52 protein-coding genes and 1 tRNA gene (1 of these 53 running past the window's edge) are annotated in these 57671 nt (G+C 44.0%); 31 read left to right on the top strand and 22 right to left on the bottom strand.

Annotated features, from left to right (window positions below; translation table 11 throughout):
- Window positions 1–66: the start of a tryptophan synthase subunit alpha gene (gene trpA / locus VXQ92_RS12305; protein ID WP_064095192.1), read on the bottom strand. 738 nt of this gene lie to the left of the window's left edge; the window shows 66 of its 804 coding nt (coding positions 1–66); the start codon lies at window positions 64–66; its stop codon lies off the left edge, out of view.
- Between the two features lie 365 nt (window positions 67–431).
- On the opposite strand from trpA, the gene VXQ92_RS12300 reads away from it, so the two are divergent.
- Window positions 432–1766: a Na+/H+ antiporter NhaC family protein gene (locus tag VXQ92_RS12300; protein ID WP_416681912.1), complete on the top strand. Its 1335-nt coding sequence runs from the start codon at window positions 432–434 to the stop codon at window positions 1764–1766.
- 49 nt (window positions 1767–1815) lie between these two features.
- On the opposite strand, the gene VXQ92_RS12295 is transcribed toward VXQ92_RS12300, so the two are convergent.
- A complete protein-coding gene (locus VXQ92_RS12295) occupies window positions 1816–2853 on the bottom strand; it encodes an AraC family transcriptional regulator ligand-binding domain-containing protein (RefSeq protein ID WP_416681911.1) in 1038 nt (345 codons plus the stop codon).
- A 143-nt stretch (window positions 2854–2996) separates the two neighbouring features.
- Here VXQ92_RS12295 and VXQ92_RS12290 point away from each other — a divergent pair, with 143 nt between their 5' ends.
- Window positions 2997–3875, top strand: a complete 879-nt coding sequence (locus VXQ92_RS12290) for a metal-dependent hydrolase (RefSeq protein WP_064095195.1) — start codon at window positions 2997–2999, stop codon at window positions 3873–3875.
- Window positions 3876–3933: 58 nt separating this feature from the next.
- Here the strand turns inward: VXQ92_RS12290 and VXQ92_RS12285 are convergent, their stop codons facing one another.
- A complete protein-coding gene (locus VXQ92_RS12285) occupies window positions 3934–4926 on the bottom strand; it encodes a DUF2804 domain-containing protein (protein WP_064095196.1) in 993 nt (330 codons plus the stop codon).
- A 136-nt stretch (window positions 4927–5062) separates the two neighbouring features.
- Complete coding sequence (locus VXQ92_RS12280; protein WP_416681910.1) at window positions 5063–5572, bottom strand: DUF1543 domain-containing protein; 510 nt, start codon at window positions 5570–5572, stop codon at window positions 5063–5065.
- 483 nt (window positions 5573–6055) lie between these two features.
- Between VXQ92_RS12280 and VXQ92_RS12275 the strand changes: the two genes are divergently transcribed.
- Window positions 6056–8293, top strand: coding sequence for an NADP-dependent isocitrate dehydrogenase (locus VXQ92_RS12275; protein WP_064095198.1), 2238 nt, complete (start codon window positions 6056–6058; stop codon window positions 8291–8293).
- Window positions 8294–8524: 231 nt separating this feature from the next.
- Here the strand turns inward: VXQ92_RS12275 and VXQ92_RS12270 are convergent.
- Window positions 8525–8611 (bottom strand) — tRNA-Leu (locus VXQ92_RS12270).
- Window positions 8612–8778: 167 nt separating this feature from the next.
- Between VXQ92_RS12270 and queA the strand changes: the two genes are divergently transcribed.
- The 7 genes from queA to secF all read left to right on the top strand — a co-directional run bounded on the left by queA (window position 8779) and on the right by secF (window position 16164).
- Entirely contained in the window at window positions 8779–9813 is a 1035-nt protein-coding gene (gene queA, locus VXQ92_RS12265) for a tRNA preQ1(34) S-adenosylmethionine ribosyltransferase-isomerase QueA (protein WP_064095199.1), read from the top strand.
- A gap of 16 nt (window positions 9814–9829) precedes the next feature.
- On the top strand, window positions 9830–10858 hold the full coding sequence (locus VXQ92_RS12260; protein WP_416681908.1) for a hypothetical protein: 1029 nt from the start codon (window positions 9830–9832) through the stop codon (window positions 10856–10858).
- Between the two features lie 23 nt (window positions 10859–10881).
- Entirely contained in the window at window positions 10882–11451 is a 570-nt protein-coding gene (locus VXQ92_RS12255) for a LemA family protein (RefSeq protein WP_144725074.1), read from the top strand.
- A gap of 218 nt (window positions 11452–11669) precedes the next feature.
- Window positions 11670–12800: a tRNA guanosine(34) transglycosylase Tgt gene (tgt, locus tag VXQ92_RS12250; RefSeq protein ID WP_064101890.1), complete on the top strand. Its 1131-nt coding sequence runs from the start codon at window positions 11670–11672 to the stop codon at window positions 12798–12800.
- Window positions 12801–12901: 101 nt separating this feature from the next.
- Window positions 12902–13231, top strand: a complete 330-nt coding sequence (gene yajC / locus VXQ92_RS12245; protein ID WP_064095203.1) for a preprotein translocase subunit YajC — start codon at window positions 12902–12904, stop codon at window positions 13229–13231.
- A gap of 51 nt (window positions 13232–13282) precedes the next feature.
- On the top strand, window positions 13283–15181 hold the full coding sequence (gene secD, locus VXQ92_RS12240) for a protein translocase subunit SecD (RefSeq protein ID WP_064095204.1): 1899 nt from the start codon (window positions 13283–13285) through the stop codon (window positions 15179–15181).
- Window positions 15182–15189: 8 nt separating this feature from the next.
- Window positions 15190–16164, top strand: coding sequence for a protein translocase subunit SecF (secF, locus tag VXQ92_RS12235; protein WP_171254909.1), 975 nt, complete (start codon window positions 15190–15192; stop codon window positions 16162–16164).
- Window positions 16165–16223: 59 nt separating this feature from the next.
- Here secF and VXQ92_RS12230 read toward each other — a convergent pair whose 3' ends face one another.
- From VXQ92_RS12230 to cysM, 5 genes are all read right to left on the bottom strand, one after another.
- The gene (locus tag VXQ92_RS12230) at window positions 16224–16874 is read right to left on the bottom strand and encodes a hypothetical protein (protein WP_416681905.1); all 651 of its coding nucleotides are present in this window, start codon (window positions 16872–16874) and stop codon (window positions 16224–16226) included.
- A 100-nt stretch (window positions 16875–16974) separates the two neighbouring features.
- Entirely contained in the window at window positions 16975–19284 is a 2310-nt protein-coding gene (locus VXQ92_RS12225; RefSeq protein ID WP_064095207.1) for a RelA/SpoT family protein, read from the bottom strand.
- 32 nt (window positions 19285–19316) lie between these two features.
- Window positions 19317–20705, bottom strand: coding sequence for a 23S rRNA (uracil(1939)-C(5))-methyltransferase RlmD (gene rlmD / locus VXQ92_RS12220; RefSeq protein ID WP_416681903.1), 1389 nt, complete (start codon window positions 20703–20705; stop codon window positions 19317–19319).
- 6 nt (window positions 20706–20711) lie between these two features.
- Window positions 20712–21530: a 3'-5' exonuclease gene (locus VXQ92_RS12215; protein WP_144725082.1), complete on the bottom strand. Its 819-nt coding sequence runs from the start codon at window positions 21528–21530 to the stop codon at window positions 20712–20714.
- A 16-nt stretch (window positions 21531–21546) separates the two neighbouring features.
- The gene (gene cysM, locus VXQ92_RS12210) at window positions 21547–22467 is read right to left on the bottom strand and encodes a cysteine synthase CysM (RefSeq protein WP_064101887.1); all 921 of its coding nucleotides are present in this window, start codon (window positions 22465–22467) and stop codon (window positions 21547–21549) included.
- Window positions 22468–22826: 359 nt separating this feature from the next.
- On the opposite strand from cysM, the gene VXQ92_RS12205 reads away from it, so the two are divergent.
- The 5 genes from VXQ92_RS12205 (at window position 22827) to rsfS (ending at window position 28753) form a co-directional block, all read left to right on the top strand.
- Window positions 22827–25634, top strand: a complete 2808-nt coding sequence (locus VXQ92_RS12205) for an ATP-binding protein (protein ID WP_416681901.1) — start codon at window positions 22827–22829, stop codon at window positions 25632–25634.
- Window positions 25635–25741: 107 nt separating this feature from the next.
- Complete coding sequence (locus VXQ92_RS12200; RefSeq protein WP_416681900.1) at window positions 25742–26530, top strand: crotonase/enoyl-CoA hydratase family protein; 789 nt, start codon at window positions 25742–25744, stop codon at window positions 26528–26530.
- A gap of 36 nt (window positions 26531–26566) precedes the next feature.
- Entirely contained in the window at window positions 26567–27436 is an 870-nt protein-coding gene (locus VXQ92_RS12195; RefSeq protein ID WP_064101884.1) for an NAD(P)-dependent oxidoreductase, read from the top strand.
- 39 nt (window positions 27437–27475) lie between these two features.
- Complete coding sequence (locus tag VXQ92_RS12190) at window positions 27476–28264, top strand: hydroxypyruvate isomerase family protein (RefSeq protein WP_064095214.1); 789 nt, start codon at window positions 27476–27478, stop codon at window positions 28262–28264.
- 81 nt (window positions 28265–28345) lie between these two features.
- Window positions 28346–28753, top strand: a complete 408-nt coding sequence (gene rsfS, locus VXQ92_RS12185; protein WP_064095215.1) for a ribosome silencing factor — start codon at window positions 28346–28348, stop codon at window positions 28751–28753.
- A gap of 260 nt (window positions 28754–29013) precedes the next feature.
- Here the strand turns inward: rsfS and VXQ92_RS12180 are convergent, their stop codons facing one another.
- From VXQ92_RS12180 to VXQ92_RS12170, 3 genes are read right to left on the bottom strand one after another with little or no spacing between them, the layout of a single operon-like run.
- Complete coding sequence (locus VXQ92_RS12180; protein WP_416681898.1) at window positions 29014–30459, bottom strand: NAD(P)(+) transhydrogenase (Re/Si-specific) subunit beta; 1446 nt, start codon at window positions 30457–30459, stop codon at window positions 29014–29016.
- 3 nt (window positions 30460–30462) lie between these two features.
- Window positions 30463–30786, bottom strand: coding sequence for a proton-translocating transhydrogenase family protein (locus VXQ92_RS12175; protein WP_004281642.1), 324 nt, complete (start codon window positions 30784–30786; stop codon window positions 30463–30465).
- Between the two features lie 11 nt (window positions 30787–30797).
- Window positions 30798–31925 carry a Re/Si-specific NAD(P)(+) transhydrogenase subunit alpha gene (locus VXQ92_RS12170; protein WP_416681896.1) on the bottom strand — a complete coding sequence of 376 codons (1128 nt, stop codon included), beginning with the start codon at window positions 31923–31925 and terminating at the stop codon, window positions 30798–30800.
- Between the two features lie 984 nt (window positions 31926–32909).
- On the opposite strand from VXQ92_RS12170, the gene VXQ92_RS12165 reads away from it, so the two are divergent.
- Window positions 32910–34097: an MFS transporter gene (locus VXQ92_RS12165; protein ID WP_416681894.1), complete on the top strand. Its 1188-nt coding sequence runs from the start codon at window positions 32910–32912 to the stop codon at window positions 34095–34097.
- A 13-nt stretch (window positions 34098–34110) separates the two neighbouring features.
- Here VXQ92_RS12165 and VXQ92_RS12160 read toward each other — a convergent pair whose 3' ends face one another.
- A complete protein-coding gene (locus VXQ92_RS12160; protein WP_416681928.1) occupies window positions 34111–34755 on the bottom strand; it encodes a hypothetical protein in 645 nt (214 codons plus the stop codon).
- 955 nt (window positions 34756–35710) lie between these two features.
- On the opposite strand from VXQ92_RS12160, the gene aspT reads away from it, so the two are divergent.
- The 3 genes from aspT (at window position 35711) to dusA (ending at window position 40555) form a co-directional block, all read left to right on the top strand.
- Window positions 35711–37396, top strand: coding sequence for an aspartate-alanine antiporter (gene aspT / locus VXQ92_RS12155; RefSeq protein ID WP_416681892.1), 1686 nt, complete (start codon window positions 35711–35713; stop codon window positions 37394–37396).
- Window positions 37397–37450: 54 nt separating this feature from the next.
- Entirely contained in the window at window positions 37451–39052 is a 1602-nt protein-coding gene (locus VXQ92_RS12150; RefSeq protein ID WP_416681890.1) for a bifunctional aspartate transaminase/aspartate 4-decarboxylase, read from the top strand.
- Window positions 39053–39529: 477 nt separating this feature from the next.
- Complete coding sequence (dusA, locus tag VXQ92_RS12145) at window positions 39530–40555, top strand: tRNA dihydrouridine(20/20a) synthase DusA (RefSeq protein ID WP_416681889.1); 1026 nt, start codon at window positions 39530–39532, stop codon at window positions 40553–40555.
- Between the two features lie 51 nt (window positions 40556–40606).
- Here the strand turns inward: dusA and VXQ92_RS12140 are convergent, their stop codons facing one another.
- Both VXQ92_RS12140 and coaBC read right to left on the bottom strand, forming a co-directional pair.
- Window positions 40607–41119, bottom strand: coding sequence for a hypothetical protein (locus tag VXQ92_RS12140; RefSeq protein ID WP_416681887.1), 513 nt, complete (start codon window positions 41117–41119; stop codon window positions 40607–40609).
- A 233-nt stretch (window positions 41120–41352) separates the two neighbouring features.
- On the bottom strand, window positions 41353–42627 hold the full coding sequence (gene coaBC / locus VXQ92_RS12135; protein ID WP_144725285.1) for a bifunctional phosphopantothenoylcysteine decarboxylase/phosphopantothenate--cysteine ligase CoaBC: 1275 nt from the start codon (window positions 42625–42627) through the stop codon (window positions 41353–41355).
- Between the two features lie 113 nt (window positions 42628–42740).
- Between coaBC and radC the strand changes: the two genes are divergently transcribed.
- The gene (gene radC, locus VXQ92_RS12130; RefSeq protein ID WP_144725287.1) at window positions 42741–43442 is read left to right on the top strand and encodes a RadC family protein; all 702 of its coding nucleotides are present in this window, start codon (window positions 42741–42743) and stop codon (window positions 43440–43442) included.
- Window positions 43443–43506: 64 nt separating this feature from the next.
- Complete coding sequence (locus VXQ92_RS12125) at window positions 43507–44418, top strand: bestrophin family protein (protein ID WP_064095227.1); 912 nt, start codon at window positions 43507–43509, stop codon at window positions 44416–44418.
- 80 nt (window positions 44419–44498) lie between these two features.
- Here the strand turns inward: VXQ92_RS12125 and VXQ92_RS12120 are convergent, their stop codons facing one another.
- On the bottom strand, window positions 44499–45350 hold the full coding sequence (locus tag VXQ92_RS12120) for a PHP domain-containing protein (RefSeq protein ID WP_416681883.1): 852 nt from the start codon (window positions 45348–45350) through the stop codon (window positions 44499–44501).
- A gap of 44 nt (window positions 45351–45394) precedes the next feature.
- On the opposite strand from VXQ92_RS12120, the gene VXQ92_RS12115 reads away from it, so the two are divergent.
- From VXQ92_RS12115 to mnmC, 4 genes are read left to right on the top strand one after another with little or no spacing between them, the layout of a single operon-like run.
- Complete coding sequence (locus tag VXQ92_RS12115; protein ID WP_064095229.1) at window positions 45395–46006, top strand: septation protein IspZ; 612 nt, start codon at window positions 45395–45397, stop codon at window positions 46004–46006.
- A 28-nt stretch (window positions 46007–46034) separates the two neighbouring features.
- Entirely contained in the window at window positions 46035–46337 is a 303-nt protein-coding gene (locus VXQ92_RS12110; RefSeq protein WP_416681881.1) for a YciI family protein, read from the top strand.
- A gap of 5 nt (window positions 46338–46342) precedes the next feature.
- Window positions 46343–46852, top strand: a complete 510-nt coding sequence (locus tag VXQ92_RS12105) for a hypothetical protein (protein ID WP_416681880.1) — start codon at window positions 46343–46345, stop codon at window positions 46850–46852.
- A gap of 40 nt (window positions 46853–46892) precedes the next feature.
- A complete protein-coding gene (mnmC, locus tag VXQ92_RS12100; RefSeq protein WP_416681878.1) occupies window positions 46893–48791 on the top strand; it encodes an FAD-dependent 5-carboxymethylaminomethyl-2-thiouridine(34) oxidoreductase MnmC in 1899 nt (632 codons plus the stop codon).
- A 96-nt stretch (window positions 48792–48887) separates the two neighbouring features.
- Here the strand turns inward: mnmC and VXQ92_RS12095 are convergent, their stop codons facing one another.
- A complete protein-coding gene (locus tag VXQ92_RS12095; protein WP_005233835.1) occupies window positions 48888–49202 on the bottom strand; it encodes a rhodanese-like domain-containing protein in 315 nt (104 codons plus the stop codon).
- Window positions 49203–49293: 91 nt separating this feature from the next.
- Between VXQ92_RS12095 and VXQ92_RS12090 the strand changes: the two genes are divergently transcribed.
- Both VXQ92_RS12090 and VXQ92_RS12085 read left to right on the top strand, forming a co-directional pair.
- Window positions 49294–49782, top strand: a complete 489-nt coding sequence (locus VXQ92_RS12090; protein ID WP_004783667.1) for a YajQ family cyclic di-GMP-binding protein — start codon at window positions 49294–49296, stop codon at window positions 49780–49782.
- A 27-nt stretch (window positions 49783–49809) separates the two neighbouring features.
- Window positions 49810–50313: a DUF4442 domain-containing protein gene (locus VXQ92_RS12085; RefSeq protein ID WP_416681876.1), complete on the top strand. Its 504-nt coding sequence runs from the start codon at window positions 49810–49812 to the stop codon at window positions 50311–50313.
- Between the two features lie 57 nt (window positions 50314–50370).
- Here VXQ92_RS12085 and VXQ92_RS12080 read toward each other — a convergent pair whose 3' ends face one another.
- The 3 genes from VXQ92_RS12080 to VXQ92_RS12070 all read right to left on the bottom strand — a co-directional run bounded on the left by VXQ92_RS12080 (window position 50371) and on the right by VXQ92_RS12070 (window position 52145).
- Window positions 50371–50742 (bottom strand): acyl-CoA thioesterase, encoded by a 372-nt coding sequence (locus VXQ92_RS12080; RefSeq protein ID WP_218955192.1) that lies wholly within the window; start codon window positions 50740–50742, stop codon window positions 50371–50373.
- Window positions 50743–50816: 74 nt separating this feature from the next.
- On the bottom strand, window positions 50817–51248 hold the full coding sequence (gene trxC, locus VXQ92_RS12075; protein ID WP_064095237.1) for a thioredoxin TrxC: 432 nt from the start codon (window positions 51246–51248) through the stop codon (window positions 50817–50819).
- The gene (locus VXQ92_RS12070) at window positions 51249–52145 is read right to left on the bottom strand and encodes an alpha/beta fold hydrolase (protein ID WP_144725307.1); all 897 of its coding nucleotides are present in this window, start codon (window positions 52143–52145) and stop codon (window positions 51249–51251) included.
- Between the two features lie 127 nt (window positions 52146–52272).
- Here VXQ92_RS12070 and VXQ92_RS12065 point away from each other — a divergent pair, with 127 nt between their 5' ends.
- The 4 genes from VXQ92_RS12065 to VXQ92_RS12050 all read left to right on the top strand — a co-directional run bounded on the left by VXQ92_RS12065 (window position 52273) and on the right by VXQ92_RS12050 (window position 55881).
- Window positions 52273–52608 (top strand): TIGR01244 family sulfur transferase, encoded by a 336-nt coding sequence (locus tag VXQ92_RS12065; protein WP_416681874.1) that lies wholly within the window; start codon window positions 52273–52275, stop codon window positions 52606–52608.
- The gene (locus VXQ92_RS12060; RefSeq protein WP_416681872.1) at window positions 52601–53023 is read left to right on the top strand and encodes a beta-lactamase hydrolase domain-containing protein; all 423 of its coding nucleotides are present in this window, start codon (window positions 52601–52603) and stop codon (window positions 53021–53023) included. Before VXQ92_RS12065 ends, VXQ92_RS12060 begins: the two co-directional genes overlap by 8 nt.
- A 203-nt stretch (window positions 53024–53226) precedes the next feature.
- Window positions 53227–54423 carry a hypothetical protein gene (locus VXQ92_RS12055; protein WP_416681870.1) on the top strand — a complete coding sequence of 399 codons (1197 nt, stop codon included), beginning with the start codon at window positions 53227–53229 and terminating at the stop codon, window positions 54421–54423.
- A gap of 78 nt (window positions 54424–54501) precedes the next feature.
- Complete coding sequence (locus tag VXQ92_RS12050) at window positions 54502–55881, top strand: dihydrolipoyl dehydrogenase (protein WP_416681868.1); 1380 nt, start codon at window positions 54502–54504, stop codon at window positions 55879–55881.
- Here VXQ92_RS12050 and VXQ92_RS12045 read toward each other — a convergent pair.
- Window positions 55847–57466: a Na/Pi cotransporter family protein gene (locus tag VXQ92_RS12045; protein ID WP_416681867.1), complete on the bottom strand. Its 1620-nt coding sequence runs from the start codon at window positions 57464–57466 to the stop codon at window positions 55847–55849. The genes VXQ92_RS12050 and VXQ92_RS12045 overlap by 35 nt on opposite strands.
- Window positions 57467–57671 lie beyond the last annotated feature (205 nt).

The following is a 57671-nucleotide window of genomic DNA, read 5'->3' as shown; positions in this document are numbered from 1 at the left end:
ATAAGAAACTAAAGCTTTACGCTGTTGAGATTTAAGTTGTGCAAATCGGGCGGCTAAACGTGACATAGGGTGATATTTTCCTTAACGTGTTTCAAACTTGAGGCATTGACTATGTAGAAATACAAGACATCGCATTGTAACGCTATTTTTTGTCCAATGAACAGTCTGCGATACCGACCTCGAGTACTTCATTTCCTGTGCGAAGATTTCAAAACAATTCGGAAGAGTCTATTTACGATTATTTTGATTTTTTTCACAATGATCAAAGATGCCTAATTTTGCTATTACCTAAAATCTTGAATATTTAGATAAACTTATTTTTATCATATAAAAATTAATAAAAATGCAGATGTTAGCGCATTCATATAAAGTTTTCTGAAATTGCAAAACCTGCTTTATACTAGTCCTATTCTCTTACTTTTTTATCTCCTATGCAGACTGATTCTGAGGCGACAGTGCAGGCACGCGCCATTGCACTGCTGCCGCTTATTGTATTTTTAACCATATTTTTGGGTAGCGGGATCTATCATTCCCTGATCGGAACCGAGTTCGCGTTCTATCAGGTGAAAGCGCCTGTGGCTGCCCTGCCTGCGATTATCTTGGCTGCATTAGTGTATCGCGGCAAACTCAACCAGGGCATTGAGGAATTCATCAAAGGTGCCAGTCATCCGAACTTAATCCTGATGTTTATGGTGTTTATGCTGGCCGGTGCCTTTGCCAGCGTCAGTAGTGCCATTGGCAGTGTGGATGCCACTGTGCAGATGGGCTTGTCGGTGATTCCACCCACATTTATTCTGCCGATGCTGTTTGTGATCTCGGCCTTTATTGCCACGGCGATGGGTACCTCCATGGGCACCATTGCAGCCTGTGCGCCGATCGCTTTTGGATTTGCCGAGGTCACCGAGATCAATGTAGTTTATGCGGTTGGTGCGGTCGTTGGTGGTGCCATGTTCGGTGACAATCTTTCAATGATCTCGGATACCACCATTGCTGCAACGACCAGTCAGGGCGTACAACTGCGTGACAAATTCAGAGTCAATGTCTGGATTGCGGTTCCTGCCTCAATCGTGACTATTTTGATTTACGTGTTGAGTAGCGGTAGTAGCAATGCAGTGGAATACAAGGACTTCAACTGGCTTCTGGTCTTACCTTATATCGCCGTATTTATTTTAGCCTTTAGCCGTTTACACGTTCTGGCTGTGCTGACCATTGGGGTACTACTTTCCGGCTTGTTTGGCCTGTTTGCCACAGCTGAATTTGATCTGCTCAAACTGAATACTTCAATTTATGATGGCTTTGTCGGCATGTTTGAAGTGGCATTATTGTCCATGTTCCTGGGTGGCCTGTCGGCGATCATGCAACGTGAAGGCGGTTTACGCTGGCTGATCGAGCGTATTTATAGCCTGACCCGTCTGTTTAAAGTCGGTCAGCAACGTGCTGGCGAAATCGGGATCAGCTTCTTGGTAGTATTTTCGAATATTTTTGTGGCCAATAATACCGTGGCGATTATTCTGTCTGGAGATATGGCACGTGAAGTTGCCAAAGAATACGGTGTAGATCCCAAGCGTTCTGCGGCACTGATGGATATTTTCTCCTGTGTGGTGCAAGGGTTGATTCCCTATGGCGCACAGTTACTACTGGCCTGTTCTATTGCAAAAATCTCACCGGTTGAACTGATTGGTGGTGTGTACTATTGCTGGATTCTGGCCATTTTTGCGATTGCGGCGATTGCATTTAGATTCCCCAAGATCAAAGCCAGCGCTTAACCTCACCATTTTCTTCAAATAAAAAAGCGACCTGTTTGGGTCGCTTTTTTTAGCTGCGCTGTTGGTGTAACTGCCTTTTGCGCTCTAACAATGTCTGTCCGGTGGCTGCCTTGTAGGCCCGTGCCAATGCCGACTGGTCAGAATAATCCAGCTGCTCGGCGATCTCGCTCAGCTCCATTCCCTGTTGCAACAGCAGCTCGCAACGTTTAATCCGCTGCTGTTCCAGCAGTTTTTTAAATGAGGTGCCATGGGTGCTGAACAAGCGCTGCAGACTCCGTGTCGACATCAGCAGCTGCCGGGCAAGCTGTTCAACTTTAATGACCTGATGCCGGGTACGGAGCTGTTCGGCAATCATTTGCTGGGCCTGCTCCAGATGACTCTCAACTAGTGGCTTGGCTGCAATGGCCTGTTCTGCCTGATGTACCAGCAACTGCAACAGCATAGGATCTGCCTGCTCAGACCGATGTGCCAGTCCTTGTAAATCCAGTTCTATGCCGTAGTAGGCTTGGGAAAATTTCACCTCGCTGGCGAAAAACTTTTGATAATGCATTTGTTTCCTATCGGGCGCATGGGCAAAGCGTACACAACGGACTAACAGTTGATGATCCTGTAAAATGACACGTCCCAACTGCACCATCGCGGCCATGGTCAGTTCATTTAGCAGATTATATTTTTCGTCCAGATAGGCCCAGTATAATTCAATACTGTGTTCATGCTGCTTCAACTGCAAAGGTACAAACTCACCGCCATCAACCACCAGTCGTTGAAAACGCATGATATGGCGAATCATTTCCGCAACGCTGCTGCTGCGCGAAGCCATATAACCGAGCACACCAAAATGTTCTGGGCGAATGACTTGTACAATCTCGAAAATCAGCTGCGGACAGTTTAAATACTGCCGGGTTGTTAAAAGAAGCTGATTCAATAATTCCAGAGGCACTTGTGTGGCAAAAGGCTGATCAATCAGGGGAACAAGCGCTTCATGTACATCTTGCAGAAAGTCAGCTTTTAAAGGCTCAATTTGCAGACCACGCAGATAGGTCGCCCAGAGTTGAATATAACCATTGGATATTTTAATTTCTTGCATGCGCGCTTCTCGCTGCCTGCTTTAGTCTGAGCAGTTTTTATTTTCATTTGGCATAAAATGTATAAAAATTGGCAAGCGCTGTCAAAACAATTACAGAATTCCCCGACATACTGTTCGCATCGTCATAAAAAAGAACGTACAAGATGAATGCAGTATTAAAATCTTTGATAAAGCCCGTAGTACGGACCCAGCTTGATTTTAAACTGGATGAAATTCCACGCTACTGGTTGGGCGGCGATCCCTTTCTGACCCGCATGTTCGATGCCCTGAGCCTGACCTTTCCTGATGGTGAGCGCTATTTTATTCAGAGTGTACGCCTGTTCCGCGATCAGATCACAGACCCGGAACTGCAGCAGCGTGTTGCAGATTTTATTCGTCAGGAAGCGCAGCATGGCATGACCCATGAAAAAATGAATCAGCTGATGCGCGAGCAAGGCATGCCCGTAGATCAGTTCATTCAGCGCCTGAATTACATGATGAATTACGACTTGAAAAACCGCTCACCTGAATACAATATCGCGGTAACTGCTGCCGCAGAGCATCTGACTGCGCTAATGGCCGAGACTTTTTTTGGACAGAAAGATACGTTAAGAGATGCCCATCCTTTTGTTCGTGCCATGTTTGCATGGCATGCCATTGAAGAAATGGAACATCGTGATGTGGCTTTTGATGTGATGAAAGATGTAGCAAAAACTCCAGAGCTTCTGCGAAAATATAGCTTGGTGATTACTACCCTGCTCATGTTCAGCTTTACCATATACCGCGCCAATATCATGCTTAAACATGATGGATTCACGCCATTACAACGTTTACAAATGAACTTAAAAGGACTGCCCTGGTTTTTTGGCCGTAACGGGAAATTGACCCGTATGGGTACACAATATCGGGACTGGTTTAAAAAAGACTTCCATCCTTCCCAGCATCCGGTCATTGCCCAATATGATGTGTGGGTAAAAACTCTAGCCGAAACCAATGATCCTATTCAGGCCGGTGAAGCCTTCTGGCAGGCTGCCAAAGATTAAGTTCAAATCAAAAAGCCTTCAGAATTGAAGGCTTTTTTTAGGTCTTATGCCTGCACATCTACCACTTGGCATAATGCTGTTCAAGCAAGGCATATTCATTTAGTAAAATAATTTCCTGATCATCTTGCTGAATCGTTCCGGAAACCTTGGCTTGCCACTGACTAAACTGGCTCCCGACCAGACGCAGGTTTAGATTTTCATAACGGCGCCAGCCTGTGCTGACCATCAGATTCAATCTTTCATCCAGCGACTGAATCGTCCATTGGTTTTCCGATTCCTGCTGGAACAGCACATCGGCCAGTGGATAAATTTTTCCATTGACCCACAGACAGTTCTCGTTGCCAAAACTTTCATTCACGCCTGAAGCCAGATTAAGCCCAATCCGGTTATGATTCACATCCCAGAAATTACAGGACAGCCAGAACCAGGCGGTTTCCGGGCGTAAAAAGCCACACGTATCATCTAATGAGGCAAAGCTGCGTTCATTAAACTGGATGGTTTGTCCCTGCTTGTTAATGAAAAAGCCTTCACAGCCCAAAGTGGTCAGTTTCTGGGTATAGGTCCAGCCATTGATGCCAGTCGGACTGCACATACTCAGTGGATCGGTTCCAGCACAGAAAATTCGGGCACTGAGTTTAATTTCACCATATTTGCTGACATTGATATAACGCACGCCGTTGGCATGCTGAATATCGATCTGAAAAGGTGACTTGTGAAAATAACTATGATTAAACAGCGGCTGTTCATCCAGCACAGTGTTACGGGACAGGAAATTAATCGCATTCCATTCCAGCACTTCATTGGTCATATGGTTATAGACATAAACAAAGCCATGCCCTGCCCATGCAATATCGGCGATCGCCAGTCCAATGGTATAATGTTCGTGCTGAATACTACAGAATTTGAATTTCTTATATTTTAAATGCTTACGCCAGCCTGACAGCACATGACCATAAGGATTTTTGTATTGATATGCCTGATAGTCAATACTTTTTGGAAGCTCCTTGAAACGTCCATAACGCGGTTGTCCATTTGCCTGAATTAAATCCATTTAAGACATTCCATCTCAGTCAAAACTGTTTTTTCCTTGACAGTATTATGCCAATTATTAAATTTTGATAAAGTTATTTTTTAAACCGCTTATCGAATCCTTCAGCCGGAAGAAACTTTCTCTTTTATAGACAACTTTAAATGGTGAGATAGGTATTTTCCCAGTGATTGTCACTAAAGCTGCCTTCTACCAGTTGGACATAGCGGCCATAGACCTGATCAATTGCAAGACAGTCATCTACATCCAGTACACGGTCGGTATGCTGTTTTTGCCAGTGCCGGGCGAAGTAGGCTTTACCGCGCTGTTTAGCCACCATGGCATTCTGTGCAACCACCAGCACATAACGATGCAGCTCGCCAAACTCGCGTGAATCATAACCACCCAGATTAATCAGCCAAAGTTTTTCATCGGCCGGATTCGGAGCAGCATCAGTGAATTGCAACGCATAGGATTTACCCTCGAACTCCAGCCCGTTAATTTTTGCCCAGGCATCAATATGCAGGTCTTTCTGCTCCGCAAACCAGGCATTTTTCAATTGCAGATAAGTATCTTCCAGACTCTCTCCTACAGCCAGAACCACATCATGAACTTCTGTATTGGCACGGGCATGACGGCCACCAAGCATCACAATAAACAGGCTGGGCATAGTATTTCCTTATTCGCGTCGATCTTTCAAAATGAATGGATGTATGTCGACCAGTATAGCGCAAAGCCATTTTGTAATTATGGCGTCATCTTCCAGAGTTAGATTGACAGGCTGAGGTATGAATTTATGCAAAACAGTTTGCGGAATCGTTATCTATATAAGATCAGTTTTATTGCTTCTCAATTCACTCTCAGGCTAGAAAAGTCTTTTTCAGGGGATACATTTCGCTAGTGGCTCATTTCCAAGCATTTACATCGGGATTTGCAGCCGCAGAAGGATTATTTTTTGTACAAAACACAAACACGGCTAAACTGCACAAATCTGTACGAATTTTCGCCCGAATTTCAATATGAAAGCATATTTCGTTGACTGAAAAGCGCTGAAGGACGATACTCTCAATGTTTTTATTTAAGCAAATCGGTTCAACGAGGCTGAGCCAAAAGTTCGGGCCTCAGAAACTCAATCCAACGCAAGGGGCTATATATGGCTGGTGGAAAGTCACAAATCATTTACACACTGACTGATGAGGCGCCACTACTGGCGACTTACTCACTGCTGCCGATCATTGAGACCTTTACTAAGCCTGCTGGTGTAGAGATTGTTAAAACTGACATCTCTGTAGCTGCACGTGTGCTCGCAGAATTCTCTGACTATCTCAGCGATGAGCAAAAGGTAACTGACAACCTCGCAGAACTAGGTCGTCTTACACAAGATCCAGACACGAACATTATCAAACTCCCGAATATCAGTGCGTCAGTTGCGCAGCTGACTGCTTGTATCAAAGAACTTCAATCGAAAGGCTATGCGATTCCTGACTATCCTGAGAATCCGGCAACTGAAGAAGAACAGGCACTTAAAGTACGTTACAGCAAATGTTTAGGTTCAGCAGTTAACCCTGTTCTACGTGAAGGTAACTCTGACCGTCGTGCACCAGCTGCAGTTAAAAACTACGCGAAAAAACACCCACATTCTATGGGTGAATGGAAGCCTTGGTCACAAACTCACGTTTCTCACATGCAAGAAGGTGACTTCTACCATGGTGAAAAGTCAATGACTTTAGACCGTGCACGCAATGTGAAAATGGAATTGATCACTACCTCTGGTGAAACCATCGTTCTTAAGCCAAAAGTTGCGCTTCTAGACGGCGAAATCATCGACTCAATGTTCATGAGCAAAAAAGCACTTTGCGACTTCTATGAAAAAGAATTAGAAGATTGTAAAGAAGCTGGCATCTTGTTCTCTTTACACGTTAAAGCGACCATGATGAAAGTTTCACACCCGATCGTATTCGGTCACTGTGTGAAGATTTACTACAAAGACGCTTTCGAAAAGCATGCGAAATTATTCGACGAACTCGGCATTAACGTGAACAACGGTATGGCGGGTCTTTACGAAAAAATCGAAACGCTTCCGACTTCTTTACGTGAAGAAATCATCGAAGATTTACATGCGTGTCAAGAACACCGTCCTGCTCTTGCGATGGTTGACTCAGCAAAAGGCATCACCAACTTCCATTCTCCAAACGACGTTATTGTAGATGCATCTATGCCTGCAATGATCCGTACTGGCGGTAAAATGTGGGGTGCCGATGGCAAGCCTTATGACTGTAAAGCGGTAATGCCTGAATCTACATTCGCGCGTATTTACCAGGAAATGATCAACTTCTGTAAGTGGAACGGCAATTTCGACCCACGTACGATGGGTACTGTGCCTAACGTTGGTTTGATGGCTCAAAAAGCTGAAGAATACGGTTCACACGACAAGACTTTCGAAATTCCGGCAGCGGGTGTTGCAAACATCACTGACCTTGAAACTGGCGAAGTGTTGATGTCTCAAAACGTGGAGCAAGGCGACATCTGGCGTATGTGTCAGGTGAAAGACGCACCGATCCGCGACTGGGTGAAACTTGCTGTAACGCGTGCACGTAACTCTGGCATGCCAGCAATCTTCTGGTTAGACCCGTACCGTCCACATGAAAACGAATTGATCAAGAAAGTTCAAACTTACTTGAAAGATCACGATACAGACGGTCTGGACATCCAGATCATGTCTCAAGTACGTGCGATGCGTTACACACTTGAGCGTGTTGCGCGTGGCCTGGATACCATTTCTGTAACCGGTAACATCCTGCGTGACTACCTGACAGACCTGTTCCCAATTATGGAACTGGGCACTTCTGCGAAAATGCTTTCTATCGTGCCTTTGATGGCTGGTGGCGGCATGTACGAAACAGGTGCAGGCGGTTCTGCGCCTAAACACGTACAACAGCTTGTAGAAGAAAACCACTTACGTTGGGATTCTTTAGGTGAGTTCTTGGCTCTTGCTGTATCTCTTGAAGAGCTTGGCATCAAAGAAGACAACGCACGTGCGAAACTTCTTGCGAAGACACTTGACCAGGCAACAGGTCAACTTCTTGACAACGACAAGTCTCCTTCACGCCGTACTGGTGAACTAGACAACCGTGGCAGCCATTTCTACCTTGCTAAATTCTGGGCTGAAGCACTGGCTGCTCAAGATGAAGATGCTGAACTTAAAGCGAAATTTGCGCCGATTGCACAAGCACTTGCTGACAACGAAGCGAAGATTATTGCTGAGCTGAATGAAGTTCAAGGTAAATCTGTAGACATCGGTGGTTACTACGCAGTAGATCCAGCGAAAGTGGGTGCAGTAATGCGTCCAAGCGCTACATTAAACTCAATCCTTGAGTCTTTTGCTGCGTAATCGCATGAAAGCTTGAAGATGATATAAAAAACCGGTCCTTGGGCCGGTTTTTTATATCTTTAGTTTTTCACCTAGCGATTCATGCAGGTACTTATTTGCCAAAGTAATCGGATATTCCAAAGCACAAAAAATTTAAAAGGTACAGTTGAACTGATGCATCATTTTAATTTTTATAAATTTCAGACAATAAAAAACCCCAAGACTGAATATGCTTGGGGTTTTTTAGAATTTTGGTCCCGAGGGTCGGACTCGAACCGACACGTCATCTCTGACAGCGGATTTTGAGTCCGCCGCGTCTACCAATTTCACCACCTCGGGAGTGGATGAAAGGTATAATACGCGATTTCTCAGCACTGTCAACGCAGAATATTTACATTTGTTTAATTTTAAAACAAATGGCATTTTTTCGTATTAAAATCGAGCAATTCCCGCCATAAAAAAGAAAAAAGTTTATACTAGCCGCAGTTTTTTTAGCGTAAATCATCATGCAACTTTCTGATTTTAATTTTGATCTCCCCGATGAGCTGATTGCTCGTTATCCACTGGAAACCCGTAGTGCCTCCCGTCTGCTTCACCTCGATGCCCAAGGCCAATATCATGACCATCAGTTTACTGACATTCTCGATTTACTGAATGAAGGCGACTTATTGGTACTAAACGATACTAAAGTGATGAAAGCCCGCCTCAAAGGTAAACGTGCCTCAGGGGGTGCAGTCGAAGTTCTTGTTGAACGTATGATGGATCAGTTCATTGCACACTGTCATATCAAAGCTAGCAACTCACCTAAAGCAGGTGCAGAACTATTTATCGGACCCGATGCAGTGACAGTAACCGTACAAGGCCGTCATGAAAACCTGTTTATTGTTGAATTTTCTCAACCGATTCTAGATGTGCTGGATCAATACGGCGCCCTGCCTATTCCACCTTACTTTAACCGTGAAGCAGAGGCAATTGATACAGAACGCTATCAAACTGTCTTTAACGACCCGACTAAAATTGCCAGTGTTGCCGCCCCGACCGCATCATTGCACTTTGACGAAGATTTATTGAAAAAGCTGGGAGAAAAAGGCATTCAAAAAACTTTCGTAACCTTGCATGTTGGCGCAGGTACATTTTTACCGGTGCGCACCAGCGATATTGAAAATCACATCATGCACAGCGAATGGTGCCAAGTGTCTGATGCATCTATGGAGCTGATTAAAGCCACCAAAGAACGTGGCAATAAAGTGATTGCTGTAGGTACCACAGCCACACGCGCAACTGAAAGTGCAGCTCAGGCCAATGGCGGTGAACTCAAAGGCTGGACCGGTGATACCCAGATTTTCATCTATCCGGGTTATCAGTTCAAAGTCGTCGATCGTTTGATTACCAACTTCCATCTTCCAGAATCAACCCTGTTAATGCTGGTATCTGCCTTATCTAACCGTGACAATATTCTGGATGCTTACAAGCATGCGGTAGACAGCAAGTATCGCTTCTTCAGTTATGGCGATGCCATGCTGATTGATCAGGTGAAATAACTGAGAGCTATTGCCCATGCCGATCGAGTCTGTACAGCAGTCCATTCATATTCGCCGCAAGAAAAATGCAGTGGTGTTTAAAAATATCGATCGGCTGTGGCACTTATCGAGTGATGCCAAAAGCCATCAGGACATTCTTAATGGCTTGCATCCATGGCAAGGCTCAATTTCTCTAAAATTTGAAAACACCCTACCGTGGTTCTTGGCACTCTTTGGTTTGATGCAAGTATTCAGCCTTATCATTGCACCGCACAATTTCTGGCTGCAATGCAATTTTGCCTTGGGTTTTGGCATGTTGTTTTGGGCCTATCTGATTTATGAGCAGGAGCACTACATCAATGATGTAATTGATTATTTAGAAGAACGTGTGCTGACACATAAATATAATCTCCACTTTCAACAACAGCCACAACATATTTCAATGCCACTTAATCCTCGGCAATTTATTGGCAATTTAAAACGCCTTTTTCCTGTTTTTGAACGTGGCTCATTACGCAATGACATCTCACGTTATGCCAGTACCACATGGTTAGATGAAAATGAACAAGAACACCAAGTCTTGTTGTTTGAATACCACTATGTAGATGAAATTAAAACCATTGATAAAAATGGCAATACCGTCAAACTCATTGAACAACATAAAAATTTGTGGGGTGCATTTGTCTTTGATGTCTCTGTGCAAGGGCTTGCCATTAGCACATCAAGACGTCCCTTCCCCTCACCTTATCGCCATCCTTGGCATAGCAGTGATATACGCACCAATCAGCGTTTAAAATTTTATGGCACAGATCCCATGCAAATGGCAAAACAGCTTAGTCCAGGTTTTGTGCTCCGATTAAGTCAATTTTTCCAATACCGTGAAGGCGATCTTATTTTTCATCCCCAACAACGTGTGCTGTGCTATTTAGGGCCACATGACATTTTTAATGCGCCTGAACGCAAGCAAAATATCCAAGATATTTCTGCATTGCGTGGACACCTGAGAACGTTTAAATTAGTAGAATTGGAAAAACTACAAACTGACTTGGTTCAGTTTTTAAAATAATTATTTTTCTGGGGACTGCTTTTATGGGATTTGTTGTTTTTGTCATTATCCCGATTCTGGTGATTGTTGCCATTATCATGATCCGCAACAGTATTGTCCGTCATCATAACGCCACGATTCGGGCCTGGTCAGATGTTGCCAGTTATGAACGGCAAAAACTGAAAATTCTGGACGGGCTGCAACCACTGGTTGAACAATACTCGAGTTTCGAAAAAGGCACGCTAGAAAAAGTGACCGAGCTGCGTCAAAACATCATGAACCTGAATATCAAGGATGCTGACATTGGACAGTTACAGCGCATTGAAAGCCTGAATAAACAGCTGATGCATAGCCTGAATGTGGTGATTGAAAATTATCCGGAGCTGAAAGCCAATGATATTTATCTGAAGATGATGGCTGAAATTGAAGAACAGAATGAAAATGTCGGTGCTGCGATTACCATTTATAATCGTAATGTCGAGCTGTTTAATAACCAGATCCAGATTTTTCCGCACAACATCATTAACAATATGCTGCTCAGAAAAAAAGTGGTACGCCCTTTCCGCGATCAAAGTGTGACCCAGAATTTTGATTACCGTCCGAACTTTCACTGAATGAGCAGCACCCTCGATCCGGGAAGAGATTATGTGCTCTTTATCGCAGCTTTCTGCGAACTTACGCATTTCACCTGATCTTTCATTTATTAATCGATAAATAAAATTACAGAGCGAATGCTCTACAATGCTGGCGTTTAGCATAAGAATCAAGGAAAATAGCGCCCTTTACATTGAACAATCAGCGAACTGTTTTTTCGCCTTGATGTGGAACTCCTATGAAGTTTGAAAAGTTAGCGCAATCCGGTCGTGCCCGTCGTGGTCGTTTGACGCTTGAACATGGTGTAGTAGAAACCCCAATGTTCATGCCAGTCGGTACTTATGGTACGGTCAAAGGCATGTTGCCGCGTGATGTCAAAGAGATCAAGTCTCAGGTCATTCTGGGCAACACCTTCCATTTGTATTTACGTCCAGGCCTTGATGTGATTCGTGAACATGGCGGCCTGCATGAATTCATGAAGTGGAACAATCCTATTCTGACCGATTCAGGCGGCTTCCAGGTTTTCAGTCTGGGCGCAATGCGTAAAATCAAAGAAGAAGGCGTAACCTTCCGTTCACCAATCGACGGTTCAAAAGTATTTTTATCTCCTGAAATTTCAATGGATATTCAGCACACGCTGAACTCTGACATTGTGATGATTTTTGATGAATGCACACCCTATCCGGCCACACATGAAGAAGCGCAAAAATCGTTGCAGCTGTCTTTGCGCTGGGCGAAACGCTGTAAAACCCAGCATCATGACGTGCTGAAAAACCGTAATGCGCTGTTTGGGATTATTCAAGGCGGTATGTATGAAGATTTACGTGATGAATCTTTAAAAGGCCTGCTAGAAATCGACTTTGATGGTTATGCGATTGGCGGTCTGTCCGTGGGCGAGCCAAAAGAGGAAATGATCAAGGTACTGGATTATCTTCCAGAAAAAATGCCGGCAGATAAACCGCGTTATCTAATGGGTGTCGGTAAGCCAGAAGACATTGTGGAAGCGGTGCGTCGCGGTGTCGATATGTTTGACTGCGTGATGCCAACCCGAAATGCACGTAACGGTCACTATTTTGTGACAGACGGCTTGGTGCGGATCCGTAACAGCAAATATCGTCATGACCAGAGTCCACTCGATCCGCATTGCGACTGTTATACCTGCCAGAATTTTACCCGTGCCTATTTATTCCATCTTGAGAAATGTGGGGAAATGCTCGGCTCGATGCTCGGTACGATTCATAATCTGCGCTATTACCTGCGTTTGACTGAAGCCATGCGTGATGCATTAGACAACGGTACATTTGACGAATTTGTCCATGACTTTTATACCCGCCGTGGTCTGGAAGTGCCACCTTGTCCGCAAGATTAATCCATCAGCATTTGCGCTGAGGAAAAAGACAATGTAAATTGCAGGAATATGTCAATTTATTATCCAGTTGATCACCAGTTTTTTTATTTTAGGAAAATGTAATGAGCCTTTTTATTTCGACTGCTCACGCTGCAGGTGAAGCTGCACAACAACCAAGCATGATAGCGAACCTTTTGATGATTGCTGTTTTTATTGCAATCTTCTATTTCTTGATCTGGCGTCCTCAATCTAAACGTGCCAAAGAACACCGTGCTTTGGTTGAAAGTCTGGGCGTTGGCAGTGAAGTAGTATTTGCAGGCGGATTAATGGGCAAGATCACCAAGATTGAAGGTGACTTCGCAGTGGTTGAATTGAGCCGCGGTGTAGAAGTCAAAGTTCAACGTGCAAGTGTAATCTCAGTTCTACCTGAAGGCACTTTAAATAACCTTTAATCAAAAATAGTCGTGCCCTTGCACGACTTTTTCATTTTAAGAAGAAAACGAATGCGTTACCCAGCATGGAAATATGTACTGATCCTAGTTGTTCTGGTGATCAGTACTTTATATGCCCTGCCAAGTTTGTATCCAGATGAACCTGCTGTACAGATTTCGGGTGCCAAAGCCGGTACTCAAATTGATGCAAGCATCGTACAAAAAGCAGAGCAAATTTTAAAAACTGAAAATATTGCCACTCATGACAATAGCTTTAGCAACAATGCGGCCCTATTACGTGTAGATTCAAGTGAAGCGCAACTTAAAGCCAAAGAAGCTTTGCGTCGTGGTTTAGGTGATGAGTACGTGGTTGCACTTAACCTCGCCCCAACCACCCCAGAATGGCTGCAAAAAATTGGTGCCAAGCCAATGAAGCTTGGTCTGGATTTACGTGGTGGTGTTCACTTCTTGCTTGAAGTGGATATGGACAAGGCCATTGCCCAGCGTATGGAAACCTCTGCGACGGATCTCCGTCGTCAGTTACGTGATAACAACCTGAAATTTAATAGCCTGACTTTAAGCAACAACACCATTGTGATGCAGTTTGCCAACAATGATGATCGTGCTGCAGTGATGGACTTCTTGCGCCGTAACGGCAATGAGTTTACCCAGCAGGCTGTTGCAACCAGTACCGGTTCGACCTTACGTCTGAACTATACCGATGTGCGTAAGCAAGAAATTGAATCTTATGCAGTCAACCAGAACTTAACCACCTTACGTAACCGTATTAACGAGTTAGGGGTGGCTGAAGCACTGGTTCAAACCCAAGGCAGTAACCGTATTGTGGTTGAGCTTCCGGGTGTGCAGGATACAGCTGAAGCGAAACGTGTCCTGGGCCGTACCGCGAATCTCGAGTTCCGTCTGGTATCTGACCTGAATGATCAATACATCGATCCATATACCGGTCAGGCTACAGGTGCATTACCACCGGGCACAGAAGTCTTTGCCTATGAATCACTGGACAGTGGTCGTCAGCTCCTTCTGAACCGTAACCGTATTTTAACTGGTGAACGTGTTCAAAATGCATCCAGTGGTTTTAGCCAGGACACTGGCGGTGCAGAAGTGAACATTACGCTGGACAGCGCAGGCGGCAAGCTGATGTCGGATGCGACCCGTAATGCGGTTGGTAAACGTATGGCAGTGCTGTTCATCGAAAACAAACAGCGCATTAACTATGTGGAAGACCCGGCAACTGGCACTCAAACTGAAGTCCGTACACCATATACTGAAGCTGTCGTGATTAATGCTGCGACCATTCAGGCGGTATTGGGCTCTCAGTTCCGTATTACCGGTCTGGACTCGCCACAGGAAGCGGCTGAACTTGCATTAATGCTTCGTGCAGGTGCGTTGGCTGCGCCAATGTACTTTGTTGAAGAACGTGTGATTGGTCCAAGTCTGGGTCAAGAGAATATCGACAAAGGGGTGCTTTCAACTCAAATCGGTTTCCTCTTGGTTGCCATCTGGATGGTGGTGTTCTTCCGCGTGTTTGGCCTGATTGCCAACTTTGCCCTGATATTCAACCTGGCCATGATTCTGACTGTCATGTCCTGGATTGGTGCTTCCCTGACCTTGCCGGGTATTGCCGGTATTGTGATTACCATTGGTATGGCGGTCGATGCCAACGTACTGATCTGTGAGCGAATACGCGAAGAAATGAAATGGGGAGCTTCGCCAAAACAGGCGATTGTGGCCGGTTATGACCGGGCCTATAACACCATTTTTGACTCGAACTTGACCACCTTCCTGGTAGCGTTCATTCTGTTCGCGATTGGTACAGGTCCGATCAAAGGCTTTGCCGTGACCTTAATGATTGGTATTGTCTGCTCAATGTTTACTGCCATTACAGTAACACGTGCAATCGTACAGATCATTTATGGCAAAAAACGTAACTTGAAAAAGTTGAGCATTTAAGGAGATCAATGATGACTGAAAATACTCAACTGGATCAAAAACAGTATGGTCGCCCGGAAGACGAACGCATTATCCCGTTTATGAAGATTGCAATGCCTGCGGCATTGTTTTCAATCCTCTTAACGGTTGCGAGTATCTTCTTTATTGCCACCAAAGGTCTAAACCTCGGTCTGGACTTTACCGGTGGTGTGGCAGCTGAACTGAATTATGCCAATCCGGTCAAACCGGAACAGGTTTCCCAAGCACTCAGCAAAGCCGGTTTTAATGATGCCGTGGTTCAAACCCTCGGTTCAGAACGTGATCTGATGGTGCGTATGCCCGTACAAGACGATATCGAAGCTGAAGACTTGACTCTAGCGGTTACAGCAGCGGCTCAATTGCCAAATAATCCGGCAGAAGTACCAAAGGTCGATGTGGTCGGTGGTCAGGTGGGTAACGAGCTTTATGTTCGTTCTGCTGGTGCTGTAGCACTGGCGCTTCTGCTAATGCTGGTTTATGTCACCATCCGCTTTGAGTTCAAACTGGCCATGGGCGCCGTGTTGTCACTATTCCATGACATTATCGTCACCCTCGGGATTTTTGCGATGATGCAGTGGCCATTTGACCTGACTGTACTTGCAGCACTCCTTGCAATCATCGGTTTCTCGCTCAACGATAATATCGTGGTCTCTGACCGTATCCGTGAGAACTTCCGTAAGATTCGTGGTGCAGAGCCGGTCGAAATTGTCAACATCGCCCTGACTGAAACCTTGCGTCGTACCATTCATACTTCCATGACCTTATTGCTGGTGGTGCTTGCCATGATGCTGATAGGCGGTGATGGTCTGAAATGGTTCTCGATCGCGATGTTTGTCGGTGTCTTTGTCGGGACCTATTCATCCATCTATATCGGTACGGCCTTTGCCTTGTGGCGTGGTCTAAACCGTCAGGACTTTATTGTTCAGGTGAAGCCAGAATTTGAAGACGAGAACCCGATTCCATAATCAGTTCTGTTTGCATGTTCATTGTTCAGCCCGTCTTAAGATGGGCTGAATTATTTCTGCTATTTGAACATACTGGCCGTGGGAATAATCGCAATGACGGGATGAATTTTCTCAATATCAGTCTTTTGGAAAATCACCTGTCGGTGTTCATCCAGACTTTGAAATTCATAATAATCCTGAGCATCACTGACCAGTTGCAAAACAAGTTGCAAGCCATTGAGCAGATACACACAAAGAATATCCGATCCGGACACCTCTACCTGTTTGTCACAGATCAGCCACCAGCCCGGTTTTAAGCTGGGGACATAATACGGTCCTGCTACCTGAATCGCGTAATGCTGTACTTGCAGATGAAAAATATCCAGATTGAATGAGAGCGCTGAATCTATAGGAATAAGTGCGAATGCCTGCTGTTGCACCACCTGCATCTGAAATAGTCTGCCGTGCTCTGAAAGTGGAGATAACTCTACTTTGGGTTCAGCTGACTGGTCCAGGATTAAAGCATTGAGACCCAGTTGTTGCTCCAGCTCTCTTGCTGCTTTCTCGCCGATCTGGCGTTTGCTATTCAGTAATTGTGCGATATATGACGCAGACAAGCCGAAATGCTCACAGATCTCTTTGCCAGTTTTAAATTGCTGCGTTTCGATCAACAGATCAATGACCTTGGCCAAGTTATTCCGTCTACGTTCAAATATTTCAGTCACACTCATCTCGGTCTGCTGGTCTATTTTTTATGCATATGATTTAGTTAGATTACAATAAAAAAGCCCGCAAATGAATTGCAGGCTTTTTAAACTTACATAATGGAAATTAAGTACCTTGCACCAGACGACGTGCACTGATAATTCCCGGTTGTTGTTCAAGACGGGCCAAAAGTTTGGAAAGTTGTGCCAGACCTTTGACTTCAATCAACAGCTTCATATTGGCAATACCGTCCGCCTCCGAAATGGTATTGACCTGACGGATGTTGATCTGATCCGAGAAAATGACTTGGGTCAGATCCTTCAGCAAGCCGCGTCGATCATAAGCTTCCACCACAATCTGTACGCTCTGACCACGGGTTGGCTGCATTTCCCAGTCTGCTTCTACCGCACGTTCAGGCTCTTGAGAAATCATACGCACATAGTCCGGACAAGCGACCTTATGGATGCTAACCCCCCGATTCAAAGTGATATAGCCGGCAATCGATTCGCCATGCACGGGTTGGCAACATTGGGCAATATGCAATTCCACGTTATCCAGACCATCAATCAGAATACCGTGCGCTGACAGCGTATGACTGGCACGCGGGTTCAGGGCAGGTTTCAGCACCAGCTCAGGCTCGTCCTGATCCAGATGCATGTGACGGTTCACCTGATTAATCAGGGCATGCAGGCTGATATCACCATTGACCAGATTGACCAGAATGTCATCGCCAGTTTTGACATTGAAGTGACTACAATAATCATTCAGATCAATCGATTTCGGGTGAATTGCCAGACGTGATAGTTCCTTGTTCAGTACTTCACGGCCAACTTCCAGATTCTTGCTGCGATCTTGCTGGCGGAACCAGTGGCGCAGCTTGTCCCGCGCACGGGCAGTTTTGATATAACCCAGCGAATTAACCAGCCAGTCTCGGTTCGGTTCCCGGTCTTTTTTGGTCAGAATCTCGACCTGTTCACCAGTTTTCAAAGTATAGGTCAGCGGCACATAGCGCTGATTTACCCGTGCGGCATAGCACTTGTTCCCGACTTCGGTATGCACATGATAAGCAAAGTCCAGCACCGTCGAATCACGCGGCAGCTCTTTGATATCACCATCACGGCTAAACACATAGATCTTTTCAAAACCTTCGAAATCTTGAATATGTTCAAAATTCTCTATTTCATCTTCAGATTCTTTATGTGCACTGCTTTCATTACGTTCTTGATAATGCTCAAGCACCGCACGCAAGGAATGCAGACGATGGTTAAAGGAGCGATCTGTGGTTTTTGCACCTTCTTTATAATTAAAGTGTGAACATACTCCAAGTTCAGCTTCCTCATGCATTGCATGGGTACGAATCTGCACTTCAAGTGACTTGTTCTCGGCAATGACCGCAGTATGCAGGGAGCGATAGCCATTGGCTTTCGGATTGGTAATATAGTCGTCAAACTGATGCGGAATGTGGCGCCAGATCTGATGCACAATACCTAAAGTGTGGTAACACTCCGGCACACTTTTCACCAGTACCCGTAAAGCACGAATATCATAGAGCTGGTCAAAGCTCAGGTTCTTGCTTTTCATTTTCCGATAAATCGAATAAATGTGCTTCACCCGGCCGTTAATTTCGGCTTCAATGCCATGCTCGGACAATTCATTGCGTAATTTTTCAATCACAAACTGAATATACTGTTCACGCTCGAGACGCTTTTCATTCAGTAAGGAAGCAATTTCTTTATAACGTTCCGGCGCAAGATAACGGAAAGCCAGATCTTCCAGCTCCCATTTTAGCTGGGCAATACCTAAACGGTGTGCCAGTGGCGAGTAAATGGTCAGAATTTCTCGGGCAACCCGTTCCTGACGCTCACGCGAGGAATTGGCCAGTTCACGCAACGCATAGGTACGTTCGGCCAGCTTGACCAGAACGACACGCACATCTTCGGTGACAGAGATCAGCATTTTGTAAATGCCAGACAGATGCTCGCGCTGGTTATTGTTAAAATGATCTTCCAGACGCTTATTTTTTTCGATCAGCTCGGACAGCTTACCCATGGCAAGCGTACCTTTGACCAGACTATGCACCTGTTCGCCGAACTTTTCCAGTACTTCACCGAGTGGCATGACGCCTTCACGAACAGCACGATACAGCATGGCTGCGGACAAAGTATCTTCATCTACATGCAGATGAGCTAGAATATCCGCCATCTCAATACCGGTATAAAAGGTATTGGAGCGGTGCTGGACCGTACTTTGCAGCTCTCTTTCTAATGTTAAGTGGGCGACTTCTTCGAGCTGCGTTAAAGGTGCGCCATCTAATATGCCACGAACCCGATCCAACCATTCAGTCAGATCCTGGTGTGCTTGTTCGGCATGTTCTACAGTCGTCTCCTGCGACAACTCATTAAGTCGTCCAGGGAGTTGCTCACGTACTGTGACCATACCCTTCTCCTACTTTTAAAAACATCATTTCTTTAATCGTTTATTTGATTTTCTTTTTCGAACAATGCGATTGATTCCACATGTCCAGTATGTGTAAACATATCCATCACTCCCGCCTGGGTGAGACGATAGCCCTGTTGTGCCAATAGTCCTGCATCTCTGGCCAGAGTCGCAGGATTACATGACACATAAACGATTCTTTTTGCTCCAAACTTAGGAATATAGTGCATTACTTCTTCTGCGCCGGCACGTGGCGGGTCGATTAATAATGCATCAAAACCTTGATTTGCCCAAGCATGGTGCGAAAAATCTTTGGTTAAATCTTGTGAATAGAACGATATTTGTGCAATACCATTGTTTTTGGCATTTTCTGCACCACGTCGAACCATTTCCTCACTTCCCTCTACTGCAATCACTTGACCCGATGCACCAACACAGCGCGCAAGCGGCAACGAAAAGTTTCCTAATCCACAGAACAGATCTAAAACCCGCTCTCCCTGTTGCAGTTGTAGCAAATCACATGCCAATCGCACCATTTGCGGATTGATACTTGAGTTCACCTGAGTAAAGTCCAGTGGATTAAAACCGAATTTTACATCAAAGTCATCAAGACCATAGTGTAAGCGTGCAGCGTCCTCTGGCTGATCTATACGCAACAGCCCATCTTTAGCGGCAGGCTGAACATACAGTTGCCAACCTTTCTGTAACGTAAATTCTCGCAATTGGTTGACATCTTCTGCAGATAATTTTGCAGTTTCGCGCACCAGCAGTGCGATCTCTTGATCTCCCATCGCCAATTCTATATGACCGATGTCCGCCTTACCGTTAAGACCTTGCAGTAATTGTTTAAGACGCGTAACCGAACCAAACTCGCGATCCAGAATCATGCAGCGATCAATTGGGATCAGTTTGTTGGACTGGTTCTCACGAAAGCCCACCACCAGCTGTTTTTTGGAAGGCAGATAACGCACACCGATTCGGGCCTTGCGGCGATAATCTTCACGTTGTGAACGTAAGGGGGGCAACCATTGCTCAGGCTGGATTCCAGCAAAATGCTGTAAATGTGACTTTAAGACATTCTGTTTCAACTCAATCTGGGCATCTGGCGCGATATGCTGCATATTGCAGCCGCCACAAGACCCAAAATGCGGGCAGATGGGTTCAACGCGAATTTCAGAAGCATCGCCCAGCAATTCAAGGCTGTCAGCTTCTTCAAGTTTTTTGACTTCACGGGTAATGCGGGCACGCACGGTTTCACCTGGCAAGGCATAGCGTATAAAGACTTTCTTGCCATGTTTTTCCAGCGGATGATCCGGATGCGAACCATAGTGAGCAATGCCACGTCCTTCATGTGAAAGTGCTTCAACCTGAAAAATGTACTCGGGTTGCTGGGTAGGACGTGCTTGTGCTCGATATTTCATGAAAACCTAGGGTGTGGAGATGGGGAAATCAAATTGGGTAAATTCAGTGCGTTGTGAAGTTTCACGCCAGACTGATAAAAACTCTGCATGTTGCGGCTGGGTGTGCAAATACTGGATGGTACTTTGGACCAGATGCTGATAATCAGGCAGCAACAGCTGTCCCTTTAGTAACAGCCAGCGGATATACACCAGCCAGGTATTCAGAACGTCCCCTTCACAATAAGAGGTCAGTTCGGTCCATTGCTGATTGCGGACATATTCGGGTATACGGTAAACGCCGTCACCGCGTTTGCCTGGATAACCCAGCAAATGTGCCACATCATCCAGCTTCTGGAAATGACGGGCATGAAACATGGCCATCACATCCATCAAATCAACATGACGATGATGGTAACGATTCTGGTAGTTATTATAACGCTTTTGCGTATCAATTTCGCCCTGATCGAACAGACTCGGTGCAGAGAGCCCATGATACATGGCACGGTATAAAATTACTGGTAAATCAAACTGTGAGCCATTCCAACTCACTAGAGTCGGATGGCGCTTGTCAAAAATTGACAAGAATTTTTTCAAAATTTCTGCTTCAGAATGCTGTTCCCGGCTAAACGAAAACAGCTTCATGCCCTGCTCATCGATCCATAAACCGGAAATACAGACAATTTCATGCAGCGGCAAACGCTGAAAATCCGAACCTGAATCCTGACGGCGTAATTTGGTCAGCGCCTGATCCAGATCTGCCTCAGGCAAGTCCAGACCAAACAGATGCGCCCCTGATTTGAGATCGGTTTGGGTTTCAATATCGAAAGTTAAAACAGGCAAGCGCATATATAGGTCTCAGAAATTATTCAGTATCTTCTACAGAGAATAACCCTGTAGACAAGTAACGGTCACCGCGGTCACACACAATGCATACAATCACTGCATCCGGGTGTTGTTCAGCAATTCTGAGAGATGCCCATACTGCCCCTCCAGAAGATACGCCTGCACTGATTCCTTCCAGACGTGCCAGTTGACGTGCAGTTTTCTCTGCTTCAATCTGCGGAATATCCATGATCTCATCAACACGGCTGGCATCAAAAATCGTAGGTAGATACTCTTTCGGCCAACGGCGGATACCCGGAATATTTGAACCTTCTGAAGGTTGTAAACCGACAATTTGCACATTCGGGTTTTGTTCTTTGAGGTATTTAGAAATACCCATAATGGTACCTGTCGTGCCCATCGAACTCACAAAGTGCGTAATCTTGCCACCGGTTTGCTCCCAAATTTCAGGACCCGTAGTCAAATAGTGCGCTTCCAGATTATCCGGGTTACCAAACTGGTTCAACACCAGACCGATGCCGTCTTTTCCCATTTGCTGTGCCAAATCACGGGCATGTTCCATACTTTCAGATTCAATCAGCTCTGCACCATAGGCACGCATGGCATCTTTACGTTCCTGGCTTGAGCTTGCAGGCATAATGAGCTTCATTTTATAGCCACGCATTGCAGCCACCATGGCCAATGCAATCCCTGTATTCCCACTCGTTGCCTCAATCAGGGTATCACCCGGTTTGATCTGACCGCGTTTTTCCGCCTGCATGATCATATTATAGGCCGGGCGGTCTTTCACCGAACCTGCCGGATTATTGCCTTCGAGTTTCGCAAGTACTGTAGCTTGAGTGTGACTTGCCAGACGCTGCAAACGCACCAGTGGCGTTTTGCCTACATAATGGTCCAACAAAAATTCATCTGCTTGAAAATCAGGGGTGGTATTACTCATTATTTGCACCTATATCGAGGTGCGGCTATTGTATGAAAAAATGCTTTTCCCTGCACTCATTTAGCAGGGCTTTTTCAGAAAACTCGCCAAAACTCGTCAAGTATCAAGTCATCCACGACATTTCCCTGTGATCTGCTCAGATGAAGCGGTCAGCTTATATGATAAAAGTACTATTCCGCCCTGCACTATTCACCCTGAAAGTTCCGGGTTCTTGCCCTAGGCCTGCTTGAGCAAAACTGACTCAAATCTTTTATATTTTTAGCCTCTAATCCGAACATTTATAAAAATAGTGCTTAAATTTTAACTGTAGATTTAAAGCATGTTAATATGCCAGGCATAAAGAAAATACTGCTTAAATCATGTCAACTATCAACAAAAAGCTGTTTAAACGCTTACACTTAAATCATGCCTATGGACAGCTGATTGCGCTGATTTTTGTGCCGATTACCATTTTGGCCTGTGTTGGCGCCATGCTGGTGTTGACTGAAACTTCAAATGCTGCACGTGCGCAGCAGAAGCAGATGGCCATCGCGATTCTGACCCGCTTCCAAGGGACTGCAGAATATGCACTGGATATCTTGAATCTGTATCCATGGCAATATGACCAGGCTCACAATGCCATGCAGAACATGCTGAATGAAAAGCATCTGTTACGGGCAGCGGTTCTGGACGAAAATGGCAAAAAACGTTTAGGGATCGGCTTTCAGGAAAAGGCTGCCTGGCCCGATTTTGAGAAAAGCGGCAATTTTGTCGGTCCGATCCTGTATCAGAACAATCATGTCTATGCCCTTAAAATAAATGAAAACACTTTTTCTCCCGGCTGGCTGGCGATTGAACTGGATAATCAGCCTCTGGAAATTGCCCGTTATCGGGTAATGATTGTCTTGATTGCAACCGGATTACTGACCTTATTATTATTGCTTCTCTGTCTGAATTTTTATTCACGGCGCTGGATTGCACCAATGTATGAAATTCGCATGCAGTTGCAACGCCTGAATGCCGATACCCTCGGCCAGCATATGGTGATTAATAGCACCGGAGAGTTGCGTTTATTGCAACGTGATATTGCCAATGTGGTGAAACGTCTGCATTTTAGCTTTCTGGAATTGCGTGAACATACCGAGCAGACCGAAGATGATTTGCGCCGCACCCTTGATACTTTAGAAGTCCAGAATATTACCTATCGTCAGGCACGTGACCAGGCGATCTCGGCCAACCAGGCCAAGTCTGTGTTTCTGGCCAATATCTCCCATGAACTGCGTACTCCACTGAACAGTATTGATGGTTTTATTCATCTGTTATTACGTCAGGGCAATCTCAGCAACGAGCAGAGCCTGTATTTGCAGACCATTCGTAAGTCTTCGGCGCATTTGCTGGCACTGATTAATGATGTCCTGGATTTTTCCAAGATTGATGCCGGCAAACTGGAATTAGAAACTGCACCTTTTGACCTAGAAGAAGCGATTTTTGATGTGATGGACATGTTGTCACCGCTGGCAGCACAAAAACATATTGATATGGCCTTCTATTATGCAGACGGTGTGCCAAAACACATTATTGGTGATGCACTGCGGTTTAAGCAGATTCTGACCAACCTGATTTCCAATGCGATCAAGTTCACTCCGGATGGAGAAATCATTGTCCGGGCACGCATGGAACATGATGGCAAGGATCAGTGTTTGCTGCATTTCAGTGTGCAGGACAGCGGTATTGGCCTGAGTGGTACAGACCGTAAAAAACTGTTTGAATCCTTCTCTCAGGGCGATACCTCGGTGACCCGCCAGTTTGGCGGTACCGGTCTCGGGCTGGCAATTTCCAAACAGCTGGTGAACCTGATGCATGGCCAGATCGGGTTTGAAGACAATCAGGAACGTGCCCCGACTGAAAAAGGCTCGACGTTCTGGTTTACTGCCCAGTTCCTGGTTGATGAAAATAACGTGATTGAGCATCCAAATTTCAGCGAATTGACTGTCATTTCTTATCTTGCACATCCGGCAACTGCGAACGTGCTACGGCAGTATCTCGAGAATTATCAGGTCAAACACATTGAAGGCGCATCAATTCTGGATCTGTTCAGCCGTCTGAACCATTTGCAGGATAGCGAAAATACTTGGCTGATTGTCGATCATAGTGGTGACAGTGAAGTTCTGTTACGTGAAATCCGTTCACGTTATCAGGGACATCTGGCGGTATATGGTTATCAGATGCAGCTGGATCCGAGCATGCTTAATGACTATCGTGCCCGTGCCCTGCATCAGCCTCTCAGCCGCAGCGCGCTGATTCAGCTGCTCGGTAATCAGCCGATCTTTGATCAGGAACAGCATGAAGAATTTAATGGCCAAGGTCTGCATATTCTGGCCGTGGATGATCATTTGCCCAACCTGATTGTTCTGGAAGCCTTGCTGGGCGAACTGAATGTCACTACGACCAAAGCGCTTAGCGGACAGGAAGCGATTGATATTATCCAGCGCCGTTATGAGCAGAAACAGCCAGCTTTTGATCTGGTCTTTATGGATATCCAGATGCCGGTGATGTCGGGAATTGATACCACCCGTGCCATTCGCTCGCTGGAATCGACCTTTGAAAATCATAACCGCCTGCCGATTATTGCTTTGACGGCGCATGCGCTTTCTGATGAAAAACATAAACTGCTGCAAAATGGCATGGATGACTATGTTACCAAGCCGATCCAGATCGAGCAGATTATCCAAATTTTGACACACTGGACCACCGAGCATTTTAAACGCATTCCGGTACTGGAACGTGCCAATGTGATTGATGCCTTGGATCCGAATATTCTGGACTGGCAGCAAAGCCTGCAACTGGCAGCCAATAAGGAAGACCTGGCGGTAGACCTGTTACGCATGCTGGTGGACAGCTTTGCGGATGAACTCGATGAAATGCAGCAACTGATTGAATTGGAAGATTTTCCGCAACTTGAACATGTGCTGCATCGTCTTTATGGCGCGACCCGCTATGTCGGAGCACCGACTTTGCAGAAGGTTACGGGTGGTTTTGAGCAGTTCGTTTCGACCCTGCGCAAAGAACGCCGTAAGGCCGATGAAAGTTTTGTGCAAGATGTACTGAAATATTTTGATGAACTTAAAGCTGTGGTTGAGCAGGTCGAACAGGCTGCCCAGCAAATTTTAAGACAACATTTGAATTAAATATCTGTAGCTGCTCAGCTCATGATTTGAGAAGTGTGACTGGGCTGTCATGCAAGCCCAAAGACTGCATGCTATGCTCAAGCCAGGAAAAATTACGGAAGAATGCCATGTCACTTGTACGCTTGGAAAAAAATAACGGCATTGCCACGGTTACATTGAATCGCCCAGATAAACGCAATGCCATGAGCTTTGCCCTGCTGCGCGAACTGGTCGCGACTGCCCAGAAAATCAAAAAAGATAAAAGCATCCGCTGTGTGATTTTAACTGGTGAAGCCCAAGTCTTTAGTGCCGGTATTGATCTGGCCGATTTAAATAATCCTAAAAATCGTGCTTATGCCGCATGGGAACTGATCCGCCCCGGTCAAAGCCTGTTTCAAAAAGCATTTCTGGTCTGGCAGGAATTGCCAGTTCCGGTGATCGCTGCGATGGAGGGCTTCTGTTTTGGTGCCGGCATGCAGCTTGCTCTGGCCGCAGACATACGTATTGCTCATCCTGACACCAAAATGTCGATTATGGAAACCCGTTGGGGACTGGTGCCAGACATGGGACTCAGCCGTTCACTGAAAGGCCTGATTGGGATTGATCTGGCAAAAGAGCTCACTTTGACTGCCCGGATTTTTGAGGGCAAATATGCCAAAGAAATCGGTCTGATCACCCATGTCGATCAACAGCCATTGGCGAGAGCACAGGCTTTGGCTGAGGAAATGCTGCAGCGTTCTCCAGATGCGCTGATGGCCTCTAAATTTGTACTGGATGCCATGCAGCATCGTCCGAATAAATCCCTGCGTATGGAAAAAATCTGGCAGTTGAAATTATTACTGGGTAAAAACAGTCAATTGGCCCGTAAAAAAGACAAGAACCCAGAGGTTCAATTTGTGCCACGCCAATACAAATAAGTCGAGTCTGAGTCAAAGCAAGGAATAAAGGAAAGTATGCAGTTGAATCTTGATACTAAAATTGCCTTCTTAGGGATGGGATTAATGGGCACTCGCATGGCTATGCGTCTGCTTCAGGCAGGTTTTCAGGTGGCGGTCTGGAACCGTACACCTGCGGCCTGTAATCCCTTGCTGGATCAGGGTGCGACTGCGCTGTCTCTAGACCAGATTTCCAATTATCCGGTGATTCTTACCTGCCTGGCAGATGATCAGGCGATGCAATCTGTCTTTGAGCAAATTGAGCCATATTTGGTCGCTGATCAAGTCATTGTAGATTTCTCCAGCCTTTCGGTACAGCAAACTCAAGCACTTGCCGCAGAAGCACAGGCCAAAAAAGTAACCTGGATTGATTCTCCAGTGTCAGGGGGTACCGCCGGGGCCGAACAAGGCAGTCTGGTGATTTTTGCTGGTGGTGATGCCGCTACAATTAGATCACTTGACCCGATTTATAAAGCACTTTCCCAGCGTGTCACCCGTATGGGGGATACGGGCACCGGTCAGGCAACCAAAATCTGTAATCAGCTGATTGTCGCGGCCAATAGTACCCTGATTGCAGAAGCCGTAGCCTTGGCTGGCCTTGCCGGGGTAGATACACGCTTACTGGCGCCAGCGTTGGCAGGTGGTTTTGCCGACTCCAAGCCTTTCCAGATTCTGGCGCCGCGTATGGCCACGCAGACTTTTGTACCAGTGCAATGGAAAGTCCAGACCTTGTCCAAGGATCTGAATAATGCCGTACAACTGGCCCAAAGCTTTGAGCTGGATGTTCCGGTCGCAACTCAGGCACTTTCACAGTTACAGGCCCATCAGGCTCAAGGATTTGCCGAAGCAGATCTGGCCACTGTAATCCAGCAACTAAAACATTCATAACGCTTGATTTATGCGGCCTTGAATATTGAAGAGAAAGACATGATTAAACTTGCCGTCAACCTGTCGATGATTTTTACTGAAGTGCCACTCATCGAACGCTTCGCGCTGGCTCGTGCGCAGGGTTTTAATCATGTGGAAATCCAGTTTCCTTATGAACTTAGTATTGGCCAGATTCAAAACCAGCTCAGCACCCATCAGCTGAACTTGTGCCTGATTAATGTACCGGCAGGTGATTTAATGCAGGGTGGTCATGGCCTGGCTGGCATTCCGGGAAGGGAAATCGAGTTTCGTCATGCGGTTGAGCAGGCCATCCAGTATGCTACCGCACTGAATGTACCCCGGGTGAACATTCTGGCAGGAAAACAGCCTGTGGATTGTGACCTGTTGCCCTGCCTAAGTACGCTAGCAAGTAATCTGAAAATGGCTTGCTCAATGCTGCTTGACCATCAAATTGAACCGGTCTTTGAAATGATCAATGGCATCGATATGCCACGCTTCTTGATTCAAAATGTTGCTCAGGCCCAGGAAATGCTCGAAGCAGTTCAACATCCGGCCTTAAAAATGCAGTATGACTGCTACCACATGGCGATGATGGGCGAAGATGTATTGGAAACTTTGCAAGAAAATATTGCGTCGATTGGCCATATCCAGTTTGCGGATTGTCCGGGACGACATCAACCCAATACGGCCTCAATTCAATATCATGATATATTTCAGTGGTTAAAACATAACCATTATCAAGGGTACGTGGCTGCCGAGTATAAACCCAGCGGACACTCCTGTGATTCCTTTGCCTGGAAAGACGAATTCTTTGCGGAGCATGACTGAGTAGAATGTGGTCTGATTTGAAATTTTGGACTAAAACCGCTATATTAGATCATGCATAATTGTTAGGAAATTACACCCCCCATGAATTTAGAACCATCGCCCAGCGCTTCTAATTCTCACGATCTTACTATGAATTCAAATTCTCAAGCTGTACAGGATTGTTTAAAAGTCGTACATGCTGCACTTGAAGATGTAAAAGCAAAAGAAATTGTTGAGCTTGATGTTCGCGGTATCAGTAATGTAGCTGATGCTATGGTCATTGCAAGTGGTACATCGACTCGTCATATCAAATCACTGGCCAATAATGTTGCTGAAGAAGCACGTAAAGCTGGCTTTCGCCCTCTAGGTATAGAAGGCGAACGTGATGCTGAATGGATCCTGCTCGACCTCGGTTATGTGGTTGTTCACTGCATGCTTCCAACAGCACGTAAATTCTATGACCTAGAAAGCTTATGGCGCAATCCTACAGATACTGATTCTGTAGCGTAAAAACCGAATATTCAAGAAAGCGACCTGTGTAGGTCGCTTTTTTATTGCCTGTTCATCCAACTTTATAAGCATTAATACAACTCAATCAGCTATTTTTCTTTAATTTTCATCTTGTCCTATGCACCGATTTGATTGGTATTTTAGGATCAATTCATCATAAACATAGAAGTTTGATGACCACAGAATAATGCTTTTTCAAGATATAAAAAAATCCCCCTTTATTAAAGGGGGACTCAGGGGGATTCTAATGATTTAAATGATTAGTGACCGGTACCATTAATCGCTTTGGTCATGTCTTCCACAACTTTCTTGGCATCACCGAAGATCATCATGGTTTTGTCATTATAGAACAAGTCATTGTCCAGACCTGCATAACCGGTTGCCATAGAGCGCTTGATCACCATGATGGTACGCGCCTTATGTGCTTCCAGAATTGGCATGCCATAAATTGGAGAACTTGGATCATCTTTCGCAGCAGGGTTAACCACGTCGTTTGCGCCAATGACAAGAACCACATCAGTTGCCGGGAAGTCCGAGTTGATCTCGTCCATTTCCAGGATGTCCTCATAAGGAACATCTGCTTCAGCAAGAAGTACGTTCATATGACCAGGCATACGGCCTGCAACCGGATGAATCGCGAAGCGAACCGTTACGCCCTGCTCTTTCAGCAAGTTTGCCAGTTCTTTTACCGCATTCTGTGCACGACCTTGTGCCATACCATAACCCGGTACAATGACTACGCTGTCCGCATTCGACATCAGGAAGCCCGCATCATCTGCTGAACCTGAACGGTAATTACGCTGCACCTGTTCGCCAGCTGCTGCTGTCGGTGCTGCACTACCACCCATCGCACCCCCAAACAGTACGTTGATGATGGAACGGTTCATTGCTTTACACATGATGTAAGACAGAATTGCACCTGAAGAACCGACCAGTGAACCGGCAACGATCAGCATGTTATTTTCTAAAGTGAAACCAATACCTGCTGCAGCCCAACCTGAGAATGAGTTCAACAGTGAAACCACAACTGGCATATCGCCGCCGCCTACCGGTGCAATCCACACCCAGCCAAATGCCAGTGCAAGACCTGTCATCGCCCAGAAAGAAGTCATGCTACCCGTCAGGAAGAAATGAATCCCAAAGCCCAGCATTGCAACAAAAATCATTGCCTGAACCGGTTTTACCCACGCACCAGAAATAGTTTTTGCCCATTTCTTTGCAGCCAGCTTGCCATAAGCAAAAACTGATGCTGTAAAGGTAATTGCACCCACGAAACAGCCCACAAACAGTTCAAACAAGTGAACCTTGCTCATCGCATGGAATGCAACGCCATTCGCTGCCAACAAGTCTGGACCTAATTCAATCAGCTTGTTGTTATGGATAATCGCCGCTACTGCAATCAAGACTGCAGCCAGACCAACCAGTGAGTGCATAAGTGCCACAGTTTCCGGCATCTGGGTCATTGGAACGGTACGTGCACGTGCAATTCCCACCACCGCACCGGCTGCCATTGCAGCAAGAATCATCCAGACCACTGGATTGTCTGCAACAAAGAATGTGGTCACTACAGCGATCGCCATCGCGATCATACCGTAACGGTTACCTGCAATCGCAGTTTTAGGACCAGACAAATCACGTAGCGTTAAGATAAAAAGAACGGCGCCAATCAGGTAGAACCAATCCGCATAATCTCGAATAAATTCCATGTATTAACCCTCTTTTTTCTTTTGCTTAGGTTTGAACATTTCCAGCATACGTGCAGTTACAGCAAAGCCACCGAAAATATTAATGCTAGCCAGGAATACTGCAATCGCACCCAGTACGCTCACCACGTTAATAGTCTGAAAATCCACGCTACCTTCAACGCCGATTACAGGCAAACCAACAGTCTGGATCATCGCACCGACAATAATGATCGATGACAAGGCATTGGTGACCGCCATCAACGGCGTATGTAGTGCTGGTGTCACTCCCCAAACCACGTAGTAACCCACGAAGATGGCCAGGACGAAAATCGTAATTGTTTCAACCATGAGTCTGCTCCTTAACCACGTTTTAACAGCACTTGGCCGCCGTGAGTGACAAGTAGGGCTTTTTGAATTTCATCTTCCTGATTCAGGACAAAGTTCTTGTCTGCATCAAAAAGTGTTTCAACAAAGTTATAGACGTTACGTGCATAGAGCGCTGATGCTTCAGTCGATACCGTCGATGGAATATTTGGAACACCCAGAATCTTCACACCATTTTCAGTAACAACGGTTTCACCGCATTTCGAACCTTCAACGTTACCACCTGATTCCACCGCCATATCCAGGATCACTGAACCCGGTTTCATCTTGGCTACAGTTTCAGCTCGGATCAAACGCGGTGCATCACGACCTGGTAAAAGCGCAGTGGTAATCACGATGTCGGCATTCGATACCGCTTTATCAACAATTGCAGCCTGATCGCGGATGTATTCTTCACCCGGCATCCAGCCATAACCATTTTTGGCAGCATCTGCAGCTTTTTGCTGTTCTTCCGGTGACATAGGTACATCCAACCATTTACCGCCCAAAGACTCGACCTGATCCTTTGCAGTTGGACGCAGGTCTGTGGCTTCAACGATGGCACCTAAACGTTTTGCAGTGGCAATCGCTTGCAAACCTGCTACACCGACTCCCATGATCACCACACGGGCCGGTTTGACGGTCCCCGCAGCAGTCATCAGCATTGGGAACATACGCTGGTATTCAGCAGCAGCCAAAAGCACTGATTTATATCCAGCCAGGTTGGCTTGCGAAGACAATACGTCCATGTTTTGCGCACGTGACAGGGTCCGTGGCAACAACTCAAGAGCAAATGCAGTCACATTCTGCGCCGCGAACTGGTCAAGCTCGGTATTGCGGTATGGGTCAAACATCGCCACCACCGTGGTATTGGCAGACAGCTTCTGAATTTCTTCACCCTTGGGTGCACGAACTTTCAAAACCATCTGGCTACCGGTATAGGCATCATCCGTAATTTTGGCACCAACTTGCTCATAGGCACTGTCGATGTAGGCAGCTTTAACGCCGGCACCACGTTCGATCACCACACTATGACCAGCGCTGATCAATTTCTTTACTGTCTCAGGCGTCGCAGCGACGCGATTTTCACCGACGACAGTTTCGGCTGGAATTCCAATCTGCATGAGCGTCCCTCAAGCTAATTTTTCTTAAGTAAACATCGTGATTTACGATGTTTCCCCTCAGGATGTGTTTTTGTTGAATTTTTGGATTCTAATCAAACTGTTTGAAATTACTACCCACTATTTATTTAATAAATACCTATATTTTGAACTGATGATTCATAAAAAAATTCGCTGTGATAGCACATTTATTTCATTTGCTAGAGATTCATAGGTGATGAATTTATAAACGATATTCATTCCAGTGAGTAATCAACCCAGATTTAACTGGATGGTAGACAGACACATTTCTGATTTATTTTGTTACATTGATCATTCTGACAATTATCGTTGCATCTTTTGGTACAAGTACAGATTCTTGATTTATCTGCTGACTACTCATAGCAGGACTTAAGCTGAACCATTTTTTTAGTTTTGACTTTTCTGACAGATTTAATATTTAAGCAGAAGTAATAATTTTTTAGATATTCAAAACATATTTTATAAAATGATAGTGTTTGTTGAGGAGATCTTTAGCTGACCAAATTGGGCTATGTCCTGGAAACAGATCTTTAAACACTTATAAGATTCAGGTCTCAGACCATCAGATAAAGGGTCAAAAAAAACCTTAAGGACCATTTATTATATTAATGTATAGGTCTGACTTACTCATTGAAAAATCAAGTTTTGCACCATATTTGCGCAATAAAATAGAGTAAATGTTCAACTATCTTGACCCTCATGCCCCTTTTTTACCCTTGTCTGCACCGAGGTGCGTCTTAATGAAGCAGCTCTCTTATTAAAAGCGAAAAAATTCCATAACTATTCACTTATATTTTCGAGGTGAGCTTGTTCCCCTTTACTTAATCTGCCTGAGCTCTGGCAATTTTTCATAATGACAATATTTCTTTACTTTTAAAGTAATAACTTCTGACCTATAGTGCCTTCAATTTCTACATTATTCTTTTTTCATTTAAATTCTTCCAGCTTAAATACAAGGTTAACCCTATGAACATGCCTCTCGATATCAGTCAAAACAAGCCCTTATTATGGCTGATGGCGATTGCATGCGGTTTATGTGCCGGCGCTAACTATTATTCCCAACCCTTGATTTCATCGATTCAGCAGTATTATCAGGTACCTGAATCACAAGTGGCACTCACTGTGACCTTTGCTCAAATTTCTTATGCCTTGGGGTTACTGTTTATTGTTCCTTTGGGCGACATGTTAAATAAAACCAAACTGATCCCCTTTCTCATGCTGGGGGCGGCGGCAGGTTTATTTATCTGTGCCAGTGCAGTGAATCTACCGATGCTCTGGATCGGCACCATCATTGCAGGGCTGTTTTCTGTCGCGGCGCAGATTCTAATCCCCTTGGCTACAATGGCGGTCAAACCGGAAAAAACTGGAGAAGTGGTCGGCTTTCTGATGAGTGGCTTGCTGGTCGGTATTCTGCTCTCGACCAGTATTGCCGGGTTACTTTCCGACCTGTTTCACTGGAAAACGATTTATATCCTCAGTGGTATAACTATGCTGGCCTTAAGCTTTTACCTAAAAGGAAAGTTACCGAGCTTGCCACGTCTGAGAATCAGCTATGCCGCAATTTTTAAATCCATGGCAGCATTACTCAAGCAGGAACCGCGTCTGGTTTTGCGTTCACTGACAGGTGCCTGTGCATTTGCTGCCATGAGTATGCTGTTCTCGACCATCGCCCTGCTATTGACCCAGGAACCTTTTCAGCTTTCTGATGTTATGGTCGGACTGGTCACACTGGTGGGTGTATTTGGCGCGCTTTCCACGCAGTTCATTGGTAAATGGGCCGATCGTGGCCATATCAAAATACTTAGCTGGACCGGCTGCTTTATCCTGATTGGAAGCTGGATCTTCCTGTATTTTGGTGCAGTGTCCTTGCTGAGTTATATCTTGGGTTACGGGCTGATAAATCTGGGACTTGCAATTACGCATAGTTGTAACCAGAACGTGATTTTTCGCCTGCGCCCAGATGCCAAGTCACGGGTGAACTCACTCTACATGACCTTGTATTTTATTGGAGGTGCTTGTGGCTCGGCCTTAGGCGTATATGCCTGGCATCATGGTGGATGGAGCATGACCTGTATGGCAGGGCTCGGGCTGGCTCTATGTGCTGCCTTATTCACTCTGTTGGATCAATGGCATCATGCACGGAAGTTGGCATGATGCTTAATCCTATTTAGCTGACTTGCGCTGCCGGATAATAGGGCTTATTCAAATCCAGTGTTTTTGCGTTTTCCAATAAAATACAGATAAAAACTGGCAATAATGCTGCCAGAATTCGGCAGCTTTCCTCGAATGACTTATGGTTCAATGAACTTTGGTAAGTCATGCCGCCATGCATGAGCTGATGGTGTAAAGTATATAAACGATGAAATAACAGCTTTAGAACTTCAACTGAATTTTTTTCCTGCAGGGCATTCTGTATTTGTTGCTTCTGATTCTCAAGTACTGCCTGACAGTTTTCCAGACTAATTTTTTGATTGCGATACTCCCAAAAGCTTTGATTTAGATATGAGCTATCTAATAGTGAATGAATCGGCTGGCTATATTTTTCCCAGACAATATGGCCGATTTTCTGTTCTGTATCATTTTGGCAAAGTATTTCTAAAAATTGATATAGCTTGTCTTGTCCCTGAATCAGATCGCCTTCCTCTGCATAAATAGACTGAAAGCTGATCCACAGACTGATAAATTTAAAATCCAGATCTCGATCCAGCTCCAGTGATTTTTTAAACCAGCCCACTCCACGATGAATTCTTAAATTAAAATGTGCCGAATTTTGTGCTTTATAGCTTTTGTAAATTTCCTCCAGTAACAGCATCATTGTTCTCCTTATTTATAGCGTTTTTTTAATTCCTCTCTCACTATAAAAATATACCACTGAGAAATGACTGGGAATTCCATTTTCATTTTTAGCTGACATTGTCAGAGCTCAACAGGAAGCTCGCTCTACTGGGCTTGTTTTTTAATTTTATTTTTCCTCCCCCCTCTTTTTTTAATATCTGCAATTCGGTACGAGTACATCAGCCGTACCTACCAGCTACCAAGGTATTAGTTTTTTCCTTTCTGTCGAAAAAGAGTGAATGGAAAGTGTATTGAAAATGAACAATAAATAAGGCTGTAAACTGATTTTTGAGCGTGAGAACTATATAGGCTTATTCAGATAATATTCCCAAGATCCCTTATCTAAAACAAATAGTTCGGGAATTAATCTAATTTAACCCCTCATTATATTATTTTCGTCGCAATAAAATGAACGCTCATAATATAAAAAAAACATATATCAAAATTTAATATAAAAATTAAAACCCCATACAAGAAAATCACCTCACACCAAAAATTAAAATTAATGAATATTTAAGTTAATATTCATTAAAAATAAATTATTTTTAAATTATGAATAAATTCAGGATTAAATATATAGTAACAATTACCTTTTAATATGTGAAAACTAACATATTGACCCTAAAACGCCCTCCAAAAAAGATTATTAATTACAATATCTTAAGACAATCAAATAAAACCAAGTTTAAATAAACTAATATTTTCATTAAATAAAATATAGACTTAAATAAAAATCATATTTTGTTCCAAAATGTAATTCAATATAAAAAACGGATTTTAAAAATATATATAAAATACTAAGCATTTGATTAATATAAAATCTAGAAAAAATACACTTATTTGCATTATTTAAATCCAATATAGTATTTTTATAAAGTGAAAATCAAAACTCAATTTAAAAATAGATTAAATAATAACAGTGAGTCTATAAAATGATTGAATGGATACAAGGTGAATTAAAACATAGCCCTGAAATTCTATTGTTTTTATCTTTGGCAATAGGCTTTTGGATTGGAAAATTTCAATTTGGCAAATTCCAGCTCGGCGGTGTTGCTGGCTCATTGTTAGCCGCTGTTGTGCTTAGTCTTATTGGTGTACCCGTCGACAATGGCGTTAAGGCCATCCTCTTTGCACTGTTTATTTATGCAGTAGGTTTCGAAAGTGGTCCCCAATTTTTCAAATCGCTGGGCCCCAAATCACTTAAAGAAATTATATTAGCGGTATTTATGGCAGTTTGCGGACTGGCTACCGTGCTCATCATGGCAAAAATATTCCAGCTGGACAAAGGAATGGCAGCAGGACTGGCAGCAGGCGGAATGACCCAATCGGCAATTATTGGTACAGCAGGCGATGCGATTTCCCGCCTAGACTTACCTGCCGCGGAGATCCAGAGGCTTCAAGCCAATGTCGCGATTGGATATGCAGTAACCTATATTTTCGGTTCACTCGGTGCCATTATTATCTGTGCGAGTATCGTACCAAAATTTATGGGTCGTGGTATTCGTGATGATGCGCTCAAGGCACAAGCTGAACAACTAAAAGGCGCCTTTCAACTGGCACCTGGGCAAGAACTTGCTATGCCTGAAATTGTTGGGCGTATTTATAGAGTTCAGCAAGCCTCAGGACAAACAATTTCAGAGCTTCAGTCAAAAATACCCAACATTACAATTGAACGGGTTAAACGCGGCACTCAATTTATTGATTCCTCTCTAGAAACCAAGCTCGAGACAGATGATATTATTCTGGTGATTGGTCGTAGAAGCAGTGTGGTTTCAATTGCTCAACATATCGGAACTGAGCTCGAGTCCTCTGAAGGCATGGAAATAGTCATGTCTACCACGGATATGATTCTCAGAAACTCCAAATACATTAATCGTACCCTAGGAGATGTGAGGGCCAACACCCCAGAATATCTAAAACATGGTATTTATGTACTTGGAATTAAAAGAAATAATGAATCAGTACCCATGGATGATAATACTGTTCTTCATAAAGGAGATGTCATTACTATCTATGGTACAAAAAATGATCTTGATCGGATGGTCAAAGAAGGCGGTCGAGCCATATCCCAAAGTATAAAAACAGATTGGGTCTTCCATGGCATAGGTTTGGTTGTTGGTCTGTTAATTGGCTTAATCGTCATTCGTATTAGCAATATGCCATTAACACTGGGCGCTGGCGGGGGAGCACTTTTATCAGGGTTATTCTTTGGCTGGCTGCATAGCCGCAATCAGGTACGTGGCAACATGCCTCTGGCTGCATCTCAACTCCTCAAAGATTTAGGTCTGGCCGGTTTCGTGGCAGCCGTAGGTCTGCAATCCGGCTTACAAGCCTTTCAGACGATTAAACAAAGTGGCCTATCCCTCTTTCTGATTGGCGTAGTGGTAACAGTCGTCCCACTCATTCTCTCCATGCTTTTTGCACGCTATGTCCTGCGTTATGACAACGTTGCAGTGATGGCCGGAGCATTATCAGGTGCCCGAAGTGCCAACCCCGCTTTTGGTGTTGTCTTGGACAAAGCCGGAAACTCGATTCCAACAGTTCCATTTGCCATTACTTATGCCTTAGCCAATGTGTTTTTAACCTTGCTTGGTCCACTCATTGTGGGCCTGGCTTAACGACATCCACAAATTTCAATTTTGTCTGATTCATCATAATTTTGGAGATTCCTCATGGGAAACACTGATTACTCTAAATACTCAAAACTCAGTCCATTTGAGCTTAAAGATGAACTGATTGCGCTGGCAACAAGCCGCACGGATCGCATGATGCTGAATGCAGGCCGCGGTAATCCGAATTTCCTTGCTACTGTTCCACGGCGCGCCTTTTTCCAACTCGGTTTATTTTCTGCCACTGAATCAGAATTTTCATTTTCATATATGCCTGAAGGTCTAGGCGGATTTCCACGTTCACAAGGATTACAATCACGTTTTGAGCAATTTATTTTAGGAAATCGTGATAAACCTGGCGTTGTTTTTCTAGGTAAAGCAATTTCATATGTACGTGACCAGCTGGGACTGGATCCAGATGCTTTTTTACTGGAAATGGTTGAAGGCATTCTAGGCTGTAATTATCCTGTTCCTGACCGAATGCTCAGAGTCAGTGAAAAAATTATTAAAGAATATGTCCTTCGTGAAATGGGTGTCCAGAGTATGCCTAAAGAAGGACTGGATCTTTTTGCAGTAGAGGGTGGTACTGCTGCAATGGCCTACATCTTTAATTCATTAAAAGAAAATAAGATAATTTCGAATGGTGACCGTATTGCCCTGGGAGCGCCTATTTTTACTCCCTATATTGAAATTCCTAAGCTAAATGACTATGAACTTGAAGAAGTCATGATCCAGGCTGATCCTGAGCTTAACTGGCAATATCCGGAATCTGAATTACGTAAATTAGAAGATCCATCCATTAAAGCATTTTTTCTGGTCAATCCAAGTAATCCACCTTCAGTGAAAATAAATGATGAAGGACTGGCCATCATCGCAGATATTGTCAAGAAACGTCCTGACCTGATTATTCTGACTGATGATGTGTATGGAACATTTGCCGATAATTTCACTTCATTATTTGCCATATGCCCTGATAACACCATTCTGGTCTATTCTTTCTCTAAATATTTTGGAGCTACAGGATGGCGTCTTGGCGTCATTGCACTCACCCAAAATAATATTCTGGATCAAAAAATTGCAGCACTGTCCGCCAAGGATAAAAAGGAACTTGCAGAACGTTATTCCTCACTGACCACCGATCCTTCAAGTATCAAATTTATCGATCGGATGGTTGCCGACAGTCGAAATGTAGCTTTGAATCATACTGCCGGATTATCCACACCTCAGCAGGTACAGATGGTCCTTTTTGCCTTGTTTAATATGATGGATTCGCGTCAAAGCTATAAAAAAGCTGTCCAATCAGTCGTACGTGAACGGGATGCGGCTCTGTATCGGCAACTCGGGGTAGAAGTTCCTCAAGATCCGAACAGTGTGGATTACTACACTCTTGTAAGTCTGGAGAATACCGCACGTACTTTATATGGAGATGACTTTGCAGACTGGATCATGAAAAACAAAAATCCGACTGAACTGTTGTTCCGGGTCGCGGATGAAACCGGTGTAGTGCTTCTGCCTGGTTCCGGCTTTGGTGTTCAACATCCTTCAGCCCGTGCATCCTTAGCAAACCTGAATGAATATCAATATGCTGCGATAGGTATGTCTTTAAGCAATCTGGCTGCTGAAGCTTATGAGGAATACAAAAAAGAAAGTAAAAAGAAAAAATAATATTCAAATGAAGGAACTGAAGCCATATCTGGGTTTATTCCCCTACCCTTGGCAGATTCCTTTTTTAATGAATAACTGATCATTCCTGTTAAGTACGAACAGTATGAATATCAATTAGCAAAGTAAATATTCCACCTCAGCCCTAAAAGATATCACTGATCTTTTAGGGCTTCATCATGATACTGGCTTTTCCTATTTTTCTATTTTTCTATTTTTCTAGACTGAGCAGGCCAAATCTGTTTACTTTCTTGTTTTTCTCTAAAAAAGACTTCGTTTCCAATTCATTCCAATATTGTCATGGTAGTAAACCCGTACCTTTCAATGCTCTTTTTTAGCCGCAACCTTCTTGATCAATTTATAACATGAATTATTTTTTCATTATGGTGTAAAATTTGGCGCTAAATGCAAATTGCGTACTCTGGCTAAATATAGATTTTTCGCAGATTGCACCACCATGATTAAAGGCATGATTTTTTAATGACTCTCACCCACCCCATTGAAACTGCTCAATCTCCACGAATCAGTGTCGCACCTATGATGGACTGGACGACCAAGGACTATCGTTTCTTTGCCCGTCTGTTTAACCCGAATATCATTATGTACACTGAAATGGTGACAACGGGTGCCATCATTCATGGTGATGCCAAACGATACCTGGATTTCAATCAGGAAGAACATCCGATTGTTTTACAGCTAGGTGGCTCAAATCCACAAGACTTGGCAACCTGCAGCAAAATGGCCCAAGATTGGGGTTATAACGAAATTAATTTAAATGTAGGTTGCCCGAGTGATCGCGTACAGAATAATAAAATTGGTGCCTGTCTAATGGCAGAACCTGATCTTGTGGCAGAATGTATTGATGCCATGCGTCATGCAGTGGATATTCCAGTAACGGTAAAACACCGGATCGGGATTGATGACATGCAATCTTATGAAGAGATGCTACATTTTGTCGATACTGTGGCCAAAACCGGCTGCAACAATTTTATCGTACATGCGCGCATTGCCTTGTTAAAGGGTCTATCGCCCAAAGAAAATCGTGATGTTCCACCACTGCGCTATGAAGATGTCTACCGTTTAAAACAGGATCGTCCTGATCTGCTTATCGAGATCAACGGCGGAATTAAAACCTATGCCGAGACGCAGGAACACCTCAAACATGTTGATGGCGTGATGATTGGCCGTGAAGCTTATCACAATCCTTATTTGCTGGCAGAACTGGGACAATTGTGGAATCTGGATGCACCAGACCGTTTTGACATTATGCAGCAGATGTTGCCTTATATTGCCCAGCGTATGGCAGAAGGCGCACCTTTATCCATTATTACCCGTCATATTCTGGGCCTGTTCCAGAATTTGCCAGGCGCACGCAAATGGCGTCAAGCGCTAAGCGGTGGGAATGCAAAAACCTTGAAAGATGTAGAAACTGCCCTGTTTAATATTCAGGAAGCGATGCAGCGTACTGAAGATTACGTACGTGAACATCAGCAGATTGAATCTTAAAAAACAAAAAGCACCGGTTATCGGTGCTTTTTTATAAAGATGACGCATTGATCAGTGCGTATACGCCGTAATATTACCGACGGGGATCGGCTCCTCATCATAAGAGGCTGCCTGTACCACAGGCTCTATTGCTGGACGTATATTTGAGCTTAGTTCAACTCTTACCGGTTCTTCTACAGATTCCAGATCGTCTAGAGATGCAGACAGTTGCTCCAGTTCACGATCTAACTGCTGGCGATATTTTTCAATTTCGATTTCATCAATGAAGGCAAAAGCATCATCTTCAATGGACCAGCTATAGCCGCCATTAACCTTGATAATTTTGACATTAACGGGATATTCATGCCCCTGATAGTTCAGTTGTGAAACTGCCTCAAACTCATTGCCTTGGCGATGGACAATTTTTACATTCAGCACAGTGAGACGATAATGCTGATAGTCAGGATTAGCATTAAATTCCCGCTGTATCTGTTCCTGAATATTTCTGGCCAGCTCATCAATTGATACAAAGTAACTGCATCCGGCCAGGCAGGCGATCATCCATAACATCATGATTTTTTTCATATCGCCCCCTCCTTGTTGTTTCCAACCACATTCTATCTGTGTCACATTTTTTATCTTTAGTTTATTCTGTGATCTATTTTATACTTTTTCCCATAAAACAATATATAAATCCTTGGTCTATAAAGTCAGCCTATTTTGAAGCCAATTTGGTGATATTTAACTAAATAGTAGGCATAATCTAAAAAAGCCCTGATCATCTCAGGGCTTTTTAAATTTTCTCATATTGATTCAGTCTAGAAATCGTCTTCTGCCAAGGGATCGTGATGCAGAGCATCATGAATCGCTTCAACCAGCTGCTGAGCAATTTCCTGCTTGGAGGCTTTTTCCAGATCACGTTTTTCCAGCTGGTAATGCTCGGCAAAAAATACCGTCATGGCATTTTCATCTGAAGCAAAACCGATATCGGCACGTGAAACGTCATTGCAGGCAATCATATCCAGCTTTTTAGCCACCAGCTTTCCGGCAGCATATTCTTCAATATTGCGGGTTTCTGCAGCAAAACCGACCATAAACGGACGTTTTTCCTGTTGGGCTATAGTGGCAACAATATCCGGATTTTTGACCAGCGCCACATTCAGCTCATCCCCAGCTTTCTTAATTTTATGTTCGGCTACCTGTGCCACACGATAATCGGCTACCGCAGCGGTCGCAATAAAAATGTCACAGCCCTGCTCCAGCATATGCATACTTTCATTTAGCATTTGCACGGCAGAAGAGACATTTTTACGTTTTACGCCATTCGGCGTATCCAGACTGACCGGCCCTGCAATCAGGGTCACATTGGCTCCTGCCGCATAACAGGCTGCAGCCAGTGCAAAGCCCATTTTCCCGGTACTGTGATTGGAAATATAACGCACTGGATCAATTGCTTCTCGAGTTGGACCCGCAGTAATCGTGACTTGTTTACCCGCAAGCAAGCCAAATTTTTCCGCAATCGCACGTTGGGCTTTATGAAAATATTCAGTCACCTGATGCGCTAAATCTTCCGGCTCAGGCATCCGGCCCAAACCTACATCCCCACAGGCCTGTGAACCAGCATCCGGCATGATCACATGCACACCATCTTCGATCAGTGTCGCAAGATTGCGCTGTGTTGCTTTCGCCGCCCACATTTGCTGGTTCATGGCAGGTGTCACCCAGACGGGTGCTTTCGTCGCCAGATATAAAGTACTGAGCAGATCATCCGCCAGGCCTGCGGCAAATTTTGCCAGGGTATCACAACTGGCTGGCGCTACCAGCAACAGGTCAGCCCAACGCGCCAGCTCGATATGCCCCATTCCGGCTTCTGCTTCAGGATCCAGTAATTCGGTATGCACGGGATTGCCCGATAAGGCCTGAAAGGTCAAAGGTGTAATAAAAGCCTGTGCACCGTGGGTCATTACCACTCGCACATCAAAGCCGGCATCTTTCAAACGGCGGACCAAAATCGCACTTTTATAGGCGGCAATACCGCCAGTGACGGCCAGAATGATATTTTTATGAGGAATTACACTTAGATCAAAGCTCACAAACAGATTACCTTGCTGTTGCAGTGAGGCTCACAATAGCATTAAATAATCGCATTCCCAAGAGATCGGCTTGCGGGAAAACTGATAATTCATAATAAAAAAGTATAATCATCATGCAATTTTCTATTAAAAACTGGCCGGAGCAAGAGCGGCCGCGGGAACGTTTGATTCAATATGGGGCTGAGAGTCTATCCGATGCCGAGCTACTGGCCATATTTCTACGTTCAGGTTCACAGCAACATTCGGCAGTTGATCTGGCGCGTTTGCTGATTCAGCATTTTGGTCATTTGACTGCTCTACTCGATGCCCCTTTACAGGAAGTCAGTCAGTTTCATGGCATGGGCATCAGCAAATACACGCAGCTGATGGCTGTCAAGGAACTTGGACGACGTTATATTGCCGAACACCTCAAGCAGGATGCACTGGAACTTACCAATTCCAAGCGCTTGAGAGACTATTTACGCTTTGAACTGCTCGGTGAAACACAGGAAGTATTCGCTGTGCTGTGTCTGGATGCCAGTTTAAGAAAAATTGCATTTAAAAAACTGTTTTATGGTTCAATCAATGCATGTGATATTTCCATTAATCAGTTATTGCGTTATGCCATTAGCCAGCAGGCGACCTCAATTGTCATTGCGCATAATCATCCGCTAGGCCGGCCCTCTCCTTCCAAGGCTGACCTGACATTGACCCGGCAGATTCAGCAGGCCTGCCAACTGGTAGATATCCATCTGATTGACCATTGTATTATCGCCTTGGAAGGCAGTTTTTCCTTTGCGGAACAGCAACTCATCAAACCAGAAGTACAGTATTGAATAGCACTTGACAAAGCAGGCACAACTCAACAAGATCATGGAAAAATTGTGATGATTCTAATAAATGATCGTACGTGACCAGCCGAGTGTTTTTAAACTGCTGTTTTCCTGGCGAGGGACGATTTTGCCTAAAGTTTTGCCACCTTTGGGCGTGGTCATGCTGATTTCGGCCATCATCGGTGGCTTGTCACATATTGGCTATTTTCATTTTCCAGAATTACCTCTGGTCGGCTTTACCCTGATTGGGGTAGTACTGTCGATTTTTCTCGGATTTAAAAACTCAGCCTGTTATGACCGCTGGTGGGAAGCGCGTAAACTTTGGGGCATTTTGATTGCTAATTCACGCCACTTTGACCGTGATTGCCGGATGCTGTCTCAAGGTCGCCGGGAACGTGTGATTCAGCATGTGATTGTCTTTGCCAATGTACTCCGTGATCGCCTTCGCCATCAGACAGCCAATCCGACTGAGCTGGTAGAAACCAGTGGCATGAGCCAACAGGCTGTGACCCAGCTCTATCAGCAGGCAAATGCAGCGCAATATACTTTAAGTCTGATTCAGTGGGAGTTGATGCAGGCTCTTAAAGAAGGTGAAATTTCCGATATCATCTATATGCAGATGAATAATCATGTAGCAGAACTGAGTATTGTCCAAACTGGTTGTGACCGGATTGCGACGACGCCTTTGCCTTTTGCCTATTCGGTCTTGCTCAACCGCACCGTGTATTTTTTCTGTTTTATTTTGCCTTTTAGTCTGGGTTCAACGCTCGGTCTGTTTACGCCTTTTCTGGTCGGCATTTTGGCTTATACCTTTTTAGGATTAGATGCTCTAAGTTCGGAAATTGAAGAGCCTTTTGGTACCCAGAGCAATGACTTGCCACTGGACTCGATGGTACGTACCATTGAAATTGAACTGTTAGGAACTTTGGGCAAACCAACACCTCCACCAATTCAGGCCAAAGATCATAATTTGCTTTAAAAGATTAGCCTCACTCATCCTTTGCTATCAGTGATAGCTAACTCTCCTTACAAATAAAGAAGATCAAAATAAAGAAATCCCTAGGTAAAACTCTCCCAAATCCCGATCTGACCCGGTTTCAGGCTCGGGACATTACCCAGTTTAATCCAGGGCATATGGTCGCCATGAAAATCGCTACCAATCGAAACTTTCAGACCATGTTCTGCAATCATTCGATCCACCATCTGCCGGGTGGAACTTGGCTCAATCGCCGGTGGCAGTTCCACCGCATCTCCACCAAACTTGGCAAAGATCTCGATCAGATAACGGATATTGGTCGCAGATAAATCATATTTGGTCGGATGTGCCAGTACTGCAAAACCGCCACTTGCATGAATCACCTGAATCGTTTCTTCAAGCCCTAGACCATCAAATTTGACATAGGCCTTTTTGCCTTCCTTGATATATTTATCAAAGGCCTGTTGCGGCCGGGTCACAATACCCTTTTCTACCAGTGTTTTGGCAATATGCGTTCGTGTCACCCGATCAGGGATATTCTCCACTTTGGTCAGTACATCTGCGTAAATATCCTGGTCAATAAGAGGAATCAAAAGATCACAGATCTGTTTAGAGCGTTCAGCCCGGATTTTCTTTTGCTGATTGAGGGCTTTTTGTAACGGCTCAGGCTTCTGGATATTAAGTGCCACAATATGCACACCATAGTTTTTTTTGGTCGCAGGCCGCGACCACTGGCTGGATATCTCTACGCCGGAGATAATCTTAATCTCATGATTTTTGGCAGCTTCCTCCGCCAATACCAAACCGTCCATGGTGTCATGATCGGTCAGTGCCAAAGTATGGATGAGTTTTTCCACAGCCGCTTCGACCAGTTGCTGAGGACTGAAAGTTCCATCAGAAATATTACTATGTGTATGTAAATCTACGCCGTGCATCTCTATACTATGACATTTATTTGATCAGATTTAGATACTCTAACATGAAAGCACTTTTAGACTTTGTGCCACTCATTATTTTCTTTTATTTATATAAAACTGTAGATCCAAAAGACACTGACCATCAATTGCTGCAATTGATCGGTTCTGCGGGGGGTGTCGACAATAATAATATTCTTGTTGCAACCACAGGTCTGATTATTTCCATGCTGGTCGTCTATGGTGCGTTATTTGTCATGCAAAAATTCCGCCTGGACAAGCAGCAATGGATTGTCTTGTTTATGACCGTGATTTTTGGTGGCATTACCCTGATGCTCAGCGATGATTTCTATATCCGTTTAAAAGCGGTATTACTGAATCTGGTCTTTGCCGGTGCCTTTTTATTATCCCCGTGGTTTAGCAAGGATAAAAAGCCATTGATTCAGCGTCTGTTTGGTCCGGTATTCAACCTAAGCGAAAAAGGCTGGGTTAAATTGAACTATGCATGGGTGGCAATGTTTGTGCTGATGTCATTTCTGCATACCTTTTTCGCCTATTTGTGGATGGATGGAAAATATTGGGGCGAATTTACCGCATTCGGTGACATGATCGTGATGTTTTCCTTTATCATTATTCAGTTTATTGTATTGCGCAAATACTTTAAGACTGCTGAATAAGTCCAACTACAAACGATTGAGAGTCATCATGCCATTATTCGTCGTTAGCTGTACCGATCGGGAAGGTACAGTGGAAAAACGCCTCGCGATTCGCCCACAACATCTTGCTCGTCTGGAACATTTGAATGCTGAAGGTCGCCTGATTGTTGCAGGTGCCATGCCTAAAGATCCGGCCAATCCAAAAGCCGGTTTTTACGGCAGTACCATTATTGTCGATTTTGACAGTCGTGAAGCACTGGATTCATGGTTACAGGATGAGCCATTTTTAAAAGAAGGTGTGTACGAACATATCGATGTCAAACCATTTAATAAAGCATTTCCTCAAGGATAAGGTCCATGCGTGTTGTTACTGCCAGTATCATTGGCCTATGTTTCATGATTTCTCCAGTATGGGCAGTCGAAGTTACGCCTGCTCCTGTGGCTCCGGAAAATCAGACAGCACCATCTCGAGCGACAGCAGCGACTGCACCAAACCAGTCGCCGCCAAAACCTGCCATTATTCCTGCAGTAGCAACTTCTGCCCAGCCGGTGCCACCTGCTGAAAATAAACCGTTAACCGCAGAAGAAATCGCCAAGCTAAAAGCCCAGCAAGATGCCAAGGTAAAAGCCTTGGTCAAAGATCAGGCCACCCGTTTAGAGCAACTGGAAAAAGCCAATCTGGACGCACTATCGCAAAACCAGGAATTACAGCTCAAGAATGATAACTTGGGCGTTCAGGTACAGGTACTACAAAGTGAACGTAGTGCCCAGATGTTCCTCTACGGCGCAGCAACATTGGCAGTAGGTGTACTGCTGGGCTTCCTGATAGCGAGCTATGTTTATACCAAACGCCGCCGTCAGTGGTAAGCTATAGTCCTTCCCGATATCTTTTAAGGTTGTAACCGTTTTGTCGCACGCAATTCAAACTGCCGATCTGGACTGGCAATTGGTGGATGGCATTGATGTGCCTGTATCCAAGCAATTTGGTGATGTGTATTTTTCCAAAGACAATGGCCTGCTGGAAACCCGGCATGTCTTTTTAAATGGCAATGATCTCAGCACTCGTCTGACAAATCTAAAACCTTTTGAATATTTCTGTGTCGGTGAAACGGGTTTTGGTACTGGTTTAAATATTCTGGCGCTGTGGCAACTCTGGCAACAGGTACGTCCGGACAATCACAGTCATTTGCATGCCATTTCAGTGGAAAAATTTCCGCTCTCTAAAGCGGATCTGATCCGCGCCCTGAATGCCTGGCCTGAGTTAAAACCTTTGGCTGATCAGCTGATTTCTCAATATCCAATGCCAATTGCTGGCTGTCATCGACTCAGTTTTCCTGAAGAACGTTTCAGTCTCGATCTATGGCTAGGCGATGCCCACGATATCTTCCCGGTCATTGAAAAAACTGCAGCGGTGAATGCCTGGTTTCTGGATGGCTTTGCGCCTTCCTGCAATCCGGATATGTGGGAAGAAAATGTCTTAAACCATATTGTGCGCTTGTCGGAAACTGGAACGACATTTGCCTCTTTTAGTGTCGCGGGTGTCTTAAAACGTGGCTTAAAAAATCACGGGATTTCAATTTCCCGCCCACGTGGGTTTGGCCATAAACGTGAAATGTTGAAAGCAATCTGGAATCCGGCTGAGGAAAGTAACCCATCTCCAGATCAGGAAAGTGCGCAAAAAAAAACTGAGTCAGCTTTAGAGATAAATGCTAGGCCTCGCCAGATCGCTGTGATTGGCGCAGGAATCGCAGGTTTAAGTACGGCATGGGCATTCGCTCAACGTGGTCATCAAGTCACTATTTACGACCGGTCGGCGCCGCTCTCTGGAGGTTCTGGCAATCCACTGGCCTTGCTCAATCCCAAACTCTGTCCGGTTGAGCAAAGTGCTGAACATTTGATGACCTTGTCTTGGCAACATGCCTTAAATCATTATCAGAAATTTAAGGCTTTCCGCCCGATTCAGGTCAATCAACTCGCCTTAAAAAATCCTGAACAGCTTTTAGGATTGGCAGACGCATATCCCGAAGGAATTCTGGCTGCACAAACAGTAGAAGATCAGGAGATGCAAACTGCATTTCCAAGTTTAAAACTGTTAGCAGCTGGCGCGGTTTCACCGCATCAGTTACGTGATGAAATTTTGCAGCATCCTCATATTCAATATCAACAGGCCCAAATTAGCCATCTTGAAACGACTATACAACCTGAGTTATTTGTAGATCAGCAATCTTTAGGCAAGTTTGATCATGTGATTGTCTGTACTGCACGAGAAACCCAGCAGTTTTTTGCAGATTATCCTCCCCTGAAACCGATTCGCGGACAGGTCAGCTGGGTGAATAATCAAACCCAGCCTTTAAGTCAAAATACTGCCTATAGCTATGGTGGCTACTGTATGCAACTCAATGCCGAACAACTCATTCTCGGGGCTTCGTTTTATCCCGGCCGGGATGATACAGAGGTGCTGGCAGAAGATCATATGCATAATTATGAACTTATCCACGGTGTCTTTCCTGAATATGCGAAATCTCTTCCTTCCATCGAGACTTGGCTAGGCCGTGCATCGCTACGTGCACAAAGTCAGGATTATTTCCCTCTACTCGGTAAAATGAAAGCGGATGAGGAAGTTTATAGCTTTGCTGGTCTCGGGTCTAAAGGCTTCCTGTTTGCACCACTATGTAGTGAAATCTTGGCCGCCCAGATTCTGGGAGAAGCTTGCCTGGTTCCATCTCATGTAGTGAAAAAACTCAGCGTGACCCGTTTTCAAAAGAAAGTGAAAATGAAAAAACCGTATTTAAAACCTCAAATATAAAATCCTATTTTAAGGGTGTTCCCTCTCCCTATGAGAGAGGGAAAAATATTACCCCCATTAAAAAAGCGCCTGACGGCGCTTTTTTTCACAAGGTTATTAGGCACCTTGTTCCAGTGGCATACCTGCATCACGAGCAGCACGAGTACCACCCATCAGGATGACATATTCACGTGAGCTGTCAAAACCTTCTAACTTTTCAGCTGCACGTGGAGCTTTACTCCCACCACCACATAAAATGTAAATCGGTTGATCCGCTGACACCTGAGTCAGGCTATCTGCTGAAAGATCGTTAATGGGCTGATTGACCGCCCCTTTCACGTGTGCTTCAGCATAAGCACTTGCATCTCGTACATCCCAGATTACAGCATTTTCTGGGAACTCAAATGTTGTAATTTCTTGTTTACGGATCATTGTGCACTCCTTTGATGTAAACAACACTTGGCAAATGAAGAAAACATCCCTAGCATCTCAGATATTCTTTCCCTTTGTAAAGGTCTAAACTATGCCTTCTTTCGATATTGTTTCTGAATTAGAAATTTTTGAAGTAAATCATGCAGTTCAAAATACCCAAAAAGAGATTGCAACCCGCTTCGATTTCCGTGGACAGGATGTTTCTATTGAACTGAATGAAAAAAACAAGGAAATCAAAATTAGCACAGAAAGTGATTTCCAATGTGAGCAAGTGTATACCATGCTGGAAAACCATTTCTTCAAACGTAAAGTGGATATTCAGGCACTAGATCCACAAAAAATGACCGCTTCAGGCAAAAATGTAGTTCAAGTGATCAAGCTTAAAGATGGCCTTGACTCAGATACGGCGAAAAAAATTAATAAGGCCATTAAAGAAAGCGGCATTAAAGTGCAATCTTCAATTCAGGGTGACAAGATTCGTGTGACTGATAAAAAACGCGATACCTTGCAACAAGTCATGGCATTCCTGAAAGAACAACAATTCGGTCTGCCTTTACAGTTCAACAACTTTAAAGACTAAGATATCTCAACGTCTGAAGATGGAATTATGACAAAGAGCAACCGACTGACCAGACTGGTCAAAGCGACATCAAGATTACCGCAAGGTATGCGTACTGCTTTATTGAGTAAGACTTTTGGCCGAGTAGTTCCGATGGTTGGCTCTGCCAAGATTCGTTATGAGGGAATGAGTGCGTCCAAAGTGGTAGTCAGTATGGCCAATCATAAAGCCATGCAGAACCATATTGGACAAATTCATGCATGTGCAATGGCCCTGCTGGCAGAAACAGCAACCGGGTTTGTAACCGCAATGAATGTCCCGGATAGCGCAGTGGTTTTGATTAAGAGTCTAAAAATAGACTTTAAACGGCCGACCAAAGGTGCCCTGACGGCAGTTGCTACCTTGACTGCTGAACAGCAACAGCTTATGCAAAGTTCAGACAAAGGTGAAACACTGGTTCAAGTTGTGGTAAGTGATGAATCGGGTGAAGCACCCATTCAATGCGAGATGCTCTGGGCCTGGATTTCCAAAAAGCAATTGAAGCAGACCTGATAGCAATACAGACAAAAAAATCCCAGATCATTAATCTGGGATTTTTTATGAGACGAATTATGACTTCTGCTGAGATTCTAGAAACTTCTGTTTTGCTTCCTCTGGAATCGGACGTTTATTGCCCTTCACATCCACTGCCACAAAGGTAAATACCCCTTCAGTCACGCGTACAGGCGGACGTGAGTCGTCATGGCTATCCCATACTTCAATTTCCATCTGGATGGAGGTATTGCCGACCTTTAGAATTTTGGTATAGCAGCTAATCACATCACCGACTTTCACCGGAACCAAGAAGGTCATCTGGTTAATCGAAATTGTCGCACAGCGTCCTTTACTAAAGCGCTCTGCATGAATTGCTCCCGCCAAGTCCATTTGTGAAACAATCCAGCCACCAAATACATCTCCACTCCAGTTGGTATCCGCAGGCATCGCAATGGTCTGCAGGGAAAGAATTCCCTCTGGTTTATTATGAAAATCTGACACTTGAACTCCAGGCTTGTGAATTAGGATGGGGCATTTAACTGCTGATCAAGCCACTTTTGCAGCTCGCTTGAGCGTAATGCACCGCTTATTCTAGCAATTTCGTTACTTTTATTCATTAAAACCAGCGTCGGAATACTGCGTACATTAAATGCTGCACTTAGCCGTGGATTTGCTTCTGTATCAATTTTGGCAAAAACTACATTGGGATAGAGTTTGGCAACATTGGCAAAGTGCGGCGCCATCATTTTACATGGCCCACACCAGTCCGCCCATAGGTCGATCAGGATCGGCAAGTCACTATGCGTGACAAACTGGCTGAAATTCTGCTCATTCAATTCAATCGGTGCCAATGGAACCAGTGCTTGATGGCATTGACCACAAGCGGGATTAGCGGTTAGTTTTTCTTCAGGGACACGGTTTTTGGCCAGACATTCCGGACATACAATAATCATCTAGCGCACTCCAATATGTTGATGTAAGAATTCTAATTGGGTCGAAACTGCTTTTTCAAACCATTCGCCATGATAAATATCAAAATGTCGCATATTCCACTCATGATATTGCACAAATGGCGCAATATTGGTTGCAGTTTCCCGACTGGATTCAATGGGAATCAGACTATCCAGTTTTGCTGCAATGAACAGAACTGGAATCGTGATTTTACGTACTTCCAGAATGGGACGATAACGCATCAGTTTAAAGAATGCGCGTGCAGGAATATGACCACTCCAGTAATAATCCGGGTTCACGATGGACATATATCCCTGATAACTGTCTTGGGTTGGCATAAAACAGAGTTCATGAGGGTCTACTACGGGTAAGGTTTTCGGTCCCATACCAACCTTGGCGCCCATGTAGTCTTGGCTGGAAATTTTCAGGGCTTTAGGCAATTGCTGCAAAGGATAAAGTTTGGCACTTTCTGCCCCATCCACAAACGGTACCTGCGCCATTACTGCCTGAATATTCGACAGCTCTGCTGCAAGTGTCAGTACATGACCGCCACTTAACGCCGTTCCCCAAAGTACAATTCTTTTGCTGTCAATCGACTTACGTGCCTCTAAATGGCTGATCATAGTCCGCCAGTCTTCAAGCTGAGCACTAATGGATACCAGTTCACGTGGACGTCCTGTACTCCCGCCCCAATAGCGATAATCAAACAGCACCACAGCATAGCCAGCACTGGCAAAGCGCTGTGCATACTGGACCAGTTTAAAATGACGTAAAGCTGCCAGACCGTGGGCCATCAGGATCACAGCCGGTTTATCGACCTGTTGAGGATGATAAAAATCCGCAGCAATCACTTCCTGACCGCTTTTAACATACAGTGGTTCGACTGTATAGGCGTACATATGCGCTCCATTGCATTATTTTATAATTGTAATCGTATTTATAAATTTTTCAGAACTAAGCCGTCATGTTTTCAGCTTAATGCTATCATAAAGCATATCTAGATAAATGACATAATGGAGTGACATCATGAGCGAAAATGTAGGCTTTACGGGCCAAATTGGTCCTGAACATATCTCTCAAATAGTTGAAAAAGGTTTTAAATCGATTATCAACAACCGTCCAGATATGGAAGGTGGTTCTGAGCAGCCAACCAGTGCACAAATCGAAGAGGCTGCACGTGCAGCAGGTCTGGATTATGTATTCCAACCGGTGATTGCCGGTCAGATTACCGAGCTTGATGTCCGCACTTTTGCCAATCATTATAATGAATTACCAAAACCAATCTTGATGTTTTGCCGTACCGGAAACCGCTCAAATAATTTATATCAACTGGCAAAACAGATGGACTTGCTGGATGACTAAGTCATTTTGGAACGGTGTAGTACTCGCAATCTGTTTTAGCTGTACTTCACCTGTTTTTGCTGCGCAGAATTTGAGTCGTGCTCTGACCGCGACGGTGAGTGTTACCGGTCAAATGACCTTGGATAAGTTTGAGCAATTGATTCAGCAGGGTTTTAAATCCGTGATTGTAAACCGCCCTGATCAGGAGTCTGGCAATGTCGTCACGGTAAGTCAATTACGCTCGATTGCAGAAAAGTCTCAAGTCAGTGTGATTTATCAACCAGTAATAAGTGGTCATATTTCTCAGGCCAATATTGAGGAATTTGCCCGATATTACAATGAGCTGCCAAAGCCTATTTTAATGGTCTGCCGTAGTGGTACACGTTCAGCATCTTTGTTTAACCAAGCTAAATCTCAAGGATTGATTCATGAATAAATTATTGATTATTGTATGTTGTAGTTTGGCTTTTGCAGGTTGTAGCTCGATGAATTTGAAGCCGACTGTGGGTGTGAATGTGGGAACTTCCTTATAAGTCCGCCCACAAAAAACCAATGGCGCTCTTTGCGCCATTTTTTATCTATGATAATCTTAAAATAGTATAACTATAGTTTTTGTAAATAATTATTTTGGGGTAAAACATGAAGTTTAATAAAAGTGCGCTCGTTATCACTTTATCAGGTTTTTTAGCCGCGTGTGGAGGGGGGGGTAGCGATGGCTATTATGATAAATCACCTTCAACTGGAACCAATAATGGCGATCATTCAAGTATCCCATCTGGTGAACAAACCCCTCAACAAATCTTGGACACCATAAAACGTGAAGGCCAGTTCTTATTTGGAAATTATGACCCAAATGATGCTACTACGGCTAAAGGTTATATTGACCATGCATTAGATACTTTCGCACAGGGTCCCCTACAATTAAGCTTAGACATTCGAAAAATAGATCTATCCACCTATAAAAATAGCTCATATTACCGCAACAAATGCTTTGCCTTAAGTAAAACAGATTACAGAGCTTGCTATGTATTCGTGGCTGAAGATATTAAAAATATCTTACCTGGTTACGATAACTGGGATTTTGATATTACAGTAGATGATTTAAAAAATATTAAATTACAACATGATGAAGTAACACCAAACTTAGAAGAATATGAATCAAATACACGTATTTATGTATTTGAAAACGAAAATGGAGATAAAAATTTCCATGATGTAACTATTACCGGTGCATTTTCATATCCCTTCCAACAGTCATGGGGAATTCAACAAACTCAACAAAAACGTTTTGTTTTGATTAATGGTAGTACTAGTGATTATAAGATCACGACAACAGCAATTGTAGCCGATCCAGAAACAGGTGAAGATATTGAACGAGAAATTACGACAGGCGCAATTAGTATTTATAAAGATTTAACCTCACGTGATGGTAGCTTATATAACATTCAATCAGGTTCAGGATTTAATGTACTGATAAATGATAATCCCAATATTCCTTTTGCTGAGCCAATTTCTTTAATACTAAACTCATCTCCTGGCACGACTAGTTCAGCTAATTACCGTGTGAGAGCTTCTGGTGAACAAGAGTTAATTCTACCGAGCATTACGACAATCGATGGTACTCGTGTTGAAAATGAAACTCCTGATCAAAATAAGCAAACTTTTACTGGTAGTATAAAGTTAACTGGCATAAACATTTTAAAATTTAAACAAGCAACAAGTGGTACGCTTAATTTTGAACATACTATTAATGGTACAATATTCAAAGGGACTTCAACAAATAATGGCGGTACAATTAGTACGAATTTGAGCTTACCAACAGGCATTAAATTTTAAGTGTAAATAATTGCAATAAAACCCTCTTTCTAGAGGGTTTTTTTATATAGTTATATTATTTTTTAAGATATTTATATTATGTACGACATAATTATCATTGGCGCCGGTACTGCAGGCATCAGCGCTTATAACGAAGCCATTAAATACACCAAAAATATTTTAATTATCAATGATGGTTCATGGGATACGACCTGTGCCCGTGTAGGCTGTATGCCCAGTAAACTGCTGATCTCATCTGCAAATCGTATGCAAGATATTCAATCCGCGAAAGATCTCGGTTTACTTCAGGATGTTGCGGTTAATACGTCAAATGTCATGCAACGTCTACATCACTTAAGAGAACGTTTTATTCGAGCAACCTTGAAAGGCATAGACCAATGGGATAATTCACATAAAATTTCTGGTCATGCGAAGTTTATTGATACTCATACAGTTGAAGTTAATGGACAATCTTATCAAGCTAAAAGTTTTATTATTGCAGTGGGTTCACGACCGCATATCGATAAAGCATTAAAGGAAGAATTAGGAAATAAATATTTAAGTTCTGACGAAATTTTTGAACTTTCTCAGTTACCCAAGTCTTTAGCAGTGATCGGGAGTGGCGTGATTGCCACTGAATTGGCTCAGGCTATGCAACGACTGGGGGTAAAAACCACGATGTTTGCGCGTAGTCAGAAAGTCGGTGCTCTAAGCAGCCCTACTTTACAGTCATTAGCCCAAAAAGAACTCAGTGAAGAAATCAATATCAAGTTTAAAATCTTACCAGACCAAGTTAAAAAACAGACGAATCACATTAAAATTGATTTTACCGAAAATAATCAAGTTCAAAGTATTGAGGTTGACTATGTTCTGGGTGCTACAGGGCGTCAGAGCAATCTGGATCGCTTGAGCTTAGACCAGTTAGACCCTAGCTTTACTGATATAAAGAAAATGCCTATCAATAAAAAAACCAAACAACTCGCAGATATGCCAATATTTATAGTGGGTGATGCCGCCCCTGATGCCCCCATTCAACACGAGGCTGCTCATGCCGGTAAAGAGGTGGTTCATAACTGTTTAAATTATCCTGAAGTCAAACCGATTCCAGCACTCACCCCATTGGCAATCATATTTTCTCATCCGGAAATGGCTATTGTCGGGCAAAGTTTTAAACAGTTAGAACAACAAAATATTGAGTTTATTCGAGGATTTGCCTCCTATGAAAATCAAGGCCGTGCACTGGTACTTGCTGAAAATAAGGGAGGAATTGAAGTTTATATTGATAAAAAATCAGGCAAATTATTAGGCGCAGAACTGTTCTGTTCTCAAGCTGAACATCTTGCCCATCTTCTTGCCTGGACCATAGATGCCGATCAGGATATTCATCAAATCCTTGCCAAACCTTTTTACCACCCGACGCTAGAGGAAGGGCTCAGATCTGCACTTAAACATGCTCGTCGTCAACTTCAGCAACCCTAAGAGATTGTTGGCACTCTTTTAGTACATTCACCAGACGGAGACTATGTGAAATTAGGCGTTCCAACCAGCGCTGAGCAGCCAACAACTCTAAGGTCTTAACTGCATTCAGCTGATAAGTAGAGGCATAACTATTTATTTTTTCTCGTAATTCAGCATGGTGCTGTTTGCTCCATTTTTTTAAGTTTTCCAGCTCTATATAGAGTTGTTGAAGATCATCAGATGAAGACAGGCCCAGCCGAATATTTCCCTCATTTTCTACTATCTGGATAAAGTCCAGGGCAATCTGATAGATTGCAGGTTGGGTGCGGATATTTAATGCATACTCTAGATTTTCCAGATCACTACGTAATACTTTTAAATAAACCATGATCCTCAACAAGCTAAATAGCCGGGCTTGATCTTGACTATTTTCCGGCACTATAATTTTTTCTAAATAATCCTGTAATTTATAGATTAATTCATCCTGCTGTTTTAACTCATTAGCCGAAACCATTTCGGCCGACTTGATGGCTTTAAGTATCCAGAAATACTGGGTTCCTATTGTTTTAAAAATTACTTTTTCTGCTGTATTAATGGCTACCGCAGGTACAGCTAAACTGGCATCATCCAAAGCTTGTAATAATGAATCTTCATGTGCAGGAATATATTTAACCAACAGCCGTTCAAAAGGCCCGATCAATGGCATAAAAAATAAGGCACCAAATAGACTAAAAGCAGTATGAAATGCAGCCACAATTACCACATTATCCCAGCTGGATAAAAAATGCTGCGGTTGATGAAACCATAAAAATAAAGGAACTAAAATACAAAATGCAAAAATTGCACTCACGACATTAAAACAGACATGCACAGCAGCAGTTCGTTTTGCATTCGCATTTGCACCAATAGATGCGAGCACTGCAGTTGCAACAGTTCCAACATTCTGCCCAATCACGAGCATTAAAGCCTGATCAAGCTGAATGGCCTGACTTGCCAATGCAGCAAGTGTCGCCGTAATCGCAGCACTGGAAGACTGTAAAACCACAGTCATGACCAAACCAAAAAGTACCAACAATAATTTGGAAGCAACGCTTTTGGTGGAGAAAACTGAAAGGTCAAGATGCTCTGCGACACCTGACATTGCAACCTGAAGCAAGTCAATTCCAAAGAAAATCAGTCCAAAGCCTGCAAGTGCCAGGCCGGTGAGTGCTGTACGTCCATGTGCTAATATTTTAAGTAAAGCACCTAGGGCAATCAGAGGTAAAGCTATTTGCCCGATAGAAAACTTTAACCCCAGAAAAGCCACCATCCAGCCCGTACTGGTAGTACCGATATTGGCGCCAATAATGACACCAATGGCCTGCGAAAAAGTAAGAACTCCCGCGCTGACAAAGCCAATAGTTGCTAAAGTTGTGGCTGTAGAAGATTGCACTATCAAGGTTAAAGCAATCCCTGAAATCATTGCTTTAAAAGGAGAACCTGTAAACCGCCCTAACCACTGTCTTAATGTTTCACCTGCAATATCTTTAAGACTATCGGTCATTAAAGTCATGCCAAGCAGGAATAAACCAATCCCGCCACATAGCTGTGCAAATACCTCCAACACGCAGATTCCTAGGTTTTAAGCTTTAAACGATTAAAACACAATCAGGCTAGTTTAAAAATAGTAAATAACCTTGAGTAAATTCAGAATATTATTTTTACTATATTTAATTTTACTATAAACTCCAGGCCTAAAAAAACACCCCCGGCCTTTAGACCGGGGGTGTTTCGAATAATGAGCTGGCGATGACTTACTCTCACATGGGTAA

The sequence above is a fragment of the Acinetobacter sp. 228 genome, assembly GCF_048147885.1.
The sequence above is the reverse complement of the archived record's forward strand: the minus strand, read 5'-3'. Positions and strand labels throughout refer to the sequence as shown.

What these genes read in the sequence shown, in the direction of transcription:
- VXQ92_RS12190 (WP_064095214.1), top strand. Translation starts at nt 27,476, where the DNA reads ATGATTAAACTTGCCGTCAACCTGTCGATGATTTTTACTGAAGTGCCA.
- VXQ92_RS12125 (WP_064095227.1), top strand. Translation starts at nt 43,507, where the DNA reads ATGATCGTACGTGACCAGCCGAGTGTTTTTAAACTGCTGTTTTCCTGG.
- VXQ92_RS12050 (WP_416681868.1), top strand. Translation starts at nt 54,502, where the DNA reads ATGTACGACATAATTATCATTGGCGCCGGTACTGCAGGCATCAGCGCT.
- VXQ92_RS12200 (WP_416681900.1), top strand. Translation starts at nt 25,742, where the DNA reads ATGTCACTTGTACGCTTGGAAAAAAATAACGGCATTGCCACGGTTACA.
- VXQ92_RS12175 (WP_004281642.1), bottom strand. Translation starts at nt 30,786, where the DNA reads ATGGTTGAAACAATTACGATTTTCGTCCTGGCCATCTTCGTGGGTTAC.
- VXQ92_RS12275 (WP_064095198.1), top strand. Translation starts at nt 6,056, where the DNA reads ATGGCTGGTGGAAAGTCACAAATCATTTACACACTGACTGATGAGGCG.
- VXQ92_RS12115 (WP_064095229.1), top strand. Translation starts at nt 45,395, where the DNA reads ATGAAAGCACTTTTAGACTTTGTGCCACTCATTATTTTCTTTTATTTA.
- radC (WP_144725287.1), top strand. Translation starts at nt 42,741, where the DNA reads ATGCAATTTTCTATTAAAAACTGGCCGGAGCAAGAGCGGCCGCGGGAA.
- tgt (WP_064101890.1), top strand. Translation starts at nt 11,670, where the DNA reads ATGAAGTTTGAAAAGTTAGCGCAATCCGGTCGTGCCCGTCGTGGTCGT.
- VXQ92_RS12230 (WP_416681905.1), bottom strand. Translation starts at nt 16,874, where the DNA reads ATGAGTGTGACTGAAATATTTGAACGTAGACGGAATAACTTGGCCAAG.
- VXQ92_RS12290 (WP_064095195.1), top strand. Translation starts at nt 2,997, where the DNA reads ATGAATGCAGTATTAAAATCTTTGATAAAGCCCGTAGTACGGACCCAG.
- VXQ92_RS12080 (WP_218955192.1), bottom strand. Translation starts at nt 50,742, where the DNA reads ATGCCTGCGGATACCAACTGGAGTGGAGATGTATTTGGTGGCTGGATT.
- VXQ92_RS12160 (WP_416681928.1), bottom strand. Translation starts at nt 34,755, where the DNA reads ATGCTGTTACTGGAGGAAATTTACAAAAGCTATAAAGCACAAAATTCG.
- VXQ92_RS12095 (WP_005233835.1), bottom strand. Translation starts at nt 49,202, where the DNA reads ATGATCCGTAAACAAGAAATTACAACATTTGAGTTCCCAGAAAATGCT.
- VXQ92_RS12055 (WP_416681870.1), top strand. Translation starts at nt 53,227, where the DNA reads ATGAAGTTTAATAAAAGTGCGCTCGTTATCACTTTATCAGGTTTTTTA.
- VXQ92_RS12300 (WP_416681912.1), top strand. Translation starts at nt 432, where the DNA reads ATGCAGACTGATTCTGAGGCGACAGTGCAGGCACGCGCCATTGCACTG.
- dusA (WP_416681889.1), top strand. Translation starts at nt 39,530, where the DNA reads ATGACTCTCACCCACCCCATTGAAACTGCTCAATCTCCACGAATCAGT.
- VXQ92_RS12215 (WP_144725082.1), bottom strand. Translation starts at nt 21,530, where the DNA reads ATGCGCTTGCCTGTTTTAACTTTCGATATTGAAACCCAAACCGATCTC.
- VXQ92_RS12170 (WP_416681896.1), bottom strand. Translation starts at nt 31,925, where the DNA reads ATGCAGATTGGAATTCCAGCCGAAACTGTCGTCGGTGAAAATCGCGTC.
- queA (WP_064095199.1), top strand. Translation starts at nt 8,779, where the DNA reads ATGCAACTTTCTGATTTTAATTTTGATCTCCCCGATGAGCTGATTGCT.
- VXQ92_RS12165 (WP_416681894.1), top strand. Translation starts at nt 32,910, where the DNA reads ATGAACATGCCTCTCGATATCAGTCAAAACAAGCCCTTATTATGGCTG.
- VXQ92_RS12070 (WP_144725307.1), bottom strand. Translation starts at nt 52,145, where the DNA reads ATGTACGCCTATACAGTCGAACCACTGTATGTTAAAAGCGGTCAGGAA.
- VXQ92_RS12065 (WP_416681874.1), top strand. Translation starts at nt 52,273, where the DNA reads ATGAGCGAAAATGTAGGCTTTACGGGCCAAATTGGTCCTGAACATATC.
- VXQ92_RS12105 (WP_416681880.1), top strand. Translation starts at nt 46,343, where the DNA reads ATGCGTGTTGTTACTGCCAGTATCATTGGCCTATGTTTCATGATTTCT.
- VXQ92_RS12260 (WP_416681908.1), top strand. Translation starts at nt 9,830, where the DNA reads ATGCCGATCGAGTCTGTACAGCAGTCCATTCATATTCGCCGCAAGAAA.
- aspT (WP_416681892.1), top strand. Translation starts at nt 35,711, where the DNA reads ATGATTGAATGGATACAAGGTGAATTAAAACATAGCCCTGAAATTCTA.
- VXQ92_RS12120 (WP_416681883.1), bottom strand. Translation starts at nt 45,350, where the DNA reads ATGCACGGCGTAGATTTACATACACATAGTAATATTTCTGATGGAACT.
- secD (WP_064095204.1), top strand. Translation starts at nt 13,283, where the DNA reads ATGCGTTACCCAGCATGGAAATATGTACTGATCCTAGTTGTTCTGGTG.
- rsfS (WP_064095215.1), top strand. Translation starts at nt 28,346, where the DNA reads ATGAATTTAGAACCATCGCCCAGCGCTTCTAATTCTCACGATCTTACT.
- cysM (WP_064101887.1), bottom strand. Translation starts at nt 22,467, where the DNA reads ATGAGTAATACCACCCCTGATTTTCAAGCAGATGAATTTTTGTTGGAC.
- VXQ92_RS12195 (WP_064101884.1), top strand. Translation starts at nt 26,567, where the DNA reads ATGCAGTTGAATCTTGATACTAAAATTGCCTTCTTAGGGATGGGATTA.
- VXQ92_RS12085 (WP_416681876.1), top strand. Translation starts at nt 49,810, where the DNA reads ATGACAAAGAGCAACCGACTGACCAGACTGGTCAAAGCGACATCAAGA.
- VXQ92_RS12255 (WP_144725074.1), top strand. Translation starts at nt 10,882, where the DNA reads ATGGGATTTGTTGTTTTTGTCATTATCCCGATTCTGGTGATTGTTGCC.
- VXQ92_RS12285 (WP_064095196.1), bottom strand. Translation starts at nt 4,926, where the DNA reads ATGGATTTAATTCAGGCAAATGGACAACCGCGTTATGGACGTTTCAAG.
- VXQ92_RS12140 (WP_416681887.1), bottom strand. Translation starts at nt 41,119, where the DNA reads ATGAAAAAAATCATGATGTTATGGATGATCGCCTGCCTGGCCGGATGC.
- VXQ92_RS12280 (WP_416681910.1), bottom strand. Translation starts at nt 5,572, where the DNA reads ATGCCCAGCCTGTTTATTGTGATGCTTGGTGGCCGTCATGCCCGTGCC.
- VXQ92_RS12180 (WP_416681898.1), bottom strand. Translation starts at nt 30,459, where the DNA reads ATGGAATTTATTCGAGATTATGCGGATTGGTTCTACCTGATTGGCGCC.
- VXQ92_RS12110 (WP_416681881.1), top strand. Translation starts at nt 46,035, where the DNA reads ATGCCATTATTCGTCGTTAGCTGTACCGATCGGGAAGGTACAGTGGAA.
- VXQ92_RS12090 (WP_004783667.1), top strand. Translation starts at nt 49,294, where the DNA reads ATGCCTTCTTTCGATATTGTTTCTGAATTAGAAATTTTTGAAGTAAAT.
- VXQ92_RS12205 (WP_416681901.1), top strand. Translation starts at nt 22,827, where the DNA reads ATGTCAACTATCAACAAAAAGCTGTTTAAACGCTTACACTTAAATCAT.
- VXQ92_RS12060 (WP_416681872.1), top strand. Translation starts at nt 52,601, where the DNA reads ATGACTAAGTCATTTTGGAACGGTGTAGTACTCGCAATCTGTTTTAGC.
- VXQ92_RS12225 (WP_064095207.1), bottom strand. Translation starts at nt 19,284, where the DNA reads ATGGTCACAGTACGTGAGCAACTCCCTGGACGACTTAATGAGTTGTCG.
- VXQ92_RS12150 (WP_416681890.1), top strand. Translation starts at nt 37,451, where the DNA reads ATGGGAAACACTGATTACTCTAAATACTCAAAACTCAGTCCATTTGAG.
- trxC (WP_064095237.1), bottom strand. Translation starts at nt 51,248, where the DNA reads ATGATTATTGTATGTCCGGAATGTCTGGCCAAAAACCGTGTCCCTGAA.
- yajC (WP_064095203.1), top strand. Translation starts at nt 12,902, where the DNA reads ATGAGCCTTTTTATTTCGACTGCTCACGCTGCAGGTGAAGCTGCACAA.
- rlmD (WP_416681903.1), bottom strand. Translation starts at nt 20,705, where the DNA reads ATGAAATATCGAGCACAAGCACGTCCTACCCAGCAACCCGAGTACATT.
- secF (WP_171254909.1), top strand. Translation starts at nt 15,190, where the DNA reads ATGATGACTGAAAATACTCAACTGGATCAAAAACAGTATGGTCGCCCG.
- VXQ92_RS12295 (WP_416681911.1), bottom strand. Translation starts at nt 2,853, where the DNA reads ATGCAAGAAATTAAAATATCCAATGGTTATATTCAACTCTGGGCGACC.